We start from the raw sequence: 56,484 nt of genomic DNA, 5'->3' as shown, positions 1-56,484 counted from the left end.
CCGTCACGAGGAAAGCCGATGCCTGATATGCACTCGCAACACCATTACGCCATGCCAAGATGGGTTATGGGTATGGGGCCCCTTGCCGCCGGAAGCCGTATATCGTGCCTGCAGACCTCAATCTTCTGCCCTCTTTCCTGACCCGCCTTTTCAGCGGAAAGCATTTCCCCACCATCCGCGCGCCAGGCTATGCGCGCATGAGCGGCCTGAAATGGCTCTACGCCCCCACGCCTGAAGCGCTGGCCTTTGCCGTGCGCACCACGGTCGCGGCCCTGATGGCGCTCACGATCGCCATGTGGATGGAACTCGATGACCCGCCATGGGCCGCCATGACCGTGTGGATCGTGGCCCAGGGCTCGCGCGGAGAAAGCCTTTCCAAGGCGCGGTGGCGACTGGTGGGCACCGCCATCGGCGCGATCAGCGCGGTGATCCTGGTCTGCTCGTTTCCGCAGGCGCCATGGCTGTTCTTTCCCGCCATCAGCATATGGATCGGGCTGTGCTGCATGTGCGCGACCCTGGTGCGCAACTTCCGCTCCTACGCGCTGGTGCTCTCGGGCTATACCTGCGCCATCATCGCGCTCGCCGCCACGCGCGACCCTGACAACATCTTCATGATCACCATGTCGCGCACGTCCTATATCGTGCTGGGCATTACGTGCGAGACGCTGGTGGCGGTGCTGTTCGCGCATAACCTCGCCTCGAGCGCGCGGCGCAACATGCGCCAGAAGATCCAGATGGCGCTGGGCAGCTCCACCGATGCCGTGGCCAACCTGCTCGCGGGCGATGACGCGGCCTTCGTGCGCTCGCGCGCCCTGTTCGGCACCATCCTGAGCATCAACGACCAGATCGAATTCAGTGAAGTCGAGATGGGCCCGCACGGGCATGAGGGCGACCACGCGCGCGCGGCCCTGGCGGCCGTGTCGGTGCTGCTTTCACGCGGCCTGGGCATGATGGCGCGCATCAAGGCGCTGGAAACCACCAACGAGCAGTTTACCGAGACCTCGCTGCTCACCCGCACCTTCCTGCTGGGCGTGCCCGCGCGGCTGGAAAACGATTCCGAAATTCCGCACATCCAGCAGGACCTGCAGGACCTGCGCGGCGTGTGCCGCCAGCGCATCATCGATGCGCTGGGTCATGAAATCAGCATGCAGTCCACCACCGAGACCGCCGAGGTGGACGACCTGCTGAACTGCCGCATTCTGCACAACGCGCTTGATGAACTGCTGGGCGAACTTGAACAGGCCATTGCCGAGTTCGACGCCAGCCAGCACGAGATCAGGGGCGATCATTTCCATTTCCGCATCGAAGCGCACCGCGACTTCAAGGAAGCGGCCTATAACGGCATCCGCGCCGCCGTGGCCATCGGCGCCTCGGCACTGATATGGGAGGTCACGGCCTGGGCCAACGGCATCGGCTTCATCACCATGGTGGCCGTGACCTGCGGGCTGTTCGCCACGCGCGAGAACCCGGTGGTGGGCACCATGAACTTCCTGCGCGGGGCATGCTGGGCGGTGCTGGTCTCGGGTTTTCTGGTGCTGCTGTTCCTGCCGCGCCCGGCCGAGTTCGAGATGCTGGCAGCCGTCCTTGCCCTGCCCATGATCGCGGGCGGGCTTGCCGCGCGCAACCCGGCCACGGCGGGGGCCGCCGCCTCGTACTGCCTGTTCCTGCCCAACCTCGTGGGACCGGGCAACCAGACGCGCCTCAACGAGATCGCCTATTTCAACGCCTCCTTCGCGCTGCTGTGCAGCATCGGCTTTGCGGTGCTGATCTTCCGCGCGGTGCTGCCCTTTGATAATGACGAAGAACGCTGGCGCATGCGCAACCGCACGCTGCATGACCTGCGCCACCTGGCCTCCGCCCAGCCCATGCCGCGCACGCAGTCATGGATCGGGCGCAATACCGACCGCTTCTCGCGCCTGATCCGCCATGCAGGCCCCACGCCCACGCCCACCATCGAGGCCTATCTGCAGGGCACGCTTTCGGCCATGACCATCGGGCTGAACATCATCCGGCTGCGCACGGTGCTCGAACGTGGGCAACTGCCACCCGCGGCCGATCGCGCCATCGAGCTGTTCCTCAACCGCATGTCGCAGTTCAGCGGGCGGTACGGGCGCTTTGGCCGCACCGCACGCGTGGCACGCGGGGCCACGCGCAGCCTGCGCCGGCTCGAGGCGACGGAAGGCAACATTACGTCGCGCATCGAGATCACCCGCGCCATTGCGTATCTGCTGGTCATTTCCTATGAACTTGGCGCCAACGCCGCCTTCCTTGATGCCTCCCAGCCTTACCGCACCAGCGAGATGTCCTGACATAACGCCCGGACCGGCAGGGAAATGGAGCCAACATGACCCCTGCCCCCACGCCCCCGGCCCACACAGCCCTTCGCGGCCATATCGTCACCTTTAGGGGCAACCCGTTCCTCATGCCGCCTGCCGATGCGCTGGTGGAGGAACCTGACGGGCTGGTCCTGGCTACCGACGGGCGCATCACCCATGTCGGCCCCTACGGCGAAACCAGTGCCCACCTGCCGCCCGGCACCGACGTGGCCGATTACCGGGGCTGCCTGATCTCGGCAGGGTTTATCGATACCCACGTCCATTACCCGCAGCTGCCCATGATCGCGGCCTATGGCGAGCAGTTGCTGGAATGGCTGGAACGCTACACCTTCCCCACCGAGCGCCGCTTTGCCGATGGGAACTATGCCGCGACAGTCGCACGCACGTTCCTGCGCGAGCTGCTGCGCTGCGGCACCACCACGGCGGCGGTGTACTGCACCGTGCACCCGCAATCGGTCGATGCGTTCTTTACCGAATCCACGCGGCTGGGCACGCTGATGGTGGCGGGCAAGGTGCTGATGGACCGCAACGCGCCCGACTTCCTGCGCGATACCGCCCAGCGCGGCTATGATGAATCGCGCGCGCTGATCGACCGCTGGCATGGCAGGAACCGCCAGTTCTATGCCGTTACCCCCCGCTTCGCCCCCACCAGCACGCCTGAACAGCTTGAACTGGCCGGCGCGCTGCTGGCACAGGACGAGAGCCTGTTCATGCAGACCCATCTGGCCGAGAACCGGGCCGAGGTGGCATGGGTGGCCGAACTCTTCCCCGACAGCCGCTCCTATCTTGATGTGTATGACCGCGCGGGCCTGGTGCGCCCGCGCAGCGTGATGGGCCACGGCATTTATGTGGACGAGCACGATCTATGCCGCTGCCATGCCAGCGGCTGCGCGCTGGCGCATTGCCCCACATCCAACCTGTTCCTGGGCAGCGGGGCCTTCCGGCTGTTTGACGTCATGGATGCAAAACGCCCGGTGCGCACCGGGTTTGGCACCGATATTGGTGCAGGCACCAGCCTGTCACACCTGCAATCCATGAACGAGGCCTACAAGATCGCGCAGATGAACGGCCACCGCCTGCACCCCGTACAGGCCTTCTGGCTGGCGACACAGGGCGGCGCACAGGCGCTGCATCTTGATGGGCGGATCGGCACGGTGGCCGTGGGCATGGACGCCGACCTGTGCATTCTCGACCCGAAGGCCACGCCAGTGCAGGCCCAGCGAACGGAAATGTGCGACAGCACGGCCGATCTTCTGTTCACGCTGATGATGCTGGGCGATGACCGCAGCATCCGCGCGACCTATGCGGGCGGCACGAAGGTGCATGACCGCGAGATGGGTGGAATATAAGAAAAAAACACGCGCAATGCCGTAACCAGCCCATGCGTGATGATGCGCACGCCATCCGCGCCCTAGCGCAATGGCAGGGTTAAAGAACGATTATGGATATTTACGTCGGCTTTGATTCCGCATGGACAGATAATCAGAAAGCCCCCGGAGCCATTTGCGCTGTCAGCATCGAAAATGGGTATCCGGTGCAGTTTCATGCCCCGCAATTAGTGTCCTTTGACCAGGCGCTCGCTTTCATACAAAACGTCCGCCCTGCCTGCGGTCATGGCACCACACTCATAGCGCTGGACCAGCCGACAAGAGTGCCAAATTTGACCAGTATGCGCCCGGTAGAGCGTGTAGCGGCTTCACTCGTCAGTTGGCTTGGCGGCGGCGTACAGCCGTCCAACCGGCAAAGAAAAGGCATGTTCTGCGATGCTTCGCCAATCTGGCGCTTCCTGAACGCGCTGAAAGCACGCGAACAGCCCGAGGCGGCCCGGCTGGCAACCAACGGACTTTATCTGATCGAAGTTTTCCCGGCTCTTGCACTGGCTTCATTAGGCGACGGGTTCTTCGGGCGGTTAAGCGCCCCTAAATATAACCCGGCCCGCACAAAAAATTTTCGCCTGGACGACTGGAACCGCGTAGCGGCCACTGCCGCGCAACAGGCACATCTGCTGGGCTGCAAGGAACTGGCAGAATGGTGCCTCGCCTGTGGCAAGATCGCGCGGCCACGAAAGCAGGATCAGGACAAGCTGGACGCCGCGTTATGCGTACTGATCGCACTCCACTGGCGGCTCCGCCCGCGCGAAGAGTCCGTGCTTCTGGGCGATCTGGAAACCGGATACATGGTTTCGCCAGCCAGCCCGGAGGTGCGGGACTACCTGACGGAACCAGCCCGAAAATTTTCGGTGGCCGTCGACGGAACATTTTCCCGCGCGTGATCATGTTTTATCAAGAGATAGCGGCTCTTGCCGTTCTTGCGCGCAACAGGGCTTGCAGTCTGGCGGATGCCCTTACGCTCACCGTCAACATTCGTAAAAACAGTGCAAGGCAGTCCGCACCGCACGTCACGCCCGTGTTTCACGACCTGACGCACGCGATGGCACTGCTGCCTCAATGGCGCAAACCAGCAATTTGAATTGGGAAAAACACACGCGATGCAGTGGCGGAGAGGGTGGGATTCGAACCCACGGTACGCTTGCACGCACAACGGTTTTCGAGACCGCCCCGTTCGACCGCTCCGGCACCTCTCCAACTGCACGCGGTGATGCAGCGGCTTATAGGGTGGCACGCGCCCCCACGCAAGGGGTCTTTTTGCGCTATTCAACGGCGCCATAAAAATATTGACCTCGCCCCCCGCAGCCAGTAAAAGCCCGCATTCACCCCGCGCGGACGGGGCGCCGCTGCAATGTGGCCAATAGAAAAAAGCGACTGGGCCGTGCCGCCTGCATTCCCGCAATGCCGCGCACGCCAAGAGATCGGAAAGATAGATAGAGAATGTTTGCAGTTATCCGTACCGGCGGTAAGCAGTACCGCGTTGCGAAAGATGCCGTCCTGAAGGTTGAGAAGCTGGAAGCCGAAGCCGGCGCCACCATCACGTTCGACCAGGTTCTCGCCGTTGGTGGCGAAAGCGGCACGACCATTGGCGCGCCCACCGTCAAGGGTGCGACCGTCACGGCAACCGTGATCGCGCAGGACCGCCTGGCCAAGGTCATCATCTTCAAGAAGCGCCGCCGGCAGAACAGCCGCCGCAAGAATGGCCACCGCCAGCCGGTGACCGTGGTGCGCATCTCCGCGATCAACGCCGCCTGATCCCTCTCCGGGCCCTGGGTCCGGGCAGGTTCGATCAGAGATTTCAGTTTTAAGGAGTTCAGGCAATGGCACAAAAAAAGGCAGGCGGTTCGTCCCGTAACGGGCGCGATAGCGCCGGGCGTCGTCTTGGCGTCAAGAAGTTTGGCGGCGAAAGCGTCGTCGCAGGCAACATCATCGTGCGCCAGCGCGGCACGAAGATGAAGCCCGGTGTGAATGTTGGCGTTGGCCGCGACCACACCCTGTTTTCCCTCGTGGATGGCCATGTGAAGTTCGTGCGCCGCGCTGAAGGCCGCGTGCACGTTTCCGTGGAAGCCCTGCCGCTGGCAGCGGAATAAGGCACGCGCCTTAGCCACGACGGGATTACCCGAATTGAAGGGGGCGGTCATTCTGGCCGCCCCCTTTTTCGTATGACGCCAGCACGCCATTTTCTGGTATCATGCATGCATACGGGGCACGCATTCTCGCCCCAACCGGATCGCAGGCAATGAAGTTTCTTGACCAGGCCAAAATCTATGTAAAATCCGGCGACGGGGGCGACGGTGTCGTGGCCTTCCGCCGTGAGAAGTATATCGAATTTGGCGGTCCGGACGGTGGCAATGGCGGCCGTGGCGGCGACATCATCTTCGAGGCGGTCGACAACCTCAATACCCTGATCGATTTTCGCTACACCCAGCATTTCCGCGCGCGCAAGGGCGGCAATGGCGCAGGCTCCGACCGCACGGGTGCCGCCGCCGAGACGGTGGTGATCAAGGTGCCCATCGGCACCCAGATCTTTGATGAAGACCGCGAGACCATGCTCGGCGACCTTGATGTGGCGGGCAAGCGGCTGCTTTTGTGCCGTGGCGGTGATGGCGGGCGCGGCAACGCGCACTTCAAGACCAGCACCAACCGCGCCCCGCGCCGGGCCGACAAGGGCTGGCCGGGCGAGGAACGCTGGGTGTGGCTGCGGCTCAAGCTGATTGCCGATGTGGGGCTGGTTGGCCTGCCCAATGCGGGCAAGTCCACCTTCCTGTCCACCGTATCGGCCGCCCGGCCCAAGATTGCGGATTATCCGTTTACCACGCTGCACCCGCAGCTTGGCGTGGTGCGCCTGTCGGTGACGGAAGAATTCGTGATTGCCGACATTCCCGGCCTGATCGAGGGCGCGCATGAAGGCAGCGGGCTGGGCGACCGGTTCCTGGGCCATGTCGAGCGCTGCGCGGTGCTGCTGCACCTGATCGATGGCACGGCGGAAACGGAGGAGGTGGTGGCCGCATGGCGCACCATCCGCCACGAACTGCGCGAATATGGCGGCGGCCTGGCCGACAAGCCCGAGATCATCGTGCTGAACAAGATCGACGCCCTGCTGCCCGAGGAAATCGAGGAGCGTGTCACCGCCCTTGAGCAGGCAAGCGGGCAGAAAATCATGATCATGTCGTCGGTTGCGCACATGCATGTCGATACCGTGCTGCGCCGCCTGCAAGATGACGTGACGCGCGACCGCGCCGAGCAGGCCGAACAGCACAAAGCGGAGACCCCCGAGGCATGACCGAGACCGCCCTGCCCCAGCTCAGCCATGCGCGGCGCGTTGTCATCAAGATTGGCAGCGCCCTGATCGTGGACCCGCAGCAGGCGGCCCCCCGCCAGCCCTGGCTGGACAGCGTGGCGCAGGACATCGCGGCCCTGCGCGCGCAGGGCACGGAAGTCGTTGTCGTCTCATCGGGTGCGATTGCGCTGGCGCGCCACCAGCTCGGGCTGACGCGCCCCGTGCTGCGGCTGGAGGAAAAACAGGCCGCCGCCTCCGTTGGCCAGATCCGGCTGGCGCAGGCCTGGACCGATGCGCTCTCGCGCTTCGACATAACAGCGGCCCAGCTCCTGCTCACCCCTGATGATACCGAAAACCGCAACCGCTACCTCAATGCGCGGGCCTCGCTCAACACGCTGCTCGGCCTGGGCTGCGTGCCGATCATCAACGAGAACGACGCCATCGCCACCACCGAGATCCGCTTTGGCGATAACGACCGCCTTGGCGCGCGCGTGGCCGAGATGATCAATGCCGACCAGCTTGTGCTGCTGTCGGATATTGACGGCCTGTACACCGCCGACCCCCGCACCAACCCCGATGCCCGGCACCTGCCCGTGATCGCGGAGCTGACCACCAGCATCGAGGCCATGGGGGGCGCGCCCCCGCCGGGCTACTCCTCGGGCGGCATGCGCACCAAGCTCATGGCGGCCCGCATCGCCACCCAGGCAGGCTGCGCCATGGCCATTGCAAAAGGCGAAGGGCTGCACCCGCTTGCCCGCCTGCGCGATGGCGGGCGCTGCACGTGGTTCCTGCCCGCAGCCGATGCCCGCTCGGCACGCAAGAACTGGATTGCAGGCAGCCTGACCCCCGCGGGCCAGGCGGTGATTGATGATGGCGCGGTGCGGGCGCTGGCAGGCGGCTCTTCCCTGCTGCCCGCAGGCGTGACCGACGTGACCGGCGATTTTGATCGTGGCGACATGATTGCGGTGGTGGACCGGAGCGGGCAGAAAATTGCCTGCGGGCTGGCCGCCTACGCGGCGGACGAGGCAAGGCGCATCGCGGGCCACCAGTCAGATGAGATCGAGACCCTGCTGGGCTGGCAGGGTGCGGATGAACTGATCCACCGCGATGATCTCGTGCTGCTGGCAAAAATGGAAAGCCTGATGGGCTGACCCGGCCACCAAGCCGCCTGTAAAAACAGAAGTTTTTGGTGAAGCTTTTTTCAAAAAGCTTCAAAACCATCCCGACCTTTAAAAAACGACGCCCTCACGCCGCGCTCATTCAGGGCGCGGCGGCCAGCGCAGGGTAGGCTCGGCGCGCGCGCGGCGCTCAGGCTGCCAGACCGAAGCCCGGACCGGGCGCACAGGCGTTACACGCGGGGCGGCAGGCCGCACCGGTTCACGGCTCCACTCCGCCAGGCCGGGTTCCGCCTCGGCATCATAGGATGGCTCGGGGCGACGGGGCACGTAAGGCTGGGCGGGCGCTGGCCCACGCGGCGGCGGCGGCCAGCCATCGTCTTCCGCAGGCCCGCGCTGTGCCGGCATGGGGGCAGGCTCAACAGGCCGGGAGGGCGGCGGAGCGGGCTGGGCACGCGGCACGCGGTGTTCATAAGCGGGGATGTCACGCGCATCGCCCCTTGCCTCCCCCCTGTCCGCAGGCGGCGCAGGGGGTGCGGGCTCCCACACGGGGGCCGCATCGACTGGCGTGGGCGCCCGGTCGGCCAGCGCATCTGCCGCGACCGGGGGCCGTGCCGCCTGTTGTCCATTGAGGCCCAGCGCCAGCACGCGCAGCTCGGCCTGCAGGTCATCAAGCTGGATGGCCAGGTTATCAAGCCGCCCCTTTACGCCAAACACGGCAAACGGCACCAGCATCCACAACAGGGTGAACAGCATGCCGCCCACCAGCAGCACGGCCTGCGCCCATGCGGGCATCCATTGCGGGAAAAGCGATGACATCATGCAGCGTGCAACCTGAACGGACAGTGTGCCCCGGCACGGCCATGGCCAGCCCACGCACCGGCCGGAAAGGGCGTTGGAAGGACGATCCTACAACCTATGCGGGTTACATGCCAAGCGCGCGGCGGTAGATGTCGAGCAGGGTTTCCTGCTCCTCCACTTCCGCCGGTTCCTGCTTGCGCAGGCGGATGATCTGGCGGATCACCTTCACGTCAAAGCCTGCTGACTTCGCCTCGGTGAAAATATCCTTGATATCGCCCGCAAGCGCCTTGCGCTCTTCCTCCAGCCGCTCAACGCGTTCGATGATGCTGCGCAGGCGATCGGCTGCGATACCACCAACAGCGGCGGGGTTGTCGTCCGCCTCGAAATTGTCAGCATTCATGGCAGGTTTCTCCAGATATCGTGATTGCGCCGTTCCCGCCCGCGCGCACATGAAGGGAATGTCACTAGGCGACGGGATGGAACGGCGGGATTATCGCGCCACCGCCCGCTGGTCAATGCCAACTTGACAGGCCGGAGAGCCGGGCCGTAATCGAAGCTGCACCCCATATGCCGCTTTCGCGTCATGTCCGCATACGTCAAGCATGCCCGCCCGGCCATGCGGGGCACCAGATACAGGCAGGAGGCCCACGTTCGATGGCACATCTTCCCCCCGTTGATACCTTTGACTACATCGTTTTCGGCGGAACGGGCGACCTGACCATGCGCAAGCTGCTGCCTGCGCTGTATCACCGCTACCGTGACGGGCAGATCCCCGATGCCTCGCGCATCATCGGCACCGCGCGCTCGCCGCTCTCGCGCGCGGACTACCAGCAGCGCGCAACAGAAGCCCTGCACGAGCACGTCAAGCCCGAGGCGCTGGACGAGGCAACGGTGCAGCGCTTCGTGAACATGGTGCATTACGTGAGCCTGAACGGCGCACAGGCCGATAGCGACTGGCCTACCCTCAAGACCCTGCTCGACGCGGTGCCCGCAACGCGCATCCGGGTTTACTACCTTGCCACCTCGCCCGCGCTGTATGGCCAGATCTGCGAGAACCTGAGCCGCGAGGGGCTGGTGACCGAACAGTCGCGCGTGGTGCTGGAAAAACCCATCGGCACCGATCTCGCCAGCGCCGAGGCCATCAATGACAGCGTGGGCCGCCACTTCCCCGAGAACCATATCTTCCGCATCGACCATTATCTGGGCAAGGAGACGGTGCAGAACCTGATTGCGCTGCGCTTTGCCAACCCGGTGTTCGAGCGGCTGTGGACGTGCGACGCCATCGAATACGTGCAGATCACGGCCGCCGAGACCGTGGGCGTGGAAGGGCGCGGCGCGTATTACGACCGCTCGGGCGCGCTGCGCGACATGATCCAGAACCACCTGTTGCAGGTGCTGTGCCTCGTGGCGATGGACCCGCCGGTCTCGCTCGAAGCCGACAGCGTGCGCAACGAGAAGCTCAAGGTGCTGCACGCGCTCAAGCCCATCTCGGCCGATGACGTGGCCATCTATACCTCCCGCGGGCAGTACATGCGCGGCACCATTGGCGAGCGCACGGTAGGCAGCTACCTTGAAGACCTTGGCGAAGGCGTGACCAGCGAGACGGAAACCTTCGTGGCGCTGAAAGCCGAGATCCTGACCTGGCGGTGGGGCAACGTGCCGTTCTACCTGCGCTCGGGCAAGCGCATGGCGGAAAAGTCGAGCGAGATCGTGATCCAGTTCAAGTCGGCCCCGTGCTCGATCTTTAGCAACAATCCCGAACCCAACCGCCTGATCATCCGCATCCAGCCCGATGAAGGGGTGATGCTGTCCGTCTCGACCAAGGACCCCACCCCTACCGACAGCCTGGCCCTGCGCCAGGCCGACATCAACATCGAGTTCGAGAAAGCCTTCAACATCCGCTACCCCGATGCCTATGAGCGCCTTTTGCTCGATGTGGTGCGCGGCGACCCGATCCTGTTCATCCGCCGCGACGAGGTGGCTGCCGCATGGCGCTGGATCGACCCCATCGAGCAGGGCTGGCGCGAGAACAAGGCCCCGCTCGAACCCTATGCCGCGGGCACATGGGGCCCGGAAGGGGCGCGTAACCTGCTCTCGCAGTCGGGCCATCTGTGGCACGAGGACATGAAGAAATAACCGCCGCATGAGCAATGAAACCCCACCCTCCCCACCGCGCCTGAGCCGCAGGCGTGCGCCGGTTACGCTCAAGCAGCGCATCATCCGCCGCGTGCTCATGCTCATCCCCATGGCGGCCCTCGTCATCCTCGTGGGCCGCATGGGGTGGCTGGACCAGGCCGCCGACAAGCTGACCTTCTCGCGCACGAGTTGGTTCGACAACACGGCCCTCGTGGAGCACTTCCGCACCATCGTCACCCATAACGGCATGACGGCGGATGCGAAGGACTGCCTGCTGTTTGTGGTCAATGGCAACGACCCGGCCGATGCCACCCGCATTCAGGTCATGGAAAAGCATTCCGGCAAATGCCCCGGTGACCGTAATACGCTGCCGCTGCTGTTCACGCTGCGCATCGACCGGCTGGACCAGAAAGCGCTGACCGACTGGCAGTCACCCGGCATGTTCCACCCGCTGCCCTGAAAAGGGCAGCGATTATTTTCTCCGGCCGAGAGAATGATAAAGATCAGCCACGCAAAATCCATGCCGTCCCAAAAGGAAATAGCGGCAGTGGAGGCTGGTATCGATGCCATTTTCAATAACGAATATCTACAGTTCATCAGGCGGCATAACGGCGCTGAAATCAGGAATGGATATTATGACATTCCCGAACAGCAAAGTTCTTATGTTTGATATTTTATAGAAATAGAAGACATAGCCAATCATGCCTCCGTCATGGCAGACGACGAGACATCACAATATTTCTTTCCATTTGCGCTTGGCAGCGGCGGCGCATACTTTCTGATGAAAAAGAAAGGCGACGCTTGTATATATTATTATGATAGCGACTACATGGACAATGAGGCGATATCGAAAATTGCCCAAGGTTTCAATGTGTTCATGAATAATATCAAAAGCAATACTGAAATTAAAATAGAAGGCACCCATAAGGTCGTGCAGGGTACTACAAGGAAGCCCTGATACCGCGCCCGCTTCAGCCCGGATGTCCTGATCAAAGCCGCTTCCCCGGAAACTGCCCCTGTTTTTCAGCCCTGCCCCCGCAGCACGCGCCGCAGGGCATGGGCGCCATATTTTATGGCAGCACGGCCAGCGGGCAGAAAGGCGTAGAAATTGAGGAACCCATGCACCGTGCCGCGCCAGGTGCGGGTTTCGGCCCGGCCTCCCGCCTGCTGCAGGGCGTGGGCGTAGCCGGTGCCTTCATCATGCAAAGGGTCGCATTGCGCCAGCCCGATCACGGCAGGCGGCAGGCCAGCGAGCGAGGACGCGAAAATGGGCGCGAGCCGCGGGTCATGCAGGTCCGCTGGCGTGCGGATATACTGCTCGGCATACCATTCCATCAGCTTGGTGGAGAGCATGTAGCCCGTGGCATAGGCCTCGCGGGAGGGCACGTCACGCTCCCCATACAGCGAAGGGTAATAGAGCAGTTGCATGGCAAGCGCCGGGCCGCCCCGGTCACGCGCCATCTGGGCCAGCACGGCAGCCAGCGTGCCGCCCGCGCTGTCACCCGCAACAGCAATCGGCCCGCCCCAGCGATGCGCCACGCCCGCCAGCCACTGCAATGCCGCCCAGCAATCCTCCACCGCATGGGGAAAGCGGTTCTCGGGGGCCAGGCTGTAATCGATGGACAGCACCGCCGCCCCTGACTGCCGCGCCAGCCTGCAGCATATGCCGTGATGCGAGTTCAGCCCGCAATGCACATACCCGCCCCCATGCATGAACAGCACCACCCCATGCACCCGCCCATAGGGCACATAAAGCCGGGCGGCCAGCAGGCCGTCACGCCCCGGCACGCGGCAGTCGATCACGCGCCGCACCTGCAGCGAGGACAGCCCCATGGGAAAACATGGGCGGTCGAGCTTGCGGCGCATGTCCTCCAGCGTGTGGGGCTCGATGTTACGCCGCTGCGCGTGCCACCAGTGCATGCCGCCCAGCAAGGCGCGGGTGAGCAGGCCAGGGCGGGATGCGGCGGTTGAATCGGGCATGGAGCGCCTTTCCGGCAGGAAAACGGATTGAAAGAACACAGGCCCCTCATTTATCGCTTGACGCTGCGCGCATGCACCGCCAGTTTCCGCATGCCAGACGGTCGGACGGTCGCTGCCACGTGGTCATACACGTGATGGAGGAAAGTCCGGGCTCCACGGAAAAACGGTGCCGGCTAACGGCCGGCGGGGGCGACCCCAGGGACAGTGCCACAGAAAACAGACCGCCCTCACGGCGGCGCGCGCAGCAATGCGGGCGACGTTGGGGGCAAGGGTGAAACGGTGCGGCAAGAGCGCACCGCATGCATGGTAACATGGATGGCAGGGCAAACCCCACCGGGAGCAAGACCGAATAGGAACGGCGGATGGGCCGCAAGGCGCCATCAGGGGTTTTTCCGCCCTGTCGTTCGGGTTGGTCGCGTCAGGTGCGCAGCAATGCGCATCGCAGAGGAATGATCGTCCCGCCCCGCAAGGGGCGGACAGAACCCGGCTTACAGACCGTCTGGCATTTTCCCCAATCCTGTGAATTCAACCGCTTTGGGCGGGGCGCTCTACCCAGAGTTGTTTACAAGTATTAACGCTAAAGAACAAACCATAAACAAGGCACATTCCCGCCATATTGCGTGCGCCTGGTACGGTTTTACATGCCGCCTCACTCACCTGTGCTGCAATAACGGTATTTTTCGACCATCTTTCCTGCATCTTTAATTGACCCCCCATAAAATCCCATGTTATCCCATGCTCACACCAGATTCAGAAAGGGGCGCGGTCACAGGCGCCACGGGGGCTGATCACTGGGTTTTCTAAATTTGCCGAGGGAGGGCATCGCGCAGCGTGAGTGTATTCCTGGGCACACACCAGAACCGGCTGGATGCAAAAGGGCGCGTTTCCATTCCCTCCGCATTCCGTGCCGCGCTGCGTGCCCGGGCCAAATCGGGCGAGCCGCTGGCCATCCTGCGTCCGTCCCATCTGCATCCCTGCCTCGAGGCATGGCCCGCTGATGCTTTTGCCGCACTGACCCGCCCGCTGGATGAAATGGACATTTTTTCCGAAGATCACGACGACCTGGCCACCGCCCTGTATGCCGATGCCTATCCGTTCGAGGCGGACCGCGAAGGCCGCATCCTGCTGCCCGAATCCCTGCGCGCCCATGCGGGCCTGACCGACCAGGCCACCTTCATGGGGCTGGGCCGTACCTTCCAAATATGGGAGCCGCAGGCAGCGAGCGCCCGCCGGGCCGATGCCCGCCTGCGCGCCCGCGGCCTCACCGCTGGCCGGGGCATGCCGCCCGCCACGGACACGCCGTCATGAACGGCCCCTTCCCCCCGCACGACCCCGGCCATGTACCCGTAATGCTGGCCGAGGTGATGGAATACCTCGCCCCGCATGATGGCGGCCGTTACGTGGATGGCACCTTTGGCGGTGGCGGCTACGCGCGCGCCATCCTGGCCAGCAGCAACTGCCAGTTGTGGGGCATCGACCGCGACCCCGCTGCCATCGCGCGTGGCGCGGCCCTTGCCCCCACCTTCCCCGATGGGCATAGCGGCACGCGGCTACACCTGCTTCATGGCGGCTTTGCCGACATGGCGGCCCTGCTGGCTGAAGGGGGCGTGGCGAAGGTGGACGGCATCGTGCTCGATCTTGGCGTGTCGTCCTACCAGATCGACGAGGCCGAGCGCGGCTTCTCCTTCCGCATGGATGGCCCGCTGGACATGCGCATGAATGACACGGGACCGACGGCAGCCGACGTGGTCAATACCCTGCCCGAGGAGGAACTGGCCGATATCATCTACCATTATGGCGAGGAGCGCCTGTCGCGCCGGGTGGCGCGCGCCATCGTGAGCGCCCGCGCCGAGGCCCCGCTGCTGCGCACGACCCAGCTGGCCGACGTGGTGCGCTCGGTCGTGCGCCCCGACCGTTCGGGCATCGACCCCGCCACCCGCACGTTCCAGGGGCTGCGCATTCACGTCAATGACGAGCTGGGCCAGATCCGCGCCGTGCTGGAACAGGCCCCCGCCCTGCTGGCGCCAGGCGGGCGGCTGGTTGTCGTCTCGTTCCATTCGCTGGAGGACAGGCTGGTCAAGCAGGCCATGCTGCGCGCGGCAGGCCGCGTGCCCGCCCCCTCCCGCCATGACCCCCGCGCCATGACCGAGCGCGCGGGCCCCACCGGATTCAGGCTCCTGACCGGACGCCCCATCCGGCCGGGCGCGGAAGAAACCCACCGTAATCCACGTGCACGCAGCGCAAGACTGCGCGCGATGGAATGCATTGCCTCCCCATCCATCGCAGCATCGGAACCTGCCGCATGAGTCGGTTTGTAACGTTTTTCTTTGCCATGGTGGCGGCCGTGTCCGGCCTGTTCCTTTATAACAAGAAACAGCAGACCACAGCACTCGACCACCAGATTGCCCAGATCGTGGAGCAGACGGAGCGCACCCGCGCGCAGACCGCCATGCTGCGCGCCGAATGGGCCATGCTGAACCAGCCCGACCGGCTTGGCACGCTGGCCAGCCGTTATGACAAGGGGCTCCAGCCCGTCTCGCCCACGCAGTTCGTGCAGATGTCGGCCCTCGGCACCCACCTGCCGCCTGTTGGCGTGCCCTCGCACCACCCCCTGCCCGCCCCCCGCGCCACGATGGTCGCAACCCTTGCCGCCGATCATGTTGCCCCTGCGCCCGTGCATGAGGCCGTGACAGCCCTGCCCGCAATTGCAGCCCCCGCAACGCCGGCCCATATCGAGCACGCCATGGCGGCCCTCCCGCCCCGCCACAGCGAACCGGCTGCCCAGCATGACGGGCTGGCCCGCACCATGGCCCAGATCGAGCCGCGCGCGCCCGTGCATGCCGCCGCCCCCGAGCACGCCCGCCTGCCCGAGCGCATGGCGGCCGCCGAGCCCGTGCACCTGCCACCCAGCCCGCGTGAGAGCATGATCACCCCTGCCCACATGGCCGCTGCAAGCTACCACCCGCGTAGCCAGAACATAGCCGAGGCGGCATGGCGCCCCACCGCACCGCCGCGCATGGGCGGCAGTTCTCTGGGCACGCCGCATGTAACGAGCCTGCCGCCGCCGGTGCCTGTCAGCAACTGATCGCCCTTTTCCTACCGGCCCTGTAGCCCGGAACCCGTATGCAAAATCCTTCGAGCAACCAGCCAGACAGAGGTGGACAGGCTCCCCCCGGGGGGAGCCTGCGCACGCTTATGGCGCAGGACCGCATGCATGCGCGGCTGGTGGTTGTGGCCGGGGGGTTCTGCCTGCTGTTCTCAGCCATTGCGCTCAAGCTGACACTGGCCACGATCATCAACCCCCTGCCGCCACAACAGCAGCAGATCGCGCCGCAGGTGCCCCCCATCCCCAAAAGCGACCCCAAGGGGATGATCGCGGGCGACGTGGTGCTGCCACAGGTGCACCGGGCCTCGGTCACCGACCGCAACGGGCAGGTGCTGGCCATGTCGCTGCCAGTTGCCCAGGTCTATGCCAACCCGCAGGAAATGATCGACGCGAGTGATGCCGCCCACCGCCTCAAGCAGGCCCTGCCCAGCCTGGACGAGGCCGAGACAAAGCGCCGCCTGTCGCTGAACAAGCAGTTCGTCTATCTGGCGCGTGACATCTCGCCCGCGCAGGAACTTGCCATCAACAACCTCGGCATTCCCGGCATCTATTTCGAACCCGGCGAGCGCCGCCGCTACCCCATGGGCCGCGTGGCCGCCCACATCCTGGGCGGGGTGGATATCGATGACCACGGCGTGGCCGGCATCGAGCGGTATTTTGACAAGCGCCTTGATGGCGACAGCCAGCCCCTGCGCCTCTCACTCGACGTGCGCGTGCAGAACGTGGTGCATGACGAACTCCAGTCCGCGATGGACATGTTCCAGGCCATCGGCGCGTGCGCCATCGTGATGGACGTGCATACCGGCGAGATCATCACCATGGTCAGCCTGCCCGATTATGACGCCAACGACTTTGGCCGCGCTGCCGCCGATTCACGCTTCAACCGCGCCGTGACGGGCATGTACGAGCCCGGCTCGACCTTCAAGCTCCAGACCGTGGCCATGGCACTGCAGGAAGGCGTTGCCCATATCTGGGACAGTTTTTCGAGCACGCCCATCAAGATCGGCCGCTTTACCATATCGGACATGAAGAACGACCACTTCGCCCCGTGGCTGTCGCTGCCCGAGGTCATGGCCTATTCCTCCAACCCCGCCGCCGCCCATATCGCACTCGATGCGGGTGCGCCCCGCCAGCAGGAGTGGCTGCGGCGCATGGGCTTCTTCTCGCGCGTGCCGATCGAACTGCCCGAGGCCGGGCGGCCCATCATCCCTTCCGTGCATAACTGGGGGGTTTCGACCACCATGACGGTGGCGTTCGGCCATGGCGTGGCGGAACCGCCGCTTTCCATCGTGCGCGGCACGGCGGCCACGGCCAATGGCGGCTTCCTGCTCCGGCCGACCCTTGTCGCGGCCCAGAGCCCCGCCACCACGGATGCGCCCACCGATGCTGCTGCCGATACCGCCATGCCCGCGGATGCGGAGCGCCTGATCTCGGCTGCCAATTCCGACATTTTGCGCAAGATCCTGCGCCTCGACGTGGCCAAGGGCACGGGGCAGAAGGCGGAATCACCGGGCTACTACGTGGGCGGCAAGACCGGCACGGCGGAAAAGATCGGCGCGCATGGCGGCTACCTCAAGCATGTCAACGTCTCGGCCTTTACCGGCATCTTCCCCATGAACGCGCCGCGCTATGCCATCTATGTCATGCTCGACAGCCCCAAGCCCACCGCCCAGACCCATGGCTGGACCACGGCGGGGTGGAACGCGGCCCCCACGGCAGCCCACATGATAACGCGCGTCGCCCCCATGCTCGGGCTGTTCCCCGATACGCAGCATGAAGCCGCGATCGAGGCCTCGCTGGCCATTCCCATGCGGCCTGCCGTGCCGCGTGGCTACCGCGCGCTCGGGCCGGGCTACGACCCCGGCACGGCCAGGCTGCATGAGCACGAGCATGAAGCAGCGCCCCGCGCCGCCACCCGCACCCATGCCGCCCGTGACGTGACCGAGGCAACACCGGCCAGCCATGCCCTGCATGCCCGCAATGAAGCCGGGCGCGCGCCCGCCCACCACCAGCGCGAGCGGGGATGACCGGCATGAACCTGACCGAACTCCTGCACCGCGCAGGCGTGGACGCCGTGCGCGCGCTGCCTGCCACAACCGGCACCATTACCACCATCACGGCAGACAGCCGCGCCACCGGCCCCGGCGTGATCTTTGCCGCCCTGCGTGGCACGCGGGTGGATGGGCGGACCTATATTCCGCAGGCCGTGGCCAATGGCGTCGCAGCCCTGCTGGTGCAGGCTGACCCCGATTTCGTGCCGCCGCCGGGTGTTGCCTGCGTGCAGGTGGCTGACGGCCGCCGTGCGGTGGCCCTGATCGCGCGCGCACTCGCCCCGCGCCTGCCCGCCAGTATCGCGGCCATAACCGGCACCAACGGCAAGACCAGCACGGCGGAATTCCTGCGCCAGATCTGGGCGCTTCAGGGCTTGCAGGCAGGCACCATCGGCACGCTGGGCGCGGTGGCCCCCTGCCCGCTGCCTGATTGCGGCCCCGTGCTCACTACGCCCGACAGCGTGGGCCTGATGCGCCTGCTGGGCGCGATGGCGGCGGGGGGCGTGGAGCATGTCGCCATCGAGGCGTCATCGCACGGGCTGGAACAGCGCAGGCTGGATGGCATCACGCCCTATGCCGCGGGGTTCAGCAATCTCACCCACGACCATCTGGACTATCACGGCACTACCGCGCATTACCGTGCCGCCAAGCTGCGCCTGTTCGACACGATCCTGCCCGAAGGCGGCATTGCGGCCCTCAATGCGGACATGGACGGCGAGACCTGCGCTGCCGTGCGCGCCATTGCCCAACGCCGCAACCTCGTGCTGCGCACCACCGGCACGCAGGGCGAGACCCTGCGCCTACTGTCCGCCCGCGCAACGCCCATGGGGCAGGACCTGCGCATTGCCGCCCCGGCAGGGGAATGCGCGCTCAGCGTAAGACTGGTCGGGCGCTTTCAGGTCGATAACCTGCTCATGGCCGCAGCCCTTTCAGGCCGCGCGGAAGATGCGCCCGCGCGCGCACTTGCCCTCCTGCCGCACCTGCATGGCGTGCGTGGCAGGCTCGAGCGCGCCGCCGTGCTGCCGGGCGGGGCCGCCGCCTATGTCGATTTTGCCCACACGCCCGATGCCATCGCCCGCCTGCTGCACTCGCTGCGCCCCCACACGCCGGGCCGGCTGGTGATCGTGATGGGGGCGGGCGGCGACCGTGACCGGGGCAAGCGGCCCGTGATGGGCGCCACCGCCACCCAACTGGCCGACACCGTGATCGTGACCGATGATAACCCGCGCAGCGAGCCGCCTGCCGCCATTCGCGCGGCCATCATGGCGGCCAGCCCCGGCGCCATCGAGATTGGCGACCGCAAACAGGCCATTGCGGCGGGGCTGGACATGCTGGGCGCGGGCGACGTGCTGGTGGTGGCGGGCAAGGGCCATGAACAGGGGCAGATCGTGGGGGATACGGTGCTGCCATTTGATGATGCCACGGTAATCCGTGGCCTGACGGGGACTGAATGACAGTGCTATGGAGCCGCGCGGACCTTGAGGCCGCGACATCGGGGCGTTTTCCGTCATCCGGCGCAGTGACCATTGATGGCACCGGCGTCTCGATCGATACCCGCACGCTCCGGCCGGGCGATGTGTTCATTGCGCTGATTGGCGAGAACAGCAACGGGCATGCGCATGCCGCCGCAGCCCTTGCCGCGGGTGCCGCAGCCGTGGTGGCGCATGAGCCCTGCGGCGATGACCCGCGCATTCTGAAGGTGGATGACACGCTGGCCGCCCTGCAGGGCATGGCCCGTTTCGCCCGCGCGCGTTTTGCGGGCCGCATGCTCGCCGTGACCGGCAGCGTAGGCAAGACCTCGGTCAAGGACATGCTGCATGCCGCACTCAGCGCATGCGGGCCGACCCATTGCGCCGTGGCGTCATATAACAACCACTGGGGCGTGCCGCTCACGCTCGCCCGCCTGCCTGCCGCAAGTGCCTATTGCGTGTGCGAGATCGGCATGAACCATGCAGGCGAGATCGCGCCGCTCGCCGCCATGGTACGGCCCGACGTGGCGGTGGTGACCACGGTTGCCGCCTCGCATCTGGGGCTGATGGGCAGCATCGATGCCATAGCACACGAAAAGGCGGAACTCCTGCTGGCCCTGCCTGCGGGTGGCATCGCCATCCTGCCTGCCGGGATTGCAGGAAGTGACCATTTTAAATGCAATGCCGCCAAGGCAGGGGCCACGCTGTGGCGCATGGGCACCACGGCGGACTGCACGGCGCGGGTAGCAGGTGACGTGGCGCAGGATGCGCAGGGCAGCACCTTCAGCCTCACACTGCCGGGCTGGCAGGGTATGGCGCGCGTCAACGCGCCGGGGCGGCACATGGCTGACAACGCCATGCTGGCGCTGGCGGCAGCGCATGCGGCGGGCGCTGACATGGCCCGTGCCGTGGCGGGCCTTGCCACCTTCCGCCCCGGCGCCGGGCGGGGCGCACTTGCAAAGGTGATGCATGACAAGGTTGCCCTGCTGGATGAAAGCTATAATGCCTCACCGGCCTCTGTCCGTGCCGCACTCGACCTGCTCGGGCTGGTTGCCACGGGGCGGCGCATCGCCGTGCTGGGCGACATGCTTGAACTCGGCGCGTTTGCGCGGCATGAGCATGCCTCCCTCCTCCCTGCCGTCCGCGCCAACGCGGATGCTGTCTTCTGTTGCGGCCCGAATATGAAAATACTCTTTGACAGCCTGCCCCCTGCCCTACGCGGGGCCTGGGCGCCGGATTCCACCACGCTTGCCCCCCTGGTGCGCACTGCCCTGCGCGCGGGCGACACGGTCATGGTCAAGGGCAGCCTTGGCAGCCGCATGCGCCATGTCGTTGCCGCCCTGAATGCCGATGACGCCCGGGTGGGACCGGCCTGATGCTCTATGACCTGTTCGAGCACCATGCCACGGCCCATACCTCCGTGCTCAACCTGTTCCGCTACATCACGTTCCGCTCGGGCGCTGCGTGCCTGACCGCACTGGTCATCAGCCTGTGCCTGGGCAACCCGCTGATTGCGCAGCTGCGCCGCATCCAGCGCGGCGGCCAGCCCATCCGCAAGCTCGGGCCGGAGCGCCACCTGATCGAGAAGGTCGGCACCCCCACCATGGGCGGCGTGCTGATCCTGCTCTCGCTGTTCGGCTCGACCCTGCTATGGGCGGACCTGACCAACGGCTTCGTATGGGCCGTCATGCTCACCACCGCGGCCTTTGGCGCGGTGGGCTTTGCCGATGACTACCTCAAGCTCTCACGCCGCAATACCGATGGCGTGTCCAAGCGCATGCGGCTGGGCTGCGAGTTCGGGGCCTCGCTGATCGGTGGCATCTGGCTCGAGCACATGATGCCGCCCGACCTTGCCAACCACCTCGCCTTTCCGTTCGTCAAGGACCTGCTGCTGCCACTGGGCTACGCCTTTCCGCTATTCGCCATGATCACCATCACCGGCTTTGGCAACGCCGTGAACTTTACCGACGGGCTGGACGGGCTGGCCATCGTGCCGGTCATTGTGGCGGCCCTGGTGTTCGCGCTGATCTCCTACCTCGTGGGCAACCATGTGTTTGCCGACTACCTGCAACTGCACGCCGTGCCCGGCACGGGCGAGCTTGGGGTGTTCTGCTCCGCCCTTGTGGGCGCGGGGCTGGGCTTCCTGTGGTTCAACGCGCCGCCTGCCGCCGTGTTCATGGGCGATACCGGCTCGCTCGCCCTTGGTGGCGCGCTGGGCGCCGTGGCCGTTGCGGTCAAGCATGAGCTGGTGCTGTGCATCGTGGGCGGGCTGTTCGTGGTGGAAACGCTTTCGGTCATCATCCAGGTGTTCTGGTACAAGCGCACCGGGCGGCGCGTGTTCCTGATGGCGCCGCTGCACCACCATTTCGAGAAAAAGGGCTGGGCGGAATCCAAGATCGTGATCCGCTTCTGGATCGTGTCCATCGTGCTGGGGCTGTGTGGTCTGGCCACGCTGAAACTGCGGTGAGCGGCACTTTCCCCCCCACCCTGTTCGCGGGCCACCATTATGGCGTGGCGGGGCTGGGCCGTAACGGCAATGCTGCCGTTGCCGCCCTGCTGGCCATGGGGGCGAGCGTGCAGGCGTGGGATGACCGGCCCGAGGCCCGCGCGGCCCTTGCCGCCCATGAACGGCTGAAGATCGCCCCTTTTGCCAACATGCTGGGGCTCGCGGCCCTTGTGCTTTCGCCCGGCATTCCGCACCACCTGCCCAGCCCGCACCCGCTGGCGAGCATGGCGATGGATGCGGGCGTGCCGATCCTGTCCGATGCCGAACTACTGTTCCGCGCGGTGCGGGCAGCGGGCGGGCGGGCGCGTTTCGCGGGCATTACCGGCACCAATGGCAAGTCCACCACCACCGTGCTGCTGGCGCACATGCTGGCATGTGGCGGCATTCCGGTAGCGGCTGGTGGCAACCTCGGCCCGGCCGCCCTCAGCCTGCCGCTTTTGCCCGATGATGGGGTGTACGTTCTCGAAATGTCATCGTACATGCTCGAACGGCTGGAACGGCTGCATTTCGATGCCGCCTGCCTGCTCAACCTCACCCCCGACCACCTCGACCGCCATGGCGACATGACCGGCTACACGCGGGCCAAGATGCATGTATTCGACCATCAGGGGCCGGGTGACCTGGCGGTGCTGGGCGCCACCCTGCCCAATTACGCCAGCCTGAACCGCCAGCTTGCGCCCACCCGCACGACCGTGGCCTGCATCAGCGGCGCGGACATACCGCAATGCGATTTCTATTGCACGCCACAGGCGCTGTGCGACCGCCACGGCGTAATTGCCGACCTGACCCATGTGCCCGACCTGCCCGGCACCCATAACCGCGAGAACGCGGCCGCCGCCGCCGCCATGGCGCTGCATCTGGGCCTGCCGCGGGCTGCGGTGGAGGGCGCGCTGCGCAGCTTCAGCGCACTGGACCACCGGCAGAAAACGGTAGGCAGCGTGGAGGGCATCCGCTTCATCAATGACAGCAAGGCCACCAATGCCGATGCCACGGCCCGCGCGCTGGCCTGCCATGAGCGCATGGTGTGGATTGCAGGCGGCACGGCCAAGGCGGGCGGGATCGAGCCGCTTGCGCCCCTGTTCGGGCGCGTGGCGCTGGCGCTCCTGATCGGGCGCGACGCGCCGGTGCTGGCCCGGACCCTTGCGCAGTACAAGGTGCCGTGCCGCATTGTCGAAACCCTCGAGCGCGCCGTGCCCGAGGCGCGGGAGGCCGCCCGCGCGCTGGGCGTGGACGTGGTGATGCTCTCGCCCGCCTGCGCAAGCTTTGACCAGTTCAGCGGTTTTGAAGCCCGTGGCGCGCGGTTTGCAGCCCTTGTGCAGGCCCTTGCGGCCGACCCGGAGGGCACCCGCGCGCAATGAGCAACCTGTCGCGCATAAACACCTCGCACCTGGCGCGATGGTGGCGGAGCATAGACCGGGTCACGCTGATCTGCGTGGGTATCCTGATCGGGTTCGGCTATATCCTCATGCTGGCGGCAAGCCCGGCGGTGGCGGTGCGCATTGGTGCCTCGCGCGACATGTTCATTTTCAAGCAGGTCGTCTTTCTGGTGCTTGCGGCCGTCATCGTATGCGCAACCTCCCTGCTTTCGCTGCGCGGGGTGCGGCTGATGGGGTGGATCGGCTTCGCACTTGCACTTGGCGCCACCTTCATGACCCTTGTGCATGGCATCGAGATCAAGGGCGCGCGGCGGTGGATCGCGCTGCCCATGATGTCGGTCCAGCCCTCCGAATTCCTCAAGCCTTTCTTTGCCGTGGTCACCGCCTGGCTGCTGACCGAGCGCAGGACGCGACCGTATCTGCCCGGCCTGCTGGTAGCGCTGGGGCTGTTCGCGCTCGTGCTGCTGCTGCTCAAGTCGCAGCCCGATATCGGCATGCTGAGCGTGATCACCACCGTGTTCCTGGCGCAGCTCTTTGTCGATGGGCTGAGCCTGTTCCTGGTCGGCGCGGGCGTGGCCAGCATGGTGGCGGCGTTCATTGGCGCGTATATGGTTTTTCCGCACGTGCGCTCGCGCGTGGAGCGCTTCCTGCACCCCGCCGTGGGTGACCATTACCAGATCGACACGGCACTACGCGCTTTTGGCAATGGCGGCCTGCTGGGGCGCGGGCCGGGCGAAGGCCGGGTGAAGGACCTGCTGCCCGATGCGCATGCCGATTTCGTGTTCGCGGTGGCGGGCGAGGAATTCGGCATGCTGGTATGCCTGTTCATTATTGGCGTGTTCGCCACCATCGTCATCCGCACGCTGCTCAAGCTGCTGCGCGAGAACGATCCCTTCATTGCGGTGGCAACGGCGGGGCTGGTGACGGGCTTCGGGCTGCAGGCCTTTGTCAACATGGGCTCGACGCTGCACCTCATCCCGACCAAGGGCATGACACTGCCGTTCATTTCCTATGGCGGTTCATCGGCCATGTCGGTGGCGCTGACCATCGGGCTGGTGCTGGCGCTGACCCGCAACCGGCCCAACGAGACCCGCTTCGGGCAGTTTACGCCAGCCCCTTCCCCCGCACCGAGAGGATCGTCATGACCCAACACTGCATTGCCATCGCAGCCGGGGGCACCGGCGGCCACTTCTTCCCTGCCGAGGCGCTGGCCTGCGAGCTGGTGCGCCGGGGGCATGACATCATGCTCATGACCGACCAGCGCGCGGGCGGGCGCAACAGTGGCGTTTTTGCAGGCCGCCAGCAGTTCGTCCTGCCGGGCGCTGGCATTGCCGGTCGTGGCCTGGTGCGGGCCAGCCGGGCGGCGCTGGCGCTGGCGCGGGGCACGATGCAGGCACGCGGCATTATTGGCCGCATCCGTCCTGCCGCCATCATCGGCTTTGGCGGCTACCCTTCCGTGCCGCCGCTGCTTGGCGGCTGGCTGCTGGGCAAAAGCCGCCGCCCGCTTCTGTTCATTCATGAAGGCAATGCGGTGCTGGGCAAGGCCAATGGCTTCCTGGCCCCGCGCATGGATGGCATTGCCACCTCCTTCCCCACCGTGGCAGGCGTACCCGCGGGCGTGCCCACAACGCTCACCGGCATGCCGGTGCGGCCTGACATCGCGGCACTGGGCGGGGAAGGCTATGAACCCTCCAACGGCGTGCTCAACCTTTTGGTGTGGGGCGGCTCGCTCGGCGCGCGCGTGTTCAGCGACGTGGTGCCCGAAGCCCTCGCCGCCCTGCCGCCTGCGCTGCGCGCGCGGCTGCAGGTCACCCAGCAGGCCCGCGCGGAGGATGTAGCGCGCGTGCAGGCAGCCTATAAAACGGCGGGCATTCCCGCCACCATAGCGCCTTTCCTTGATGACGTGCCCGGCCTGCTGCGCGCAGCACATCTGGTGATTGGCCGCGCGGGTGGCTCATCGGTGGCGGAACTGGCGGTGGCGGGCCGCCCTGCCCTGCTGGTGCCACTGCCCATTGCCGCGCGTGATGAACAGGGCGCCAACGCGCAGGCGCTGGTTGATGCGGGGGCTGCGTGGATGATCCGCCAGCCTGATTTTACCGCCCCGGCACTCACGCAGCGCCTGACCACCCTGCTGGCTGACCGCGACCTGCTGGCCCGCACGGCGCAGGCCGCAAGCCGCCTTGGCCGCCCTGATGCCGCCCGCCTTCTGGCCGATATGATAGAAGCCCGCTTGCCTGACACGCCCCGCACCGCTTAATTCCCGGCAGCGCGAATACGGAGACCTGAGTAGATGAGAGCCCTGCCCCTTTCGATTGGCACCATTCATTTCGTCGGCATTGGCGGAATTGGCATGTCCGGCATTGCCGAAGTGCTGCACATGCTTGGCTATGCGGTGCAGGGCTCCGACATTGCCGAGAGCGCAAATGTAGCCCGCCTGCGTGCCGCCGGCATTCCTGTCACCATTGGCCACGACGCGGCCAATCTTGGCGGGGCGCAGGTGGTGGTGACCTCCACCGCCGTCAAGCGCGACAACCCCGAGGTGGTGGCGGCGCGCACGCGGCTGATCCCGGTGGTGCGCCGCGCCGAGATGCTGGCCGAGCTGATGCGCCTGCGCTGGTCGGTGGCTGTTGGCGGCACGCATGGCAAGACCACCACCACCAGCCTTGTCGCCGCCGTGCTTGAAGCGGCCAAGCTCGACCCCACGGTCATCAATGGCGGCATCATCGAGGCCTACGGCACCAACACCCGCATGGGCCTGAGCGACTGGATGGTGGTCGAGGCCGATGAGAGCGATGGCTCGTTCCTGCGCCTGCCCTCGGTCATTACGGTCGTGACCAACATGGACCCCGAGCACCTCGACCACTGGGGCACGGAAGAGGCGATGCAGGCGGCGTATGACCAGTTTGTCTCGAACATTCCGTTCTATGGCTTTGCCGTGCTGTGCATCGACCACCCTGCCGTGCAGCAGATGATCCCGCGCCTGTCCGACCACCGCATCATCACCTATGGCTTCTCGCCGCAGGCGGATGTGCGCGCCGAGAAGGTGATTACCGACAAGCTCGGCGCCACCTTCGAGGTCGTGATCACCAACCGCAACCGCAACCGCTCGCGCCGGGCGGGGCCGTTCCGCCTGCCCATGCTGGGCCACCATAACGTGCAAAACGCGCTGGCGGCGATTGCGGTGGGCACCGAGATGGAAATCGACGATGCCACCATCCGCTCGGCCTTTGCCGCCTTCCGTGGCGTCAAGCGCCGTTTCACCCGCACGGGCGAGACCGGGGGCATCACCATCATCGATGATTACGGCCACCACCCCGTCGAGATCGCCGCCGTGCTGAAAGCGGCACGGCAGGCCGGGGCGGGTAACGTGATCGCGGTGATGCAGCCGCACCGTTATTCACGCCTCAAGAGCCTTTTCAACGAGTTCTGCACCTGCATGAACGATGCGGGCACGGTCATCATTGCCGATGTGTATGCCGCCGGCGAGCAGCCGATCGAGGGCATCGACCGCGATGCGCTGGTCGAGGGCCTGCGCGAGCGCGGGCACCGCTCTGTCGTGCCGCTGCCCGGGCCGGAGCACCTGGCGGAAATGATCAACGCCATCGCCCGCCCCGGTGACTTCGTGGTGTGCCTTGGCGCAGGCAGCATCACCAACTGGGCGCAGGCGCTGCCCGCCCAGCTTGCGGAACTGCAGGGCATTGCCCATGCCCCCGCCCAGAAGGCGGATGCCAGTTCATGACGGCCACGCCCGCCACCGCCCTGCCGCAATGGGCGCAGGTCCTGGACACGGAGGGCTTTCGCCCCCGTGGCCGCCTGACCCCGCAGGCCGCCCTTGGCCCGCGCACGTGGTTCCGCGTGGGGGGGGCTGCCGAGCTTCTGTTCCAGCCCGCCAGCGCCGAGGACCTGGCGCAGGTGCTCAAGCACCTGCCGCTCGAGGTGCCGGTGCTGGCGCTGGGCGCGTGTTCGAACGTGATCGTGCGCGATGGCGGGATTGACGGGCTGGTCATTCGCCTCGCCCGTGGTTTTTCAACCATCCGGCGCGATGGCGACGGGCTGATCGTGGGGGGCGCCTGCCTGGACATGACCGTGGCCGAGCACGCGGCCGAAGCAGGCCTGACGGGGCTTGAATTCCTGGCGGGCATTCCCGGCTCGATCGGTGGGGCCGTAGCCATGAACGCAGGCGCTTACGGCTCGGACATGGCCACCGTGCTGGACTGGGTGGAAATCGTGACCCGCGATGGCGGGCTGCTGCGCCTGCCCGCCGCCTCGCTTGACTTTGGCTACCGCCATGCCTCCCTGCCGCCGCAGGCCGTGGTGGTGCGCGCGCGCCTTAACGCGCAGGAGGCGCCGCCTGCGGTCATCCGCCAGCGCATTGACGAGATCCGCGCGGCCCGCGAGGGCGCCCAGCCGGTGCGCGCACGCACGGGAGGCTCCACCTTCCGCAACCCTGCCCCTGACGAATCGGAGCGCAAGGCGTGGGAACTGATCGACGCCGCAGGCTGCCGCGGGCTTGTGGTGGGTGGTGCCCAGATCAGCGAGAAGCACTGCAACTTCATGCTCAACACCGGCACCGCCACCGCAGCCGACCTTGAACGGCTTGGCGATGTCGTGCGCCAGCGCGTGCATGACCATACGGCGGTCACACTGCGGTGGGAAATCAAGCGCATCGGGCGCCCCGCCCCCCAAGGCACGGGAGAAGACACATGAAACGCCGCCGCATCTGCGTGCTGACGGGCGGTCTCTCCGCCGAGCGCGAAGTCAGCCTTGATAGCGGGCGCAACGTGGCTGACGCGCTGCGCAGCCTTGGCCACGACGTGCACAGCATCGACCCCGGGCCCGACCTGCTGGCCCTGGTGGGCGAGCTGCAGGCAAGCAGGCCCGACGCCGTGTTCAACGCCCTGCATGGCCGCTTTGGCGAGGACGGGTCGATCCAGGGCATACTCGACTGGATGGGCATCCCCTACACCCATTCCGGCGTGCGGGCCTCGGCCACCGCCATGGACAAGGAGGCCGCCCGCGCCGTGTTCGCGGCAGCCGGCCTGCCCATCGCCACCGGGCTGTGCCTCACGCCCGCCGCACTCGAACCCGCCGACCCGCTGCCGGCACCCTATGTGGTCAAGCCGCTCAATGAGGGGTCATCGGTAGGCGTGGAGATCATCCGCGCGGGCAGCAACCGCCGCGCCGCGGTGGCACAAGGCTGGACATTCGGCACGCACATGCTGGTGGAGGAATACATTCCCGGCCGCGAACTGACCGTGGGCGTGCTGCATGACCGCGCCCTGACCGTGACCGACATCACCCCCACCGGCAGTGGCCCCGCCTTCTATGACTACCAGGCCAAATACGCCGCTGGCGGCTCGTGCCACGAACTGCCCGCGCGCATCCACCCCGAAGCCTTTGCGCAGGCGCGCGACCTCGCCCTTGCTGCCCACCGCGCGCTGGGCTGCCGGGGGGCGAGCCGCACCGATTTCCGTTATGACGACACGGCAGGCACCGACCTGCCCGGCCGCCTCGTGATCCTCGAGACCAACACCCAGCCGGGCATGACCCCCACATCGCTGCTGCCCGAGCAGGCCGCCGCCTGCGGCATGAACTACGCCACGCTGTGCCAGTGGATGATCGACCAGGCGACCTGCCGTACATGAGGCGACCGACCGACAGCGGCGACCGCCCTTCGAGGCTGTCGATCTTCCTGCGCCGCCAGAAACGCCTGATCCGCCCGGCCCTGCTGGTCCTGGCGCTGGCGGGGCTGGTGGCCGGTGGCGTCACGGCGCTGCGCCATGTCGGCTCGGACCCGCGCTTTGCCGCACTGAGGGGGCGGATCATCAACATGCTGCCGCTGCGCATTACCGAGATTGACGTGACCGGCTGCGTGCTGACCAGCGAGAGCGCGCTGCAGGAGGCGCTGGGCGTGCGCACGGGCGATTTCATTCTCGGCTTTTCGGTCAAGGCGGCGCGCGAGCGTATCGACGCGCTGCCCTTTGTCGATCATTCCGTGGTCGAGCGCCACCTGCCGGGCACCATCGTCATCCACCTGTTCGAGCGCCAGCCCTTTGCGGTATGGCAGAATCACGGGCATTTCATGCTGATCGACCGGGCGGGCAACCAGGTGCGCGACAAGGGCATGACCGGCAAGGATGCCGAGGCCTTCCGCCAGTTGCCGCTCGTGGTCGGACCCGACGCCAATCTTGCCGCCGCCGCCATGATCGATGAACTCACGGCCCAACCCGAGGTGAGCAGCCATGTCGTGGCCGCCGCCCGCGTGGGCCAGCGCCGGTGGAACCTGACGTTGCGTAACGGCACGACCATCCTGCTGCCCGAGGGGCAGGAAGCGGCAGCACTCAAGCGCCTTGCACAAATGCAGGAAACCATAAAAATACTTGACCGGCCCGTTATCGCCATAGACATGCGCCTGCCAGACCGCCTGATCATCCGTGAGAACCCCGTGACGCCGAATGACAACAGCAATGGACCCGACCAGGGCGACGGCCCGCCACAGGCAGCCCCCACGAGCGAGCAGGCCCCCATGCGGCCATGGCTTTCCCCCGATAACGGCCTGAGACGGAGGCGGGCATGACCTATCCAGTGCCGGGACCGGTCAGGACGACCCTTCCCGCAACACGCACGACCACACCGGCAGTCCCTGCGGTACCGGCCATCCGTGGCCCTGCCGTGCCAGCCCGCGTGCCCCGCCCGCGCGCGCCCGCACCCCTTGTGCCTGCCGCCGAGCGCATGCCCACGCGCAAGCTGCGCACCGGGCCGTTCAGCGTGCTTGATATCGGCTCGACCAAGATTGTCTGCCTGATCGGGCGCGGCGAGCCTGACAACACCATCCGCATCCTTGGCCATGGCTGGCGGCGCTCGCACGGGGTGCGCTCGGGCGGAATCGTGGACCTGCGCGAGGCGGAATCGGCCATCCGCAACGCCGTGGCCCAGGCGGAGGACATGGCGACGGAGCGGCGCGATTCGATTTTCGTCAACCTGTCATGCGGCCACCCCGAGAGCCGTCACATCAACGCGCGCTGGCCCATTGGCGGGCGCGAGGTCACGCAGGGCGATGTCAGCCGCATCATTGCCGAAGGGCGGCTGCGCGCCATCTCGGAAGGGCGCTCGGCCATCCATACCCTGCCGCTCGACTATGCGGTGGATGACACGCAGGAGGTGCTCGACCCGCGCGGGCACCTGTGCGACCTGCTCTCGGCACGGCTGCATGTGATCGATGCCAACACCACGGCGCTGCGTAACCTCGAGGCCGTCCTGTCGCGCGTGGAACTCAAGATCGCGGGCATGGTGTCCTCGCCGCTGGCCTCGGGGCTTGCGGTGATGAGCGAAGACGAGCGCAACCTCGGCGCAACCGTGGTGGACATGGGCGGCGGGCTGACCTCGATCGGCGTGTTTGGCGAGGGCAGGCTGCTGCACACGGCCACGATTCCGGTGGGGGGGCTGCATATCACGCGCGATATCGCGCAGGGTCTTTCCACCTCGATCGACAGCGCGGAGCGGCTCAAGACCATGTATGGCTCGGCCGAGCTGCTCGCGGGCGATGACAGTGATCCCATCCTCGTGCAATTGATTGGCGATAACGACCATCATTATGTCAGAATTTCACGCTCAAAGATCGTCTCGATCATACATCCACGCGTGGAGGAAACCCTGGAAATGATACGTGACAGGCTGGAAATGGCAGCCGTGGGGCCCGCGGCGGACGGTCGCGTGATCCTGACGGGCGGCGGCTCCCTGCTTGAGGGAATCGGCCCCATGGCGGCGCGCATCCTCAACCGGCAGGTACGCCTTGGCCGCCCGCGCCGCATTGTGGGCCTGCCTGAAAATTCAGCCACATGGCCCATGTTCTCCACATCGGCCGGCCTGCTGGCCTGGGCCGCGGGCGCCGCCGATGAAATGGGCGAGCCCGACACGCGCGATGCCCGCCCCGGCGGCCTTGTGAGACGTTTTGTGGATTTCATACGTGATAGGGTATGATCTTGCACGGAAACCCTTTATTGTACTTTTGCCGTTAGTATGCCAGCACGCCTACCCCCATCCATCGGGAGCCCAGCATGACCCTCAACCTGACCATCCCGCAGCAGAATCATTCCGATTTCACCCCCCGCATTACAGTGATCGGGGTTGGCGGTGGTGGTACCAATGCGGTGGACAACATGATCCATTCGCAGTTGCAGGGAGTGGAATTCATTGTCGCCAACACTGATGCCCAGCAGCTTTCGCACAGCAAGGCCGACCGCCGCATCCAGCTTGGCCCGCACCTGACGCAGGGCCTCGGCGCAGGCGCCAAGCCCGAGATCGGCCGCGCCGCGGCGGAGGAAGCGTGCGATGAACTCTCCCGCCACCTTGATGGCGCGCACATGGTGTTCATCACCGCGGGCATGGGCGGCGGCACCGGCACGGGGGCGGCCCCCGTCATTGCACGCATGGCGCGCGAGCGCGGCATCCTGACCGTGGGCGTGGTGACCAAGCCCTTCATGTTCGAGGGCATGCGCCGCACCAAGTCGGCCGAGGCCGGCATTGCCGAGCTGCAGCAGTTCGTTGACACGCTGATCGTGATCCCGAACCAGAACCTGTTCCGCATGGCCAATGAAAGCACGAGCTGGCGCGATGCCTTCAAGATGGCGGACAACGTGCTGTACATGGGCGTGCGCGGCGTGACCGACCTCATGATGGCGCCGGGCCTCGTCAACCTCGATTTTGCCGATATCCGCACCATCATGGCGGAAATGGGCAAGGCGATGATGGGCACGGGCGATGCCGAGGGCGATAACCGCGCCATTGCCGCCGCCGAGGCCGCGATCTCGAACCCGCTGCTTGAAGATACCTCGATGAAGGGGGCGCAGGGCCTGCTCATCAACATTACCGGCGGCGAAGACCTGACCCTGTTCGAGGTGGACCAGGCGGCAAACCGCATCCGCGAGGAAGTGGCGGAAGACGCAAACATCATCTTCGGTTCCGCCATTGATACCTCGCTCAATGGCAAGATCCGCGTCTCGGTCGTGGCCACGGGCATCGACAACCCGCCAGCGGGCCGGGGCACCACCCAGCCTGCCGAGGCGACGGAACCCGCCAGCCCGCCCCAGCCCGCGCCGGAAGCGGCCGCACAGCCCGCGCCCCCCGCCGCGGCACAGGCAGCACCGCCTCCTCCCGGCGCCCCCCCGCTACAGCACCCAGCGGCTCCCCGGCCCGGCCATGCTCCCGGTGCGGCACAACGCCCGCCTGGCGCACCGCCGCGCGCGCCCTCGCCCCATGCCGTGCCACCGCAGGCGCAGCGCGGCTCGCCCCGCTCGCCCCTGTTTACGGAAAACGCCCGGCCCCAGGCAGCACCTGAGCCGCAGGCCGCACCCCGCAGCCTGTTTGGCATCGTGACCGGGGCGCTGCGCCGCCATTCCAACCCGCCGCAGCCCGAGGCGCCCCCACCCCAGCGCACCGAGCCTTCAGTGCAGCAGCAGCCCATGCCGCAGCCTTCCGCCCCGCCCGCGCCGGGCAGCAGCGCCACGCCGCCCGAGGATGGGGGGCTCGATATTCCCGCCTTCCTGCGGCGCCGCTCGCAGTAATACGATACCCCTGGCGCGGCCCCCATCGGGCCGCGCCAGTTGCTTGCAGACAGGTAACAATAGGCAATAATCCTTGACTGTTCCGACGGGAAACAAGGCGCTAGCATGGAAGCATGCCAGTTACCGCGAGTTCTCCCATCTTCCCGTCAAGGATACAGGCAATGAACGGCATGGTGCCGCCCGCACATTTTCCCTTCATGCCGCCATCCAGCCATGACGGGCAGATGCAGCATACCCTGAGCCAGCCAATCAGCAGCGTGGGCATCGGGCTGCATACAGGCGCGCGAATCAGCCTGCGCCTTTCGCCCGCGGCAGAGAATACCGGCATCGTCTTTCACCGCACCGACCGCGCCATGCCGCCCGTCACCGCCCGCTACGACACGGTGGTGGACACCCAGCTGAGCACGGTGCTCGGCCACGGGCCACAGGGCGCGCGCATTGCCACGGTGGAACACCTGATGGCGGCGCTTGCAGGCTGTGGCATCGATAACGTGCTTGTCGAGGTGGATGGACCGGAAATCCCGGTATTTGACGGTTCAGCTGCCGAGTTCGTGTTCCTGCTCGAATGCGCGGGCCGCAGGCGGCAGGAGGCGCACCGCCAGCATATCCACATCACCCGGACCGTACGGGTGGAAGAAGGCGATGCGTTTGCCGAACTCTCCCCTGCCACGCAGCCGGGGCTGGCCATTGATCTTTCCATCGACTTTCCCGCTGCCGCCATTGGCCAGCAGCGCTATGCAACACAGGTTGACAGCGGTCTCTTCCGCCAGCACCTGAGTCGGGCGCGCACCTTCGTGCTCCAGCCCGAGATCGAGCACCTGCACGCCATAGGCCTCGCGCGCGGCGGCTCGCTCGACAATGCCGTGGTGGTCAATGGCGCCAGCGTGCTCAACCCCGCCGGCCTGCGCCACCCGGATGAATTCGTGCGCCACAAGGTGCTTGATGCAATTGGTGACCTATATCTGGCTGGTGGCCTGATCGAGGGGTGTTTCAGGGGGCACAAATCGGGCCATACCCTCAATAACCGCCTGTTGCGCAAACTGTTTGCCGATAAGGCGAACTGGCATCTCGCCCCTACCGGCGCGCCTGCGGGCCAGCCCTGTACGCAGGCTGCGTGATGAGGGAGCGTGAAATCCGCACGCGGAGACTTCACCCACACCCGGCACATGATATAAAGCTCCCGTAACTGGAAGAGCTGGCATGTTCGCACGCATATCACACCCGACCCCGCAGCCTTTGCGCAGCCCCTGCCAGCCGGCACGCTGGCTGGCGCTCCTGCCCCTGGCGGGCCTGCTGGCGGCATGCGGCAACAACGCAAGCGCCATCAATGAGCGCGCGCCGCGCGTCGGCTCGGCCGAGACATTGTACAATAACGGTGTCGATGCCCTGCGCTCGGACCGCTACCTGCTGTCGGTCAACCAGTTCGACACGCTCCAGCGCAACTATCCCTACTCCCAGTACACGGCCAATGCGCAGTTGATGGAAGGGTATGCCAACTACCTGCTCAACAAATACCCCGAGGCCGTGCAGCAGCTTGACCGCTTTCTGGAACTGCACCCCACCAGCACCGATGCCGCCTATGCCTTCTACCTGCGCGCGCTATGCTATTACGAGCAGGTGGCTGACGTGCAGCGCGACCAGCAGGGCACCATCGAGGCCATGGATGCGCTGGAAGAGGTGATTACCCGCTTCCCCCAAAGCCCTTATTCCCGTGATGCGCAGCTCAAGATCGACCTGTGCCGCGACCATCTGGCGGGCAAGGAAATGCTGGTGGGCCGCTACTACCAGCAGCAGAACGACTTCCCCGCCGCCGCCGGGCGCTACCAGCGCGTGGTGCAGGATTTCCAGACCACCAACCACGTGCCCGAGGCACTCGAGCGGCTGGTCGAGGTCTATCTGGACATGGGCCTGCTCGAACAGGCCCGCAAGACCGGCTCCGTGCTGGCCTATAACTACCCCAGCAGCAAGTGGTACGAGGATGCCTACGACCATCTGCGCGCCCACCACCTGATCAAGGGCGTGGACGGCAAGGACAACAAGCAGGGACGCAACATCTTCCAGCGGGCGTGGCACTCGGTTTTCTGATTTCCGCCAACGATCCTTCGTGCTGAACAGGAACCGATCATGCTGACACAGCTCTCGATACGGGACGTGGTCCTGATCGAAAAACTGGACCTCGCCTTCCCCCCCGGCCTGACCGTGCTGACGGGCGAGACCGGGGCGGGAAAGTCCATCCTGCTTGACAGCCTCGGCCTGGCCCTGGGCGAGCGGGCCAGCGCCTCGCTCGTGCGCGCGGGCTGCGCGCAGGCCAGTGTCAGCGCCAGTTTCGAGGTCGCTCCCGCCCACCCGCTGCATGAACTGCTGCGCGAGCAGGGCATCATGCTCGATGATGAGCGCGAGCCGATCCTGCTGCGCCGCGTTGTCACGACCGATGGCCGCTCGCGCGCCTATATCAACGACCAGCCGGTGGCCATAAGCCTGCTGCGCCGCGCCGCCACCCTGCTGGTGGAGATACAGGGCCAGCACGAGCAGATGGGCCTGGCCGATCAGGCGACCCATCTCGACCTGCTCGACGCCTTTGGCGTGCCCGGCCCACTGCGGAGCCGCGTGGCGGGTGCCTACCGCACATGGATCGAGGCCACGGCGGAACTGGCCACGGCGCGCGCGGAAATGGAAAATGCCGCGCGTGAGGAAGACTGGCTGCGCCAGGCGGTAGACGATCTGGGCACCCTCGCGCCGCAGGAGGATGAGGAAGCCCAGCTTGCCGGCCTGCGCCAGGCGCTGCAGCAGGGCGAACGCCGCGCCGAGGCCATTGCCGCCGCCCTGGCCGACCTTGCGCCCCGCGACCGGCGCTCCCCCGGCCCGGCCTCGGCGCTGCGCAATGCCAGCCGCGCCCTGCAACGCCTGCTGCCCGCCCCCACCGACCTCAACCCCGAGGCCGTGGGCGCTGCCGAGCAGGCGGCAGCACAGGAAGCCCTCAACGCGCTCGAACGCGCGGAAGAAGCGCTTGCCGAGGCCGAGAACATGCTCTCGCGCCTGGCATCTGACGCACAGGCGGACCCGCGCCTGCTCGAACAGACCGAGGAACGCCTGTTCGCGCTGCGCGCCGAGGCCCGCAAGCATGGCGTATCGGTGCCGGAACTGCCCGGGCTGCTCGCCGCCTTTACCGAACGGCTGGCCGCCCTCGATTCGGGCAATGCCCGCATTGAAGGGCTGGAGAAAACCGTGGCCGAAGCCCGCGCCCGGTTTGAGGAAATTGCCCTTGAACTGACCGCCGCGCGCGAGAAGGCCGCCCGCAGGCTGGAGCAGGCGGTGATGGCCGAGCTCAAGCCGCTCAAGCTGGAGCGCGCGCGCTTTATCGTATCCCTCGTGCCGCTTGAGGCCGAGGCGTGGAACGCGCGTGGCAAGGAACAGGCCTCGTTCCTGATCGCGGCCAATCCCGGCCAGCCGCCGGGGCCTCTGGCCAAGGTGGCCTCGGGCGGTGAGCTTTCACGCCTCATGCTGGCGCTCAAGGTGGTGCTGGCGGGGCGCTCGGCCATTCCTACGCTGGTGTTTGATGAAGTCGATTCAGGCGTGGGCGGCGCCACCGCCTCCGCCATTGGCGAGCGGCTCTACACTGTTGGTCGCAGCGTGCAGGTGCTGGTCGTGACCCACAGCCCGCAGGTGGCCGCACGCGGTGATGCCCATCTGCGCATCAGCAAGAGCGTGAACAAGGGCCGCACCGAAACGCATGCCGCCCCGCTCGACGCGCAGGCAAGGCGCGAGGAAATCGCCCGCATGCTTTCAGGTGATACCATTACCCCCGCCGCCCGTGCCGCGGCCGACAGCCTGCTGAAAGGGGTCTGACATGCCCGCCGCCCCGACCGACGAACTGGCCGCGCAGGCCCGCGCCCTACTGGCCGATTATGCGGCAGAAGCACAGACCGAGGCCCGTGCGGCCGCAACGCTGAAGCAGCTTGCCATCCTGCTGCCCGCACTCGATGCCGCCTACCACCAGCACGACGCGCCGGTGGTCGATGATGCCACCTATGACGCGCTGCGCCGCCTGAACACGCGGCTGGAACTGGAATTTCCGCGCCATGCCCAGGCCGATAGCCCCAGCGCTACGGTCGGAGCACCGGCCAGCGGCCCCTTCCGCCGCCACCGGCACATGGTACCGATGCTCTCGCTGGACAATGTGTTCTCGCGGGAGGAATTCGAGGGCTTCGTCAGCCGTATTGCCCGTTTCCTTGGCCTGAGTGATGAGCAGGCCCGCGCGCTTTCCTTCGTGGCGGAACCCAAGATCGATGGCCTGTCGATCAGCCTGACCTACATGCACGGGCGTTTCGTGCGCGGCACCACGCGCGGCGACGGCACGGAAGGCGAGGACGTCACCGCCAACCTGCGCACGCTGCGCGATATTCCCGACCAGTTGCCCGCCCCCTACCCCGACACGATCGAGATCCGGGGCGAGATATTCCTGTCCAAGCAGGCGTTCCTTGAGCTGAATGCCGCGCAGGAAGAAGCGGGCGAGAAGCCGTTCGCCAATCCGCGCAACGCCGCCGCAGGCTCGCTGCGCCAGCTTGACCCCGCCATTACGGCAAAACGCCCGCTCTCGCTGTTCGCCTATGCCGCAGGCTATTGCGATGGCCCGCTGGCCGCCACGCATCATGGTTATCTGGAACAGCTTGATGCATGGGGCTTTCGCGTCAATCCGCTGAGCACGCAGGTGCCCGACGCACAGGCGGCCGAAGCCTTCATGGAGCGCCTGACGCGCGAACGCTCGGGGCTGGATTACGACATTGACGGCATTGTGTACAAGCTCGACGACCGCGCCCTGCAGGAGCGCCTGGGCTTTGCAGGCCGTGCGCCCCGCTGGGCGGTGGCGTGGAAATTCCCTGCCGAACAGGCCATCACCCGGCTGGAAAAGATCGACATACAGGTCGGCCGCACCGGCGCGCTGACGCCGGTGGCCTTTTTGGAGCCGGTCAATGTAGGCGGCGTGATCGTCACTCGCGCCAGCCTGCATAATGAGGACGAAATCGCGCGCAAGGACATCCGCGAAGGCGACCTTGTGCATGTGCAGCGCGCGGGCGACGTGATCCCGCAGATAACTGGCGTGGTGCTGCCGCGCGACCATGAAACGCAGCCCTTTCACTTCCCCCATACCTGCCCGGTCTGTGGCGCACATGCCGAGCGGCCCGAGGGCGAGGTGGTGTGGCGCTGCTCGGGCGGACTGACCTGCCCCGCGCAGGTGGTGGAGCGGCTGATCCATTTCGTCTCGCGTGATGCGTTCGATATTGATGGCCTGGGCGACCGCACCATTGTCGAGTTCCATGAACTGGGCTGGCTGCGCACGCCTGCCGACATCTTCCGCCTTGGCGTGTATGAGGACGAGATTGCCGCCCGTGATGGCTGGGGCAAGGTCTCGGCGCGCAATCTGGTCAACGCGATCGAGGCCCGGCGCACCATCGAACTCTCGCGCCTGATCTATGCGCTGGGCATCCGCCGCATCGGCACCAGCAATGCCCGCCTGCTGGCGCGGCATTACGGCTCGCTGGCCAACTGGCGCACGCAGATGGAAAAGGCCGCCATCGTGGGGTCGGACGAGCGGCTGGAACTCGGCTCGATCACCGGCATCGGCACGACCATTGCCGATGAACTCGTCGCCTTCTTTGCCGAGGCCCATAACCGCGCCACCCTTGATGACCTGACCGCCCAACTGACCCGCGTGCTTGATGAGGAAGCGCCAGAGGCAGGCAGCCTTTCAGGCAAGACCATCGTGTTTACCGGCACGCTGACCACCATGACCCGCCCCGAGGCCCGCGCCGTGGCCGAACGGCTGGGGGCGCGGGTATCGGATAGCGTGTCAAAAAAAACCGATCTTGTGGTGCTGGGCGAAAAAGCGGGCTCCAAGGCCCGCAAGGCTACCGAACTGGGCATTGAAACGATGGATGAGGCCAACTGGCGCGTGCTTGCGGGCATGCCCCCTGCCCCGCAGCCCGAGGGCTGACACGCCTTGCCGCCCGCACGGGCGGAAAAGCCTTTCATGCCGCCGTGACGGAAAGGGACGTGGCGCTGACGATTGAGGACCGGGCCACGATCGCGCTCCTGCTCGGGCATGGGAGGATTTTGATGATCCCGCGCTGGTCGTGGAATTATACGCAAAGCTGCGCCAGCCACCGCCTTTTTGAAAAAAGGCAACACCCTGATGCACAACATAACTGTGGCCTTGCATGGTCCTGTCGCGTAACATTTGGGCTGGAACCAAACACGGGCTTACACGCGCGGGAGCACCAGACCGACCAGCACGCCAGGCCGCCGCAGCGGGGTGCGGCATGGATTTTCAGGGGGATGACATCTTATGACAGTTTCAGGGTCGCGGGGGCGGCTGCTGACAACGCGCCGCGAGATGCTGGGCCTTGCAGGCGGCGCGGGCTCCAGCCTGCTGCTGCCCCGCCACGCACGGGCGCAGGCCCAGCCCGCATGGCGCAGGCCGCTGGCTGAATCCGACGCGATCGTGGCCTTTGGCCATACCGGCCCCATTACCGATGGCGGCTGGTCGATGGTGCATGACCGGGGCGTGCAGGCCGTGCGCCGCACCTTCCCCAAACTGCGCACCATCTATGTGGAAAGCGTGCCCTACTCCGCCGATGCCACGCGGCTGTTCCGCCAGTTCGTGGCCGAAGGCGCACAGATGGTCATGGCCACATCGGAATATGGCGACTTCATAAAAGATGTGTCGGACCGCGCGCCTGATGTCGCGTTCATGGAATGCGATGGCACCAATGTAACCGGCAACCTGGGCTGGTATTACGTGGCGCACTGGTATGCCAGCTACATCATCGGCATTGTCGCAGCCCTCATGACCAAGACCAACAAGATCGGCTTTCTGGGCGCGTTTCCCATTCCCTCGGTCTATGCCTCGGCCAATGCAACATTGCTGGGCGCGCAGTCGGTCAACCCGGCCATCACGCTGCAGAGCATCACCATCAATGCCTGGTTCGACCCGCAGGCGGCAACGCAGGCGGCAACCGCGCTGGCCGATAACGGGTGTGATTTCCTGTGCGGCATCATGGATGAGCCCGCCTACCTGCGCGTGGCCCTGCAACGTGGGCTGAAGGCAGCCATGTGGAACACCGGCATGCTCGATTACGGGCCGCAGGCCTATGTCAGTTCCGTATGCCTCGACTTCAATGACTATTACATCAGCCAGGTGCGCAACCTGCTGGCGGGCACATGGCAGCCCGAGGGGCATTTCCTGACCCTGGGCCACGGCGTAGACCGCGACGCCTGGGGGCCGACCGTGCCGCCTGAGGCCGCCGCCCGCGCCGATGACATGCGCACGCGCATGCTGGCGGGCCACAATCCCTTTGTCGGCCCCATATACGATAATCATGGCCGCCTGCGCGTGCCTGCGGGCACGGCGCTGAGCGACCTTGAAATCTATCACTCCGACTGGGCGGTGGCGGGAGTATCGGGCCTTGAATAACCCAGTCTCCCCCGCTGGTCCCTCCGGCATGGCGCCGGGCACGCCGCCGGTGCTGCAGTTGCGCGGCATTGGCAAGTTCTTCCCCGGCGTGATCGCCAACAAGGATGTGGACCTTGATGTGTGGCCGGGCGAGATCCATGCCCTGCTGGGCGAGAACGGGGCTGGCAAGTCCACGCTCATGAACGTGGTGACCGGCATCTACCAGCCCGAGGAAGGCGAGATCATCCTCGATGGTTACGGCCAGACCTTCACCTCCCCGCAAGAGGCCATCCGCGCGGGTATTGGCATGGTGCACCAGCACTTCAAGCTGGTGCAGGCCTTTACGGTGGCCGAGAACATCCATCTGGGCTGGGACGAGGCTCCCCGCCTCGCCTCGCCTGCCGTGATGGAAGCCCGCACGCGCGAGATTTCCGAGCGCTTCGGCTTTCCTGTCGATCCCGCCGCGCGGGTGTGCGACCTTTCGGCGGGCGAGCAGCAGCGCGTTGAAATCCTGCGCGTGCTGGCGCGCCGGGCACGGCTGCTGATCATGGACGAGCCCACCGCCGTGCTGACGCCGGAGGAGACGGGCGAGCTGTTCCGCGCCCTGCGGGCCTTCCGCGCGCAGGGCAATGCGGTCATCATCATCAGCCACAAGCTTGACGAGGTGATGGAGATTTCCGACCGTGTCAGCATCCTGCGCGGCGGGCGCAAGGTGGGCACGTTCCGCACAGCGGACTGCAATCCCTCCATGCTGGCGGCCACCATGGTGGGGCGCGACATCGTGCGGCGCAACATGCGCGCCCGGCCCGAAGGCGCCGCCCCCATTGCCCCACAACCCATCATGCAGCTCCGCAACGTGAGCGTGCGCGACGACCGCGGCGTGGACACGCTGCGCGATGTCAGCCTTGACCTGCATGGCGGCGAGATCCTGGGCATTGCGGGCGTTGCGGGTAACGGCCAGCGCGAACTGACCCATGTGCTGACCGGGCTGATGGCCCGCACATCAGGCGAGATCGTGCTTGATGGCAGCGTGGTGGATCGCGCCGACCCGGCCCTGTTTGCCCATGCGGGCGTGGGCCACATCCCCGAGGACCGGCTGCGCAGCGCGCTGGCACCCTCGCTGTCCATCACCACCAACATGGCATTGCGTGAATATGCTGTCCCCCCCATCGGCCGCCATGGCCTGTATGATGCGGGGGCCGCGGGCGTGCTGGCGCATGACATTGCGGAACTGGCACAGGTGCGCATCCCCGATTTTGGCATGCCCATCCGCAACCTCTCGGGGGGCAACCAGCAGCGGCTGGTGGCACGGCGCGAGATCCGCATTGCAAGCCGGGTGCTGGTGGCCGCCTACCCCGCGCGCGGGCTCGATATCGGGGCCATTGCCACCATGCTGGGCTACCTGACCGACCTGCGCGACCAGGGGGTGGCCGTGGTATTCATTTCTGAAGATCTGGAAGACCTGCTGAACGTGTCCGACCGCATCGGGGTCATGTTCCACGGGCGCATGATGGATGTGATTGATGCGGAAAATGCGGATATCGCCACCATCGGCATGCTGATGGGCGGCCGGGAACCCACCGACCTCCAGCCGGGAGGGCCACGGTAATGGCGACACGCGCCTTCCAGCGCCTGCCCACCGCGCCTGCGGGCCGCATCCTGGCCCTGCGGCTGGTGGCCATCGCGGTCTCGCTTTGCATCATCGCGGGCGTGCTGGCCCTGTCTGGCCACAGCCCTGCCATGCTGGCGGAACTGATCCTGCGCTCCACCCTTGGCTCGCGCTTCGGGCTGGAGGACCTGATGCTGTTCATGTGCCCGCTGCTGCTCACGGGGGCGGCGGTTACGGTGTGCGGCACCATCGGGCTGTGGAATATCGGGGCGGAGGGCCAGTTCTATGCTGGCGCCATTGCCGCGACCGGCGTGGCCCTTGGCCTGCATGGCCCGGCGCTGGTCATGCTGCCGCTCATGACCATTGCGGGCATACTGGGCGGCATGGCGTGGATTACCGTGCCCACGCTGGCCCGTGCCTATGCCGGGGTAAACGAGATCATCACCACGCTGCTGCTCAACTTCATTGCATCGCTCCTCACCTATTACCTGACCACGGGGCCGTGGCGTGACCGGATCAGCGGGGCGCAGGTCTCGACGCAGCGGCTTTCGGTTTCCATTCCCGAGATGTGGGGCATCGTGCACTGGGGCTTTCCCGTCGCCATCGTGATTGTGGTGGGGCTGGCGCTGGTGCTGTCGCGCACGCGGTGGGGGTACGAAATCCGCATTGGCGGGGCCAACCCGGAGGCCGCGCGCTATGCGGGTATTCCGGTGCGGCTGCGCATCATCTCGGTCATGCTGCTTTCAGGCGGGCTGGCGGGGCTGGCGGGCATGTTCGAGGTCGCGGGCACGGTACACCGGCTGCAGGGCGGCATGGCCAACAATTTTGGCTATCTGGGCATTGTGGTGGCGGTGCTGGCGCGCGGGTCATGCCTGAACGTGATCCCGGCGGCGCTGCTGATGGCGCTGATCCTTGATTCGGGCATTGTCATGCAGACGCAGCAGCTTTCGGCCTCGGTCATCCTCGCCATTACCGGGCTGATCCTGTTCATGATCGCCATTGGCGATGAACTTGCCCATTACCGGCCTGTCGCCGCCACGCCAGCGAAGGGAAAAGCCTCATGATCATGCTGCTGACAGGCATGCTGGCCACCGCCGTGCTGGCCGGTGGCGTGCTGGCGCTGGCGGCCCTTGGCGAAGTGCTGGCCGAGCGCGTGGGCGTGACCAACCTTGGGGTGGAAGGCCTCATGGCGCTGGGGGCTGTGACGGCGGTGATGACCGTCTCCTCGGTGCATTCGCCATGGGTCGGGCTGCTGGTGGCCATCATGGTGGGTGCCGTGGGCGGCATGGTGTTCGCCTTTGGCGCGGTGGTGATGCGGGCCAACCAGGTGCTGTGCGGGCTGGCCACGACCTTCATGGGGCTGGGGCTGTCAACCGCGCTGGGCCACAGCTACGCGGGCCAGCCGGTGGAGACGACCTTCGGGCATGTCAGCATTCCGCTGCTGTCGTCCCTCCCCATCATCGGCCCGGCGCTGTTCGGGCAGAATATCCTCATCATACCGATTTACGTGCTGCTGCCGCTGGCGGTGCATTTCATCATGTTCCGCACCCGGCACGGGCTGAACATGCGCGCGGTGGGCGAGAACCCGGCGGCGGCGGATGCGGCGGGCATTCCGGTCATGGCCATGCGCTTTTGGTACGTCACCCTTGGCGGCGCCATGGCGGGCATGGCGGGTGGCTACCTGACGCTGACCTATGTGCCGGTCTGGTCGGAGGGCATGGTGGCGGGGCGTGGATGGATTGCGCTGGCGCTGGTGATCTTTGCGGGCTACCGGCCCGTTATCGTCACCCTCTCCGCCCTGCTGTTCGGGCTGGTCACCGCGCTGTCCTTTGTGGGGCAGGCGCATAACTGGCCGATTGACCCCGCCTTCCTCAACATGCTGCCCTATATTGGCACCATGGCTTTCATCATCGTGCCGGTGGTGGTGTGGCACCGCATGCGCCGGGTCATGGCAGCGCCCGCCGCCCTGGCCCAGCCCTATTACCGCGACGTGCGCTAGGCCCGCCTTATGGCCGGGGCTGGGCAGGGTGCAGGATGTCGGCTGAGATGCGGCGGGCGTAGCTGGCGGAATTGAGGCTGTCGGGGAACTGGCCGAGCAGCTTGAGTTCATCGACATAACGCGCGATCTGGGTTTTCAGGTCATTGCCCACGGGGCTGATGCCCAGCACCTCATGGCGCATCATCTGCAATATGGCGTCCTGCTGCATGCCATCAACGCGGCCATCAAGCAGGCTGGCCGCCTCGGCCATGTGAGCGGGGAGCCAGTGGGCGGCATTATAGAGCGCGAGCACGAGGGCCACGGCCGCCCCGGGCGCATCACGCAGCACATCGGTGGACAGGCCCAGCGCCAGATTGGTGCGCCCGGCATATAACCCGTTTACGCTATTGACCAGTTCCACCACATCAAGCGCCGGGTTGCGCAGCAGCCGCCAGGCGAGCGGGTCGTGCAGGGCCACGGCATCGACCGTGCCAGCTGCAAGCGCGTCGTCAATTTCATCGGGCGGCAGGATGACCCAGTTGGGCGCGGTGTCAGGGTTCAGCCCCTTGCGGCGCAGGATGATGGAGAAGAACAGCCGGTCGGCCATATCGGCATTGAGCACGGCAATGCGGCGGCCGATCAGATCCTCGATTTTGGCAATACGCAGTTTGCGCCGCACCAGCAGGCGAAAGGTACCCGCCTGCAACCCCATGACCAGCCGCACCGGCAGGTCGGGACTGGCCTGCCACGCCTGCAGCCATGACAGCACGGGGGCCACGGCCGCCATGGCACGCCCTGCCTGCAGGTCGGCAATGGCGTCACGCCCGTTGGCTACGCCATCGCGCAGTTGCACGTTCAGGCGGTACTGCAAAAAGAAATCCTGCCGCAGGGCAACATTATACAGGGTGGAAGACTGCGCGTAGGGCCATGCCAGCGTCATGTCATGGGGCTGGCCATCGAGCAGGGCATCATCGCGGCGCACGATCCGCGCCTGCTGGCGGCTCTGTACCCATTGCGAGCCCACCACGGCGCATCCGCCCGCCACCAGCATGGGCACGAATGCCCGGCGGAGCAGCTGGCGTGACTTTCCTTCCCTGTTCTGTTCGACCATTGGCTACGGTTTCTCCTGAGATGCGAAGGCATTACCCTTCTTTTAGCCTGCCGGGGTTCCCTTTTTTCCCCTTTTTTAAAAAAAGTTCAAAAGGGGGGTTTACGCTCCCCCATCTGTGTGGCTATAAGCTGCTCACCAACGCTGATCCCGAATAGCTCAGTTGGTAGAGCAAGCGACTGTTAATCGCTGGGTCGTAGGTTCGAGTCCTACTTCGGGAGCCACCTTTCCTTAAAAATTAGTGTTAAATCAGTAGGTTACGGATTTATTTAAATCTGAGCCCGTGATGAACGATGCGCTTTCCGGGGCCGTTCCGATACGTCCAGACCGATTTTGATCGCGGTTTGGGCCTGTTCCAAACCCTCATAATCACCCCCATCATTTTCACATCCCAAGCGGTCATGCCTGCAGTCACCAGCCTACAGGCGGCAGCTCCTTTGCTCTGGTTGAAAATTGTAAGGAAGCCTTGCTGTGGATGACTGTGCCTTGGTGCATGGGTCTAAACACCCAAGATATGCGTCAATTGCCAAGCCATATTGACTGGGGCACGATCTGCCGCACAATTGGTACAACAGTCCTGAATGAACACGATAGCCTGTGGGCCAGCAGTACGAGAGGCATGATGGGGGCGCGTGCATGAATGCTTTTATTCCGTGCAGAATTCTTTTTGCCTGCGCCTGCGTGCTTGTATCCCCTTCCCTCGGGTTGCAGGAGGCGCGGGCGCAGGGCGCGGAGACGCACGGTCCCTCGGCCGAGCAGAAGGCCGAGATTGAACGGGCCGTGCACGAGGCCATGCAGCATGATATTCAGAGCGCTGCCGAGTACAAACTCCCAAAGGATTTCTTTGCCCGTATGCTGCCCCTCATCCGGGCCATCCGGCAGGCGCATCTCACGCCGCCCATGCAGACCAGAAACATGCCGCTTGCCGTCACGATCCGCCGCACCGAGGCCATGCCGGAACTTCAGGCGATCCTGCAGGAACATGACATGTCGGCACGGGATTTTGTCATGAGCCTCACCACTTTTGAAATGACGGCGACCATGAGCGACGCCCCCCCGGCAGACAGGAAAAATGCCCCCAGACTGAACCGCGATAACGTGCGGCTCATCCAGTCCCACCGGGCGCTGACGCAGGCGCTTTTGCATGACATGGATGAGGATAGCGAGAAGCTGCAGTAACCTCCGCCACGGTGCGGCCCGATAATGCCGTAAAGACCATAAGAGACTGTTTGAAAAGTTAGCCCGGCAAACATCCAGAAATCATAAGGAAGTTTCTGGTGAGGCTTTTTTCAAAAGGCTTCGAAGAACACTGCCTTTTTGAAAAAAGGCGGCACCCAGCAACCTTTCTGCATTTTAACGGAATTCCGCCCGGTATTTTGCCACCGCCGCCTGCGCGCAGGCTTCATCCTTCTCGCCGCCCGGCGCACCGGACACGCCAATGCCGCCAAGGGCCGCGTTATCGGCCCCCCGCCGCAACGCCACCCCACCGGGCACGAACAATACTTCGGGAATGGTATTGAGCGCGCCATTGGCAGGCCCCGTTACCTTGGCGGCAATCAGTTCGCTGGTGGTGTTCATGTTGAAGGCCAGGCCGTAGGCAAAGGCGGTATAGGCCTTGCGATAGGAAACGGACAGCGATTGCAGCGGCACGCTATCCCCCTTGATGACGGCCTGCTGCTGCCCGCTCGTATCAACCACCGTGGCCGTGACGGAATAGCCCTGCGCGGCACAGGCCCTGACCGCCTCCTGCGCCAATTGGGCGGCAAGCTGCCAGTCAAGCTTGGGGGTCAGGACAACATGGCCTTGCGCATGGGCGGCAGGAACCGCCATGATGAAGGCCGCTACAAGGCCGCCACGGCACGCGCATTGGCGTAATTGCATCATCTGGCGCATTCCCCTCATACACGGGCAGCATGATGCAAAGCCGGGCCTGCGGCCTGCAACCACAAAAGCGGTCGTACACGCAATGGTGCCTGCCCCGGGCAGCGACCGGGGCGGGCCTTACCCTTACAGGCCCAGCGTGCGCTTGAGCCCCGCGCAATACGCCTCCATGAACCGGCGCGACAGTTCGGCCTCGGGCACGAACATATCGAATACATGATAGGCGCCGGGCACCACCATCACCTCGGTCGGCACGCCCGCGGCCATGAGGCGGCGGCTGTATTCCAGATCCTCGCACAGGAACAGATCCATCGACCCCACGCCAATGAAGGTGGGCGGCAGGCCGGTCAGGTCCTTTGCCCGCGCGGCAGCGGCATAGGCCGGGGTGTCATCACCACCTGCCGCAGCCCCCAGATAGGCTTCCCATGCGTATTTATTGGCCGAGCGGGTCCAGACAAACTCGCCAAAATCAGGCGCCGGATCGACCTTGGTGGCCGTGCGGTCATCAAGCATGGGGTAGATGAGCAACTGGTAGGCCAGCTTGTACTCCTGGCGGTCGCGCGCCATGAGCGACAGGGCCGCACTCAGCCCCCCGCCCGCGCTTTCGCCCGCCACCGCCACCTTGTCGCGGTTGATGCCAAGCTGTGCCGCGTTGTCATGCACCCATTTGAGGGCGGCGTAGCAATCCTCGATCGCAGCGGGGTATTTCACCTCCGGCGCAAGGCGGTAATCGACCGATACGATCACGAAGCCCATCTTGCTGGCCAGCACCTGGCATTTGGGGTCGTCGACCTCCGGGTGACCGGACACCAGGCCGCCACCGTGGATATAGACCATGGCCGGGGCATTGGGCCGCCGTGTGCGGGGGCGATAGACCAGCACGCGCACATCCGGCGCGCCTGCGGGGCCGGGAATGTATTCTTCCTGCACTTCCACATCCGGCAGGGGCCTGCCTTCGATCAGGCGCACCGATGTCATGAAGATTTCGCGTACTTCGGGCAGGGAGCGGCCCGACAGGCCATCGAAGGACGGCATCTTCTCCAGAATGGGCAGGAATTCGGGATTGACGACATTTTTGGGCATGGTGAAGGTCCTCTTTCATCACAGGCTCCCCTTTGGGGGTGGCCTCGATGCGGGTAGCGTCACGCACGGCAGCGTGAGCAACCATGATCAGGATCAAACAAAAATGGCGACATCTGAATATAAAATATAAAAATATAGGATTCTTTTATCTATTATATTTTAAAAATAACTCATTTTCAAAATACCTAGATCATATAGAGATAACGAATATGAATATTCTCCATACGATTTCAAAACAATATTCAAATCAACCTTCATTCCCGTCTGCCGGGACAGTCCTGAACTGGTTTTCCACGTCATGGACAGACCAGCCGCATCAGAAGGCTCACCGGAAAGACCTTTTCCGACACTTTGATCGGGTGACGGGTCTGCCGTTCTCTTCAACACCCGGAGGTGGCGGCAATCGCCGTCATGCCATCAAATATGTCAGACCTGTTCCGAACCACCATGCCTGCACCGCGTTTGATGCCAATGCCGGAATTTGCCTGCCGCTTTGCCGGGCATGGTTCGCTGCAAGATCAAAAAGAACATAATAAGAAATAATCTTGCATATATTCATTATTCTGCGCAACTTAAAAAAAATAAATCCCAAATGATTTTTTTATGCATATAACATATGCCTGTTTATAAATGGGAAAGGATAGCCATTGTCAGACATTACGGCCCTTGTTCTTGATGCCGGTCTCTTTGTTCTTCTCCCATGGGGGCTGTGGCGGCTGCTTGGGCGGACAATACCGATTGTTGTCCTGCCCATCCTGCTCGGCATCATCCTGGCCGTCATGCATGCGCCCGTGCAGCGCTTTGGCATTCCCTCCGTCTATGGCAACAACCTTGGCTGGCTGGCCGTTCTGGTGCTGGCCTTTACCGCCGGGCTGGAAATGTGGCAGCCGCCCGATGCTCATGTCTCGGCCCACACCATCCCTGCCCCGCCGCTGGGCCGCCTGCTGGGCGGGGCGGCCGTGGCGCTGGGCGGCCCGTTCGTGGTTGGCTCACTTCTGGTCTTTTGCTTTTTCCTGCCGCTGCATGGCTGGCAGCCGCCGCATGTGGGGCCGGTGGTCGGCGCCATGGCCATCGGGCTGTGCATCGCGGTCAGCGCCCTGCCGGTGCTGATCGGCATCGTGCGCGAGCTTGACCCCACCCAGCGTTCCATCGGCCAGCTTGCGCTCAAGCTGGCGGTGGTGGATGACGCGGCCCTCTGGATAGGGCTGGTGGTGCTGCAATTCGCCGCCCGCGGCCCCGCCGCCCTGCATGGCTGGACCGGGCTGGAAGCCGTGGCCGTGGCCCTGCTGGCGCTGCTGGCCCTTGCGGGCAACTGGGCCACGCGCAACATGCCCAACCCGCCTGCCCCCGTCATCTGGCTGGCGGTGCCCATCTATCTGGCCGCAGGCTCATGGGCCAGCATGCAGCTGGGACTGCATGAGCTGATCGGAGCCTATTTCGCGGGCGCGCTCATGCCGCCGCGCTGGGTGGCGCGCCTGCCGGTGGAACAGGTGGGCACGTTCTCGCTCATCTGGCTTGCCCCCATGTTCTTTGGCCATAGCGGGCTGCACATCAATGGCGATGCGCTGACCTGGCCCTCGGTCGTGGCGTCGCTCATGCTGGTGGTGATTTCCGTGCTGGCCAAGATGGCCTCGGTCTATGCCTTCCCGCCCGCGCCCGGCCTGTCACGGCGGCAGGCGCTGAGCGTGGGCGCGCTGCTGCAATGCAAGGGGCTGATGGAAATCGTAGCCGCCACCATCCTGCACGCGCAGGGCATGCTGTCGGACTTCGCCTTCGCCTCGCTCATGGTGCTGGCGGTCATCTCCACCGCGCTGACCGGCCCGCTCTTTCGCCTGTTCGCACCGCGCACGGGAGCGGGCGGGCAATTGCGCTAGGGGCTGGCATAGCCGACAGTCACAGGCATTCCCCCTGACCTGCTACGGCTTCAGCGCCATGTGCCTGTTGCGTTCCACGCAATCGAGCAGTTCCGCGTGCTCGGCGCCCCAGCGATAGAGCATTTCCAGCGGGGTGACAAAGTGCTGGCCCAGAGGGGTCAGGCCGTATTCAACAGCGGGCGGCATGACCTGCATGACTTCTCGTGCAACCAGCCCCATCTGTTCAAGCTCGCGCAGGGTCTGGGTCATCATTTTTTTTGACAGGCCGGGAATGGCGCGCTGGAGCTGGCCGGGGCGGGATGCCCCGCCAAGCAGGTGCAGGGTATGCAGGATCATGGTGGTCCATTTGCCGCTGAACAGGCGCAGCAGGCGGCGCGGTGCACAGTCCTCCACAAAGGGAGCATGTCGATACTGATCGGGCAGCGGGGCGAGGTTCATGTACAGACTCCCGGGAACCTTTAGGTAACCAGGGCACGAAAAGGTGCCGGATTGCCTTTTGTAGCGTTTGCCAACAGCGTGTGAAACCCAAGGCATTCACGGAGGAACAGATGTCTCACAAAGCACTCGTCGTCGGGGCAAGCGGCATTGTTGGCCAGAACCTTGCCAACCGCCTGGTGGCGGAAGGATGGAGCGTTTACGGCCTTGCAAGGCGGGTGGGGAACCTGCCTGCAACCGTCATGCCGGTTGCGGCCGATGCGCTCGACCCGGCCTCCCTGCGTGCGGCGCTGGCCGGTGTCATGCCCACCCATGTGTTTTTCACCACATGGACCCGCCGCGCCACCGAGGCGGAAAACTGCGTTGCCAACAGCGCCATGATCCGCAACGTGTTCACGGCCCTGCCCAGGCCACAGGCTCTTGTGCATGCCAGCCTTGTTACGGGGCTGAAGCATTATCTGGGCCCGTTCGAGGCCTATGCGCAGGGCGCGCCGCCACAGACCCCGTTTCGCGAGAGCATGCCCCGGCTGGACGTGGAAAACTTCTATTACGCGCAGGAAGACGTGCTGTTCGAGGCAACCGACCGGCATGGCTTTGCATGGACGGTCCATCGTCCGCACACGGTTATCGGCCATGCCATCGGCAACCTCATGAACATGGGCACCACGCTTGCGGTCTATGCCACGCTGTGCCGTGAAGCGGAGCTGCCCTTTGTCTTTCCCGGCTCGCCTGCGCAGTGGCAGAGCCTGACGGATGTTACGGATGCACGCCAGCTTGCCAGCCAGATCCTATGGGCCGCCACCAGCCCTGCCGGGCGCAACAGGGCGTTCAATGTGGTCAATGGCGATGTATTCCGCTGGAACTGGCTCTGGCCTGAACTGGCCGCCTGGTTTGGCATCGAAGCCGCGCCCTATCCCGGCCATGCCACATCGCTTGAACAGATGCTTGCAGGCAGGGAAGCACAATGGGCCGCCATTGCGGACAGGCACGGACTGCGCGAGCCGGCCCTCGGGCGACTGGCCTCGCCGTGGCACACCGATGCCGATCTGGGGCGGCCGGTCGAATGCGTGACCGACATGAGCCTCAGCCGCAGGCTCGGCTTTACCGGCTACCAATATACGCCCGATTCATTCTTTGACCTGTTCGAACGCCTGCGGACCGGACGCTACATTCCCTGATGACGCAAAAAGGCCGGGATGCCGGCACGGCACATGACATCACTCCCGCCAACCTATTGCGGGGTGATGTCATCCAGCCGGTCCACGCGCCACAGGGTGGGGAACATCCGTATCCACAACCCGGTTATGACCAGCGTGCCAACACCGCCCAGCGCCACGGCCCCGACCGGGCCGATCAGCGTGGCCAGCATGCCGCTCTCGAACTCGCCAAGCTGGTTGGATGAGCCGATGAACAGCATGTTCACCGCCGAGACCCGCCCGCGCATGCTGTCGGGCGTGCGCAGCTGCACCAGCGCGCCGCGCACCACAACACTCACCACATCCGCCGCCCCCAGCACCGCCAGCGCGATAATGGACACGGCCATGGAGCGCGAAAAGGCGAACACCACCGTGGCCAGCCCGAATATGGCCACGGCCATGAACATGCGCGCCCCGGCCCGGTGGTTGAGCGGTTTCCACACCATGAAGACGGAACAGGCCACCGCGCCGATGGCGGGCGCGCCGCGCAAAAGCCCCAGCCCCACCGGACCTGCGTGCAGGATGTCACTGGCATAGACCGGTAGCATGGCGGTGGCGCCGCCAAGCAGCACGGCAAACAGGTCAAGCGATATGGCGCCCAGCATGTCGGGCCGGGCGCGCATGAAATGCGCCACCTCGACAAACGTGGCCAGCGAGAGCGGCACCCTTGGCCGTGGCGCAAACACCAGCCGGATGCACAGCGTGCCGATGCACGCACACGCAAACCCCAGCGCGCACACAAGGTAGCACACCCCTGCCCCCGCCCCGTAAAGCAGCCCGCCCACCGATGGCCCCGTCACCGCCGCCGCCTGGAACAGCGAGGAGGACACCGCCGCCGCGCGCGGAAACACATGGGCGGGCACCAGCGATGGCAGGAAGGTCTGCTGGCAGGGCATCTCGAACGCGCGGGCCGCGCCGAATATCATCACCATGGCATAGATCATCCACGGCGTGGTCCAGCCGCCAAACGCGGCAATGGCCATGAACAGCGCCGAGAGCGCCTCGATGGCCTGGCATGTGACCACGATCACCCGGCGGTTGAAATGGTCCGCCGCGTGGCCCGCGGGCAGCAGAAGCCCGGCCATGGGCAGGAACTGCGCCAGCCCCACCAGCGCCAGCGCCGTGGTGCTGTGGGTGAGCGCATAGATCTGCCACCCCACGGCCACGGCCTGCACGCAGGCCGAAAAGGAGGATGCCGTGCGGGCGGCAAGGAAAGCCAGAAGCCCCGGATGACGGTGCAGCGGCAGGGATGTTGCGCAAGGCGTGGGGCCTTGCGCGCCGGATGGAGCGGAAGCAGGAGGCATGATGGCTGTATCCTAACAGCAGCACTCGTGGATATCCTACGCTTTCCCCATCAAAAAAACGCATTCCCCCGTTTGCAAATCCGCCCCAACACGGGCAAAAGCGGTTGCATGACAGACCCTGTAGAGCATGCCACCGTGCCCGGCACACAAGGGGAAGCCCGTGAATGGCTCGATATCCGGGCCGGCACGGTCGTGGAGGCACGGCCCCTGCGCGAGATGCGGCCGCACGCCTTCTGGCTCACGATTGATTTCGGGCCCCATATCGGGGTGCGGTCATCGGTGGTGCAGGTCAATCACCGCTATGTGCCGGCCCGGCTGGTGGGCCGCCAGATCTGCGCGGTGATCAACGTGCCGCCCCGGCAGGTCGGCCCCTTCCGCAGTGAAGTGCTGACGCTGGGCATGCCCGACAGTAATGGAGAAGCCGTCCTGATCCGCCCGGATGGCCGTGTTCCCGATGGAGGAAAACTTTTCTGATGGCCAAGAGCTACGCAACCGTAACATGGGACCAGCTGCACCGCGATGCCCGCCAGCTAGCCAGCACGCTGATGAACCGTGGCCCCTTCAAGGGCATTGTGGCCATCACGCGCGGGGGCATGATCCCCGCCGCGATCATCGCCCGTGAACTCGACTGCCGCCTGATCGAGACCATCTCCGTCGTGACCTATGACGAGGAGAAGATGGGCGAGGCCAACGTGATCAAGAAAGCCGAGGCCGCCGGTGATGGCGAGGGCTTCGTGATCATCGATGACCTGGTGGATTCGGGCGTGACCGCCCAGCTCGTGCGCAAGCTGCTGCCCAAGGCGGTGTTTGCCTGCCTTTACGCCAAGCCCGCCGGCCGCCCCGTTACCGACCTGTTCGTGGTCGAGGTGCCGCAGGATACGTGGGTGCTCTTCCCGTGGGATACGGCGCCGCTGTTCATTCCGCCGTTGGCCAGCAAATCGGTCGAGAAGGCCTGACCCCTTCTGCGCGCCTGCCCCCATTACACGACGTGTTGTTCGCCGCACCAGCCTGCCCCGCTTGCCCGGGGCGGTCTGGCGCGGTATTTTTTTTGCAAGAATGTGCTTGCCAGAACAGCCGTTGCCCCATAGTTTCCCGCTCGTGGTCGCGGGGCGTGGCGCAGCCTGGTAGCGCGCGTGTTTTGGGTACACGAGGCCCCCGGTTCGAGTCCGGGCGCCCCGACCATATCCTGGGAGTGACAATGCTCATGCGAGCCCGGATTTACAGGCAGTCAAAGCCCGCTGGCCAGTCGGGCCAGGCCATGACCCATACATGGGTGCTGGATTACGGGCAGAACCGCCCCCGCTATGTCGATTCCCTCATGGGCTGGACCGGCAGCACCGACACGCCATCGCAACTGCAACTCCAGTTTCCTGACCAGGACAGCGCCATTGCCTATGCCACCGCGCAGGGCATTGCATATGACATCGAGATCCCTGCCCCGCGCCACCGCAGGCCAAAGGCCTATGCCGATAATTTCCGGTATGACCGGATACAGAACTGGACGCATTAGGCGCGATCTGGCACAAGGGCAGGCTCGCGCCCTTAGCTCAGTTGGATAGAGCAACAGCCTTCTAAGCTGTGGGTCGCTGGTTCGAATCCAGCAGGGCGCGCCAGATTTCAATGACTTGGCGGCTTAAAAGTTTGCACGGTTTGCAGATGGTTTGCAGTGCACTCTGGCTCACCAAGCTAGCTATGCCCCCCAGATGGCCCCGTGTCGCAGCGATCGAGACCACCTTGCTGGTCTCCGGCTCCTGCTGCTGTTCCCACAACGGTATGCCCGTAACCGTCACTTCCGTGCGGCCGATTTTTCGGAGCTTCCATACGCCGCAGGCACAGGCAAATAAAAAGGCCCGGGAATAACCCGGGCCTTTCTACCATTACGCCTGGATCAGTTGGAGCTACCCTGGTCGCCGCGGCCTTCGCCACCATGACCGCCCCAGCCGCCATTCTGACCGCCATGTTCGCCACCACGGCCTTCACCGCCACCGTGACCACCCCAGCCGCCATTCTGGCCGCCCTGCTCACCACCGCGACCTTCACCGCCGCCGTGGCCACCCCAGCCGCCATTCTGGCCGCCCTGCTCACCACCACGGCCTTCACCGCCGCCGTGGCCACCCCAGCCACCATTCTGGCCGCCCTGCTCACCACCGCGGCCTTCACCGCCGCCGTGTTCGCCACCGCGACCTTCGCCGCCACTGTGACCGCCCCAGCCACCACGATGCTCGCCGCTTCCATTCTGGTTCGAACCATCGAACTGGGCGTGAGCCGCAACCGGCAGGGCAGCACCAAGAGCAAGGGCCAGCACAAATGCGCGTTTCATAATCATTCCTTCATATCAACATATCGACCCTCAAGAGATTGGACTTCTCCGTGATAAATAAAAGGGAAGGCTGTGTAACAAAGAGAATCACAATCCCCGTTTGGGGAATTCAAAATTATTTAAGCCCTGAAAATATATCTGGCATGATTGTTTTCATCATTCCTGCATGTCTGATATAAATATCTGTAATATATTCACGACTATCGAAACATCGCGATGTAATATTTCGTTACACACGGCATATATTTCAATTCTATTAAATATTTCCTGGTATTAACCAATCCGGCAGACTGATGCGGCAGCCCCGACCGTCAGGATGGATGGTCGATCGTGATCGGAGCTGCCATCGCCAGACCACGTACGTTCCGGCGACAGGTCTTTATGCGGAAAATATTCCTAAAAAACTGATAATCAAACGACCTGCCTGAAAAAGGCGCTCGTTTTTTCAAGAAGGGCGAATGGCTTCAAAGCCGTCAAAAAAAGCATTGCTCCAGACGCCCTGCAGCGGCGCGGGCAGCCGCCCGCACGGGCTCTGCCCCTCCCGCTTTAAACTTCAATGCAGGTGAAATGTAACCGGCAGCAGGACATGTGTACCCTCAAGCGAGCGCCCCTGCCCGGTGCACTGCACCTTGCGCGCAGCGGCAAGGGCCGTGCTGTCCAGATCATCATAGCCGGTGCTGGATTTCAGGCTGACCTGCGTTACCTGCCCCTCGCTGCCCAGAACGACATCAACCATTGCATTGCCTTCTTCATGCATGTGGCGGGCCAGGGCGGGATAACGCCAGGCCGGAGGCGTGCAATGCGGTGCAGCGGGCGCGACAGCCGCTGCCTGCGCCGTGCTGGGCGCACCCGGCCCATTCTGCGTTGCCGCAGGGGCCGACCCCACCGGTGCGGCAGCGCCGGGCCGGGCTGGGGGCGCGGCAGACGATAGCCGGGGCCGCGTGGCAGGATGCACGACCGGCGCTCCGGCAGGCCGCGCGGCAGCGGGCGGCGTGGTCACGGCTTTTGGCTGTGGCTGTGGCTGTGGCTGTGGCTGTGGCTGTGGCTGTGGCTGTGGCTGTGGCTGTGGCTGTGGCTGTGGCTGTGGCTGTGGCTGTGGCTGTGGCTGTGGCTGTGGCTGTGGCTGTGGCTGTGGCTGT

Annotated in this window: 53 protein-coding genes, 4 tRNA genes and 1 other RNA gene; 48 read left to right on the top strand and 10 right to left on the bottom strand. The window is 65.2% G+C overall.

Annotated features, from left to right (window positions below; translation table 11 throughout):
- Positions 1–104 precede the first annotated feature (104 nt).
- From OQZ28_RS13475 to OQZ28_RS13460, 4 genes are all read left to right on the top strand, one after another.
- Positions 105–2,309: an FUSC family protein gene (locus tag OQZ28_RS13475; protein WP_130730447.1), complete on the top strand. Its 2,205-nt coding sequence runs from the start codon at positions 105–107 to the stop codon at positions 2,307–2,309.
- Positions 2,310–2,344: 35 nt separating this feature from the next.
- Positions 2,345–3,685: a guanine deaminase gene (guaD, locus tag OQZ28_RS13470; protein WP_458136433.1), complete on the top strand. Its 1,341-nt coding sequence runs from the start codon at positions 2,345–2,347 to the stop codon at positions 3,683–3,685.
- A 92-nt stretch (positions 3,686–3,777) separates the two neighbouring features.
- Entirely contained in the window at positions 3,778–4,608 is an 831-nt protein-coding gene (locus OQZ28_RS13465) for a DUF429 domain-containing protein (RefSeq protein ID WP_458136432.1), read from the top strand.
- Positions 4,605–4,805, top strand: a complete 201-nt coding sequence (locus OQZ28_RS13460; protein WP_458136431.1) for a hypothetical protein — start codon at positions 4,605–4,607, stop codon at positions 4,803–4,805. Before OQZ28_RS13465 ends, OQZ28_RS13460 begins: the two co-directional genes overlap by 4 nt.
- A gap of 25 nt (positions 4,806–4,830) precedes the next feature.
- Here OQZ28_RS13460 and OQZ28_RS13455 read toward each other — a convergent pair.
- Positions 4,831–4,920: transfer RNA gene (locus OQZ28_RS13455), tRNA-Ser, on the bottom strand.
- Between the two features lie 244 nt (positions 4,921–5,164).
- On the opposite strand from OQZ28_RS13455, the gene rplU reads away from it, so the two are divergent.
- The 4 genes from rplU (at position 5,165) to proB (ending at position 8,155) form a co-directional block, all read left to right on the top strand.
- A complete protein-coding gene (gene rplU / locus OQZ28_RS13450) occupies positions 5,165–5,479 on the top strand; it encodes a 50S ribosomal protein L21 (protein WP_061275787.1) in 315 nt (104 codons plus the stop codon).
- Between the two features lie 65 nt (positions 5,480–5,544).
- A complete protein-coding gene (gene rpmA, locus OQZ28_RS13445) occupies positions 5,545–5,814 on the top strand; it encodes a 50S ribosomal protein L27 (RefSeq protein WP_130730451.1) in 270 nt (89 codons plus the stop codon).
- A gap of 149 nt (positions 5,815–5,963) precedes the next feature.
- Complete coding sequence (gene obgE / locus OQZ28_RS13440; RefSeq protein ID WP_458136430.1) at positions 5,964–7,007, top strand: GTPase ObgE; 1,044 nt, start codon at positions 5,964–5,966, stop codon at positions 7,005–7,007.
- Positions 7,004–8,155, top strand: coding sequence for a glutamate 5-kinase (gene proB / locus OQZ28_RS13435; RefSeq protein ID WP_130730453.1), 1,152 nt, complete (start codon positions 7,004–7,006; stop codon positions 8,153–8,155). Before obgE ends, proB begins: the two co-directional genes overlap by 4 nt.
- A gap of 105 nt (positions 8,156–8,260) precedes the next feature.
- Here proB and OQZ28_RS13430 read toward each other — a convergent pair whose 3' ends face one another.
- Positions 8,261–8,941 (bottom strand): hypothetical protein, encoded by a 681-nt coding sequence (locus OQZ28_RS13430; protein WP_458136429.1) that lies wholly within the window; start codon positions 8,939–8,941, stop codon positions 8,261–8,263.
- Between the two features lie 103 nt (positions 8,942–9,044).
- Entirely contained in the window at positions 9,045–9,320 is a 276-nt protein-coding gene (locus OQZ28_RS13425) for a DUF2312 domain-containing protein (protein ID WP_061275776.1), read from the bottom strand.
- Between the two features lie 254 nt (positions 9,321–9,574).
- Between OQZ28_RS13425 and zwf the strand changes: the two genes are divergently transcribed.
- From zwf to OQZ28_RS13410, 3 genes are all read left to right on the top strand, one after another.
- Positions 9,575–11,056, top strand: a complete 1,482-nt coding sequence (gene zwf / locus OQZ28_RS13420) for a glucose-6-phosphate dehydrogenase (RefSeq protein ID WP_130730455.1) — start codon at positions 9,575–9,577, stop codon at positions 11,054–11,056.
- A gap of 7 nt (positions 11,057–11,063) precedes the next feature.
- Positions 11,064–11,516 (top strand): hypothetical protein, encoded by a 453-nt coding sequence (locus tag OQZ28_RS13415; protein ID WP_130730456.1) that lies wholly within the window; start codon positions 11,064–11,066, stop codon positions 11,514–11,516.
- Positions 11,517–11,768: 252 nt separating this feature from the next.
- Positions 11,769–12,014 (top strand): hypothetical protein, encoded by a 246-nt coding sequence (locus OQZ28_RS13410; protein WP_458136428.1) that lies wholly within the window; start codon positions 11,769–11,771, stop codon positions 12,012–12,014.
- Positions 12,015–12,079: 65 nt separating this feature from the next.
- Here the strand turns inward: OQZ28_RS13410 and OQZ28_RS13405 are convergent, their stop codons facing one another.
- The gene (locus OQZ28_RS13405; RefSeq protein ID WP_458136427.1) at positions 12,080–13,036 is read right to left on the bottom strand and encodes an alpha/beta hydrolase; all 957 of its coding nucleotides are present in this window, start codon (positions 13,034–13,036) and stop codon (positions 12,080–12,082) included.
- Positions 13,037–13,129: 93 nt separating this feature from the next.
- On the opposite strand from OQZ28_RS13405, the gene rnpB reads away from it, so the two are divergent.
- From rnpB to OQZ28_RS13280, 25 genes are all read left to right on the top strand, one after another.
- Positions 13,130–13,543, top strand: an RNA gene (gene rnpB, locus OQZ28_RS13400) — RNase P RNA component class A.
- Between the two features lie 324 nt (positions 13,544–13,867).
- Entirely contained in the window at positions 13,868–14,344 is a 477-nt protein-coding gene (gene mraZ / locus OQZ28_RS13395; protein ID WP_458136426.1) for a division/cell wall cluster transcriptional repressor MraZ, read from the top strand.
- On the top strand, positions 14,341–15,342 hold the full coding sequence (gene rsmH / locus OQZ28_RS13390; protein ID WP_458136425.1) for a 16S rRNA (cytosine(1402)-N(4))-methyltransferase RsmH: 1,002 nt from the start codon (positions 14,341–14,343) through the stop codon (positions 15,340–15,342). The genes mraZ and rsmH overlap by 4 nt, the downstream gene beginning before the upstream one ends.
- Positions 15,339–16,121, top strand: coding sequence for a cell division protein FtsL (ftsL, locus tag OQZ28_RS13385; RefSeq protein ID WP_458136424.1), 783 nt, complete (start codon positions 15,339–15,341; stop codon positions 16,119–16,121). The genes rsmH and ftsL overlap by 4 nt, the downstream gene beginning before the upstream one ends.
- 38 nt (positions 16,122–16,159) lie before the next feature.
- Positions 16,160–18,169 (top strand): peptidoglycan D,D-transpeptidase FtsI family protein, encoded by a 2,010-nt coding sequence (locus tag OQZ28_RS13380; protein ID WP_458136423.1) that lies wholly within the window; start codon positions 16,160–16,162, stop codon positions 18,167–18,169.
- A gap of 5 nt (positions 18,170–18,174) precedes the next feature.
- On the top strand, positions 18,175–19,647 hold the full coding sequence (locus tag OQZ28_RS13375; protein ID WP_458136422.1) for a UDP-N-acetylmuramoyl-L-alanyl-D-glutamate--2,6-diaminopimelate ligase: 1,473 nt from the start codon (positions 18,175–18,177) through the stop codon (positions 19,645–19,647).
- On the top strand, positions 19,644–21,038 hold the full coding sequence (locus OQZ28_RS13370) for a UDP-N-acetylmuramoyl-tripeptide--D-alanyl-D-alanine ligase (protein WP_458136421.1): 1,395 nt from the start codon (positions 19,644–19,646) through the stop codon (positions 21,036–21,038). Before OQZ28_RS13375 ends, OQZ28_RS13370 begins: the two co-directional genes overlap by 4 nt.
- Positions 21,038–22,129, top strand: coding sequence for a phospho-N-acetylmuramoyl-pentapeptide-transferase (gene mraY / locus OQZ28_RS13365; RefSeq protein ID WP_130730465.1), 1,092 nt, complete (start codon positions 21,038–21,040; stop codon positions 22,127–22,129). Before OQZ28_RS13370 ends, mraY begins: the two co-directional genes overlap by 1 nt.
- A complete protein-coding gene (gene murD, locus OQZ28_RS13360; RefSeq protein WP_458136420.1) occupies positions 22,126–23,526 on the top strand; it encodes a UDP-N-acetylmuramoyl-L-alanine--D-glutamate ligase in 1,401 nt (466 codons plus the stop codon). Before mraY ends, murD begins: the two co-directional genes overlap by 4 nt.
- Positions 23,523–24,689 (top strand): FtsW/RodA/SpoVE family cell cycle protein, encoded by a 1,167-nt coding sequence (locus OQZ28_RS13355; protein ID WP_458136419.1) that lies wholly within the window; start codon positions 23,523–23,525, stop codon positions 24,687–24,689. The genes murD and OQZ28_RS13355 overlap by 4 nt, the downstream gene beginning before the upstream one ends.
- Positions 24,686–25,801 (top strand): undecaprenyldiphospho-muramoylpentapeptide beta-N-acetylglucosaminyltransferase, encoded by a 1,116-nt coding sequence (murG, locus tag OQZ28_RS13350; RefSeq protein WP_458136418.1) that lies wholly within the window; start codon positions 24,686–24,688, stop codon positions 25,799–25,801. The genes OQZ28_RS13355 and murG overlap by 4 nt, the downstream gene beginning before the upstream one ends.
- Before the next feature lie 33 nt (positions 25,802–25,834).
- Positions 25,835–27,283, top strand: a complete 1,449-nt coding sequence (murC, locus tag OQZ28_RS13345) for a UDP-N-acetylmuramate--L-alanine ligase (RefSeq protein ID WP_458136417.1) — start codon at positions 25,835–25,837, stop codon at positions 27,281–27,283.
- Positions 27,280–28,251 (top strand): UDP-N-acetylmuramate dehydrogenase, encoded by a 972-nt coding sequence (gene murB, locus OQZ28_RS13340; protein WP_458136416.1) that lies wholly within the window; start codon positions 27,280–27,282, stop codon positions 28,249–28,251. Before murC ends, murB begins: the two co-directional genes overlap by 4 nt.
- Complete coding sequence (locus OQZ28_RS13335) at positions 28,248–29,189, top strand: D-alanine--D-alanine ligase (protein WP_458136415.1); 942 nt, start codon at positions 28,248–28,250, stop codon at positions 29,187–29,189. Before murB ends, OQZ28_RS13335 begins: the two co-directional genes overlap by 4 nt.
- The gene (locus OQZ28_RS13330) at positions 29,186–30,121 is read left to right on the top strand and encodes a cell division protein FtsQ/DivIB (protein WP_130730472.1); all 936 of its coding nucleotides are present in this window, start codon (positions 29,186–29,188) and stop codon (positions 30,119–30,121) included. Before OQZ28_RS13335 ends, OQZ28_RS13330 begins: the two co-directional genes overlap by 4 nt.
- Entirely contained in the window at positions 30,118–31,524 is a 1,407-nt protein-coding gene (gene ftsA, locus OQZ28_RS13325; RefSeq protein ID WP_458136414.1) for a cell division protein FtsA, read from the top strand. The genes OQZ28_RS13330 and ftsA overlap by 4 nt, the downstream gene beginning before the upstream one ends.
- A gap of 77 nt (positions 31,525–31,601) precedes the next feature.
- Entirely contained in the window at positions 31,602–33,107 is a 1,506-nt protein-coding gene (ftsZ, locus tag OQZ28_RS13320) for a cell division protein FtsZ (RefSeq protein ID WP_458136413.1), read from the top strand.
- Between the two features lie 161 nt (positions 33,108–33,268).
- The gene (gene lpxC / locus OQZ28_RS13315) at positions 33,269–34,225 is read left to right on the top strand and encodes a UDP-3-O-acyl-N-acetylglucosamine deacetylase (RefSeq protein WP_458136412.1); all 957 of its coding nucleotides are present in this window, start codon (positions 33,269–33,271) and stop codon (positions 34,223–34,225) included.
- Positions 34,226–34,307: 82 nt separating this feature from the next.
- Entirely contained in the window at positions 34,308–35,192 is an 885-nt protein-coding gene (locus OQZ28_RS13310) for an outer membrane protein assembly factor BamD (RefSeq protein ID WP_130730476.1), read from the top strand.
- Positions 35,193–35,231: 39 nt separating this feature from the next.
- The gene (gene recN / locus OQZ28_RS13305) at positions 35,232–36,953 is read left to right on the top strand and encodes a DNA repair protein RecN (protein ID WP_458136411.1); all 1,722 of its coding nucleotides are present in this window, start codon (positions 35,232–35,234) and stop codon (positions 36,951–36,953) included.
- Between the two features lies 1 nt (position 36,954).
- Complete coding sequence (gene ligA / locus OQZ28_RS13300) at positions 36,955–39,099, top strand: NAD-dependent DNA ligase LigA (protein WP_458136410.1); 2,145 nt, start codon at positions 36,955–36,957, stop codon at positions 39,097–39,099.
- A gap of 351 nt (positions 39,100–39,450) precedes the next feature.
- Positions 39,451–40,578, top strand: coding sequence for a BMP family ABC transporter substrate-binding protein (locus OQZ28_RS13295; protein WP_130730479.1), 1,128 nt, complete (start codon positions 39,451–39,453; stop codon positions 40,576–40,578).
- A 28-nt stretch (positions 40,579–40,606) separates the two neighbouring features.
- On the top strand, positions 40,607–42,166 hold the full coding sequence (locus OQZ28_RS13290) for an ABC transporter ATP-binding protein (RefSeq protein ID WP_458136452.1): 1,560 nt from the start codon (positions 40,607–40,609) through the stop codon (positions 42,164–42,166).
- Positions 42,166–43,230, top strand: a complete 1,065-nt coding sequence (locus OQZ28_RS13285; RefSeq protein WP_458136409.1) for an ABC transporter permease — start codon at positions 42,166–42,168, stop codon at positions 43,228–43,230. The genes OQZ28_RS13290 and OQZ28_RS13285 overlap by 1 nt, the downstream gene beginning before the upstream one ends.
- Positions 43,227–44,165, top strand: a complete 939-nt coding sequence (locus tag OQZ28_RS13280; protein WP_130730481.1) for an ABC transporter permease subunit — start codon at positions 43,227–43,229, stop codon at positions 44,163–44,165. Before OQZ28_RS13285 ends, OQZ28_RS13280 begins: the two co-directional genes overlap by 4 nt.
- A gap of 7 nt (positions 44,166–44,172) precedes the next feature.
- Here the strand turns inward: OQZ28_RS13280 and OQZ28_RS13275 are convergent, their stop codons facing one another.
- Positions 44,173–45,255, bottom strand: a complete 1,083-nt coding sequence (locus tag OQZ28_RS13275; protein WP_458136408.1) for an ABC transporter substrate-binding protein — start codon at positions 45,253–45,255, stop codon at positions 44,173–44,175.
- Between the two features lie 145 nt (positions 45,256–45,400).
- Here OQZ28_RS13275 and OQZ28_RS13270 point away from each other — a divergent pair.
- Together OQZ28_RS13270 and OQZ28_RS13265 are read left to right on the top strand one after the other, a co-directional pair.
- Positions 45,401–45,476: transfer RNA gene (locus OQZ28_RS13270), tRNA-Asn, on the top strand.
- 457 nt (positions 45,477–45,933) lie between these two features.
- Entirely contained in the window at positions 45,934–46,431 is a 498-nt protein-coding gene (locus tag OQZ28_RS13265) for a hypothetical protein (RefSeq protein ID WP_458136407.1), read from the top strand.
- Between the two features lie 174 nt (positions 46,432–46,605).
- Here OQZ28_RS13265 and OQZ28_RS13260 read toward each other — a convergent pair whose 3' ends face one another.
- Entirely contained in the window at positions 46,606–47,082 is a 477-nt protein-coding gene (locus OQZ28_RS13260; RefSeq protein ID WP_458136451.1) for a GlcG/HbpS family heme-binding protein, read from the bottom strand.
- A gap of 177 nt (positions 47,083–47,259) precedes the next feature.
- Positions 47,260–48,216: an alpha/beta hydrolase gene (locus OQZ28_RS13255; RefSeq protein ID WP_458136406.1), complete on the bottom strand. Its 957-nt coding sequence runs from the start codon at positions 48,214–48,216 to the stop codon at positions 47,260–47,262.
- An 83-nt stretch (positions 48,217–48,299) separates the two neighbouring features.
- On the opposite strand from OQZ28_RS13255, the gene OQZ28_RS13250 reads away from it, so the two are divergent.
- Both OQZ28_RS13250 and OQZ28_RS13245 read left to right on the top strand, forming a co-directional pair.
- The gene (locus tag OQZ28_RS13250; protein ID WP_458136405.1) at positions 48,300–48,749 is read left to right on the top strand and encodes a hypothetical protein; all 450 of its coding nucleotides are present in this window, start codon (positions 48,300–48,302) and stop codon (positions 48,747–48,749) included.
- Between the two features lie 114 nt (positions 48,750–48,863).
- A complete protein-coding gene (locus tag OQZ28_RS13245) occupies positions 48,864–50,090 on the top strand; it encodes a cation:proton antiporter (RefSeq protein WP_458136404.1) in 1,227 nt (408 codons plus the stop codon).
- Between the two features lie 42 nt (positions 50,091–50,132).
- On the opposite strand, the gene OQZ28_RS13240 is transcribed toward OQZ28_RS13245, so the two are convergent.
- Positions 50,133–50,528 carry a winged helix-turn-helix transcriptional regulator gene (locus OQZ28_RS13240; protein WP_130730486.1) on the bottom strand — a complete coding sequence of 132 codons (396 nt, stop codon included), beginning with the start codon at positions 50,526–50,528 and terminating at the stop codon, positions 50,133–50,135.
- Positions 50,529–50,638: 110 nt separating this feature from the next.
- On the opposite strand from OQZ28_RS13240, the gene OQZ28_RS13235 reads away from it, so the two are divergent.
- A complete protein-coding gene (locus tag OQZ28_RS13235) occupies positions 50,639–51,703 on the top strand; it encodes an SDR family oxidoreductase (protein ID WP_458136403.1) in 1,065 nt (354 codons plus the stop codon).
- A 53-nt stretch (positions 51,704–51,756) separates the two neighbouring features.
- On the opposite strand, the gene OQZ28_RS13230 is transcribed toward OQZ28_RS13235, so the two are convergent.
- Positions 51,757–53,025, bottom strand: coding sequence for an MFS transporter (locus OQZ28_RS13230; protein ID WP_130730488.1), 1,269 nt, complete (start codon positions 53,023–53,025; stop codon positions 51,757–51,759).
- Positions 53,026–53,133: 108 nt separating this feature from the next.
- Between OQZ28_RS13230 and OQZ28_RS13225 the strand changes: the two genes are divergently transcribed.
- The 6 genes from OQZ28_RS13225 to OQZ28_RS13200 all read left to right on the top strand — a co-directional run bounded on the left by OQZ28_RS13225 (position 53,134) and on the right by OQZ28_RS13200 (position 55,399).
- Positions 53,134–53,499 carry a tRNA-binding protein gene (locus OQZ28_RS13225; RefSeq protein WP_130730489.1) on the top strand — a complete coding sequence of 122 codons (366 nt, stop codon included), beginning with the start codon at positions 53,134–53,136 and terminating at the stop codon, positions 53,497–53,499.
- A complete protein-coding gene (gene gpt / locus OQZ28_RS13220; RefSeq protein ID WP_130730490.1) occupies positions 53,499–53,981 on the top strand; it encodes a xanthine phosphoribosyltransferase in 483 nt (160 codons plus the stop codon). The genes OQZ28_RS13225 and gpt overlap by 1 nt, the downstream gene beginning before the upstream one ends.
- A gap of 149 nt (positions 53,982–54,130) precedes the next feature.
- Positions 54,131–54,207, top strand: a tRNA-Pro gene (locus tag OQZ28_RS13215).
- Positions 54,208–54,229: 22 nt separating this feature from the next.
- On the top strand, positions 54,230–54,535 hold the full coding sequence (locus tag OQZ28_RS13210; RefSeq protein ID WP_458136402.1) for an ETC complex I subunit: 306 nt from the start codon (positions 54,230–54,232) through the stop codon (positions 54,533–54,535).
- A gap of 26 nt (positions 54,536–54,561) precedes the next feature.
- A tRNA-Arg gene (locus tag OQZ28_RS13205) sits at positions 54,562–54,638 on the top strand.
- Between the two features lie 314 nt (positions 54,639–54,952).
- Positions 54,953–55,399: a hypothetical protein gene (locus tag OQZ28_RS13200; RefSeq protein ID WP_458136401.1), complete on the top strand. Its 447-nt coding sequence runs from the start codon at positions 54,953–54,955 to the stop codon at positions 55,397–55,399.
- 499 nt (positions 55,400–55,898) lie between these two features.
- Here OQZ28_RS13200 and OQZ28_RS13195 read toward each other — a convergent pair whose 3' ends face one another.
- The gene (locus OQZ28_RS13195) at positions 55,899–56,300 is read right to left on the bottom strand and encodes an energy transducer TonB (RefSeq protein WP_458136400.1); all 402 of its coding nucleotides are present in this window, start codon (positions 56,298–56,300) and stop codon (positions 55,899–55,901) included.
- Between OQZ28_RS13195 and OQZ28_RS13190 the strand changes: the two genes are divergently transcribed.
- Positions 56,295–56,484, top strand: a 190-nt coding sequence (locus OQZ28_RS13190; protein ID WP_458136399.1) for a hypothetical protein, incomplete at its 3' end; no start/stop codon positions are given. The two genes, OQZ28_RS13195 and OQZ28_RS13190, sit on opposite strands and share 6 nt — an antisense overlap.

It is taken from the genome of Komagataeibacter sp. NFXK3, from assembly GCF_054182245.1.
Note: the sequence above shows the minus strand (reverse complement) of the source record. Positions and strands in the feature narration are given on the sequence as shown.

Coding starts and splice junctions, on each gene's coding strand:
- OQZ28_RS13290 (WP_458136452.1), top strand. CDS start 40,607: ATGGCGCCGGGCACGCCGCCGGTGCTGCAGTTGCGCGGCATTGGCAAG.
- murG (WP_458136418.1), top strand. CDS start 24,686: ATGACCCAACACTGCATTGCCATCGCAGCCGGGGGCACCGGCGGCCAC.
- OQZ28_RS13295 (WP_130730479.1), top strand. CDS start 39,451: ATGACAGTTTCAGGGTCGCGGGGGCGGCTGCTGACAACGCGCCGCGAG.
- OQZ28_RS13410 (WP_458136428.1), top strand. CDS start 11,769: ATGGCAGACGACGAGACATCACAATATTTCTTTCCATTTGCGCTTGGC.
- recN (WP_458136411.1), top strand. CDS start 35,232: ATGCTGACACAGCTCTCGATACGGGACGTGGTCCTGATCGAAAAACTG.
- OQZ28_RS13380 (WP_458136423.1), top strand. CDS start 16,160: ATGCAAAATCCTTCGAGCAACCAGCCAGACAGAGGTGGACAGGCTCCC.
- OQZ28_RS13405 (WP_458136427.1), bottom strand. CDS start 13,036: ATGCCCGATTCAACCGCCGCATCCCGCCCTGGCCTGCTCACCCGCGCC.
- OQZ28_RS13330 (WP_130730472.1), top strand. CDS start 29,186: ATGAGGCGACCGACCGACAGCGGCGACCGCCCTTCGAGGCTGTCGATC.
- OQZ28_RS13230 (WP_130730488.1), bottom strand. CDS start 53,025: ATGCCTCCTGCTTCCGCTCCATCCGGCGCGCAAGGCCCCACGCCTTGC.
- OQZ28_RS13370 (WP_458136421.1), top strand. CDS start 19,644: ATGACAGTGCTATGGAGCCGCGCGGACCTTGAGGCCGCGACATCGGGG.
- lpxC (WP_458136412.1), top strand. CDS start 33,269: ATGAACGGCATGGTGCCGCCCGCACATTTTCCCTTCATGCCGCCATCC.
- ftsZ (WP_458136413.1), top strand. CDS start 31,602: ATGACCCTCAACCTGACCATCCCGCAGCAGAATCATTCCGATTTCACC.
- OQZ28_RS13465 (WP_458136432.1), top strand. CDS start 3,778: ATGGATATTTACGTCGGCTTTGATTCCGCATGGACAGATAATCAGAAA.
- obgE (WP_458136430.1), top strand. CDS start 5,964: ATGAAGTTTCTTGACCAGGCCAAAATCTATGTAAAATCCGGCGACGGG.
- OQZ28_RS13275 (WP_458136408.1), bottom strand. CDS start 45,255: ATGGTCGAACAGAACAGGGAAGGAAAGTCACGCCAGCTGCTCCGCCGG.
- OQZ28_RS13280 (WP_130730481.1), top strand. CDS start 43,227: ATGATCATGCTGCTGACAGGCATGCTGGCCACCGCCGTGCTGGCCGGT.
- ftsL (WP_458136424.1), top strand. CDS start 15,339: ATGAGTCGGTTTGTAACGTTTTTCTTTGCCATGGTGGCGGCCGTGTCC.
- OQZ28_RS13375 (WP_458136422.1), top strand. CDS start 18,175: ATGAACCTGACCGAACTCCTGCACCGCGCAGGCGTGGACGCCGTGCGC.
- OQZ28_RS13235 (WP_458136403.1), top strand. CDS start 50,639: ATGTCTCACAAAGCACTCGTCGTCGGGGCAAGCGGCATTGTTGGCCAG.
- OQZ28_RS13255 (WP_458136406.1), bottom strand. CDS start 48,216: ATGCCCAAAAATGTCGTCAATCCCGAATTCCTGCCCATTCTGGAGAAG.
- OQZ28_RS13425 (WP_061275776.1), bottom strand. CDS start 9,320: ATGAATGCTGACAATTTCGAGGCGGACGACAACCCCGCCGCTGTTGGT.
- murB (WP_458136416.1), top strand. CDS start 27,280: ATGACGGCCACGCCCGCCACCGCCCTGCCGCAATGGGCGCAGGTCCTG.
- OQZ28_RS13225 (WP_130730489.1), top strand. CDS start 53,134: ATGACAGACCCTGTAGAGCATGCCACCGTGCCCGGCACACAAGGGGAA.
- murC (WP_458136417.1), top strand. CDS start 25,835: ATGAGAGCCCTGCCCCTTTCGATTGGCACCATTCATTTCGTCGGCATT.
- zwf (WP_130730455.1), top strand. CDS start 9,575: ATGGCACATCTTCCCCCCGTTGATACCTTTGACTACATCGTTTTCGGC.
- ftsA (WP_458136414.1), top strand. CDS start 30,118: ATGACCTATCCAGTGCCGGGACCGGTCAGGACGACCCTTCCCGCAACA.
- proB (WP_130730453.1), top strand. CDS start 7,004: ATGACCGAGACCGCCCTGCCCCAGCTCAGCCATGCGCGGCGCGTTGTC.
- OQZ28_RS13240 (WP_130730486.1), bottom strand. CDS start 50,528: ATGAACCTCGCCCCGCTGCCCGATCAGTATCGACATGCTCCCTTTGTG.
- OQZ28_RS13310 (WP_130730476.1), top strand. CDS start 34,308: ATGTTCGCACGCATATCACACCCGACCCCGCAGCCTTTGCGCAGCCCC.
- OQZ28_RS13285 (WP_458136409.1), top strand. CDS start 42,166: ATGGCGACACGCGCCTTCCAGCGCCTGCCCACCGCGCCTGCGGGCCGC.
- OQZ28_RS13200 (WP_458136401.1), top strand. CDS start 54,953: ATGACCGCCCCAGCCGCCATTCTGACCGCCATGTTCGCCACCACGGCC.
- OQZ28_RS13250 (WP_458136405.1), top strand. CDS start 48,300: ATGATCAGGATCAAACAAAAATGGCGACATCTGAATATAAAATATAAA.
- OQZ28_RS13415 (WP_130730456.1), top strand. CDS start 11,064: ATGAGCAATGAAACCCCACCCTCCCCACCGCGCCTGAGCCGCAGGCGT.
- OQZ28_RS13260 (WP_458136451.1), bottom strand. CDS start 47,082: ATGGCGGTTCCTGCCGCCCATGCGCAAGGCCATGTTGTCCTGACCCCC.
- rpmA (WP_130730451.1), top strand. CDS start 5,545: ATGGCACAAAAAAAGGCAGGCGGTTCGTCCCGTAACGGGCGCGATAGC.
- OQZ28_RS13210 (WP_458136402.1), top strand. CDS start 54,230: ATGCGAGCCCGGATTTACAGGCAGTCAAAGCCCGCTGGCCAGTCGGGC.
- OQZ28_RS13335 (WP_458136415.1), top strand. CDS start 28,248: ATGAAACGCCGCCGCATCTGCGTGCTGACGGGCGGTCTCTCCGCCGAG.
- rsmH (WP_458136425.1), top strand. CDS start 14,341: ATGAACGGCCCCTTCCCCCCGCACGACCCCGGCCATGTACCCGTAATG.
- OQZ28_RS13430 (WP_458136429.1), bottom strand. CDS start 8,941: ATGATGTCATCGCTTTTCCCGCAATGGATGCCCGCATGGGCGCAGGCC.
- mraY (WP_130730465.1), top strand. CDS start 21,038: ATGCTCTATGACCTGTTCGAGCACCATGCCACGGCCCATACCTCCGTG.
- guaD (WP_458136433.1), top strand. CDS start 2,345: ATGACCCCTGCCCCCACGCCCCCGGCCCACACAGCCCTTCGCGGCCAT.
- OQZ28_RS13355 (WP_458136419.1), top strand. CDS start 23,523: ATGAGCAACCTGTCGCGCATAAACACCTCGCACCTGGCGCGATGGTGG.
- gpt (WP_130730490.1), top strand. CDS start 53,499: ATGGCCAAGAGCTACGCAACCGTAACATGGGACCAGCTGCACCGCGAT.
- rplU (WP_061275787.1), top strand. CDS start 5,165: ATGTTTGCAGTTATCCGTACCGGCGGTAAGCAGTACCGCGTTGCGAAA.
- ligA (WP_458136410.1), top strand. CDS start 36,955: ATGCCCGCCGCCCCGACCGACGAACTGGCCGCGCAGGCCCGCGCCCTA.